The 53,317-nt window shown below is 41.6% G+C and carries 46 protein-coding genes, 1 tRNA gene and 1 rRNA gene; 10 read left to right on the top strand and 38 right to left on the bottom strand.

Translation table 11 applies throughout. The features are described from left to right. Nucleotides 1-176: 176 nt before the first annotated feature. The 19 genes from CU053_RS04805 to rplM form a co-directional block, all read right to left on the bottom strand. Nucleotides 177-917 (bottom strand): RecT family recombinase, encoded by a 741-nt coding sequence (locus CU053_RS04805; RefSeq protein ID WP_158107009.1) that lies wholly within the window; start codon nt 915-917, stop codon nt 177-179. Nucleotides 918-1,237: 320 nt separating this feature from the next. Next, nucleotides 1,238-1,444, bottom strand: a complete 207-nt coding sequence (locus CU053_RS04800; protein WP_100551061.1) for a hypothetical protein — start codon at nt 1,442-1,444, stop codon at nt 1,238-1,240. 3 nt (nt 1,445-1,447) lie between these two features. Further along, complete coding sequence (locus CU053_RS04795) at nt 1,448-1,801, bottom strand: helix-turn-helix transcriptional regulator (protein ID WP_100551060.1); 354 nt, start codon at nt 1,799-1,801, stop codon at nt 1,448-1,450. Continuing rightward, complete coding sequence (zapE, locus tag CU053_RS04790; protein ID WP_100551059.1) at nt 1,798-2,526, bottom strand: AFG1/ZapE family ATPase; 729 nt, start codon at nt 2,524-2,526, stop codon at nt 1,798-1,800. Before zapE ends, CU053_RS04795 begins: the two co-directional genes overlap by 4 nt. Before the next feature lie 11 nt (nt 2,527-2,537). Then, nucleotides 2,538-3,455 carry a phage replisome organizer N-terminal domain-containing protein gene (locus CU053_RS04785; protein ID WP_100551058.1) on the bottom strand — a complete coding sequence of 306 codons (918 nt, stop codon included), beginning with the start codon at nt 3,453-3,455 and terminating at the stop codon, nt 2,538-2,540. Continuing rightward, nucleotides 3,442-4,020 carry a hypothetical protein gene (locus CU053_RS04780; protein WP_100551057.1) on the bottom strand — a complete coding sequence of 193 codons (579 nt, stop codon included), beginning with the start codon at nt 4,018-4,020 and terminating at the stop codon, nt 3,442-3,444. Before CU053_RS04780 ends, CU053_RS04785 begins: the two co-directional genes overlap by 14 nt. Before the next feature lie 230 nt (nt 4,021-4,250). Next, the gene (locus tag CU053_RS04775; RefSeq protein WP_100551056.1) at nt 4,251-4,541 is read right to left on the bottom strand and encodes an antA/AntB antirepressor family protein; all 291 of its coding nucleotides are present in this window, start codon (nt 4,539-4,541) and stop codon (nt 4,251-4,253) included. A gap of 2 nt (nt 4,542-4,543) precedes the next feature. Continuing rightward, entirely contained in the window at nt 4,544-4,750 is a 207-nt protein-coding gene (locus tag CU053_RS04770) for a helix-turn-helix transcriptional regulator (RefSeq protein ID WP_100551055.1), read from the bottom strand. A gap of 205 nt (nt 4,751-4,955) precedes the next feature. Continuing rightward, on the bottom strand, nt 4,956-5,852 hold the full coding sequence (locus tag CU053_RS04765) for a hypothetical protein (protein WP_100551054.1): 897 nt from the start codon (nt 5,850-5,852) through the stop codon (nt 4,956-4,958). 306 nt (nt 5,853-6,158) lie between these two features. Further along, nucleotides 6,159-6,428 (bottom strand): hypothetical protein, encoded by a 270-nt coding sequence (locus tag CU053_RS04760; protein WP_100551053.1) that lies wholly within the window; start codon nt 6,426-6,428, stop codon nt 6,159-6,161. A gap of 598 nt (nt 6,429-7,026) precedes the next feature. Beyond that, complete coding sequence (lysS, locus tag CU053_RS04755) at nt 7,027-8,565, bottom strand: lysine--tRNA ligase (RefSeq protein WP_100551052.1); 1,539 nt, start codon at nt 8,563-8,565, stop codon at nt 7,027-7,029. A gap of 241 nt (nt 8,566-8,806) precedes the next feature. Beyond that, a protein-coding gene (gene prfB / locus CU053_RS04750) for a peptide chain release factor 2 (protein ID WP_100551051.1) occupies nt 8,807-9,902 on the bottom strand; the annotation gives its coding sequence in 2 pieces (ribosomal slippage) (nt 8,807-9,829 and nt 9,831-9,902; 1,095 coding nt in all). Between the two features lie 116 nt (nt 9,903-10,018). Then, nucleotides 10,019-12,247 (bottom strand): ATP-dependent Clp protease ATP-binding subunit ClpA, encoded by a 2,229-nt coding sequence (gene clpA / locus CU053_RS04745; protein WP_100551050.1) that lies wholly within the window; start codon nt 12,245-12,247, stop codon nt 10,019-10,021. A gap of 123 nt (nt 12,248-12,370) precedes the next feature. Then, nucleotides 12,371-12,694 (bottom strand): ATP-dependent Clp protease adaptor ClpS, encoded by a 324-nt coding sequence (locus CU053_RS04740; RefSeq protein ID WP_100551049.1) that lies wholly within the window; start codon nt 12,692-12,694, stop codon nt 12,371-12,373. Between the two features lie 265 nt (nt 12,695-12,959). After that, complete coding sequence (gene hemF / locus CU053_RS04735) at nt 12,960-13,880, bottom strand: oxygen-dependent coproporphyrinogen oxidase (protein WP_100551048.1); 921 nt, start codon at nt 13,878-13,880, stop codon at nt 12,960-12,962. A gap of 4 nt (nt 13,881-13,884) precedes the next feature. Then, on the bottom strand, nt 13,885-14,292 hold the full coding sequence (locus CU053_RS04730) for a ClpXP protease specificity-enhancing factor SspB (RefSeq protein ID WP_100551047.1): 408 nt from the start codon (nt 14,290-14,292) through the stop codon (nt 13,885-13,887). A 17-nt stretch (nt 14,293-14,309) separates the two neighbouring features. Continuing rightward, a complete protein-coding gene (locus tag CU053_RS04725) occupies nt 14,310-14,915 on the bottom strand; it encodes a glutathione S-transferase N-terminal domain-containing protein (RefSeq protein ID WP_100551046.1) in 606 nt (201 codons plus the stop codon). Between the two features lie 186 nt (nt 14,916-15,101). Continuing rightward, nucleotides 15,102-15,494 carry a 30S ribosomal protein S9 gene (gene rpsI, locus CU053_RS04720; RefSeq protein ID WP_100551045.1) on the bottom strand — a complete coding sequence of 131 codons (393 nt, stop codon included), beginning with the start codon at nt 15,492-15,494 and terminating at the stop codon, nt 15,102-15,104. A 15-nt stretch (nt 15,495-15,509) separates the two neighbouring features. After that, nucleotides 15,510-15,938, bottom strand: coding sequence for a 50S ribosomal protein L13 (gene rplM, locus CU053_RS04715; protein WP_100551044.1), 429 nt, complete (start codon nt 15,936-15,938; stop codon nt 15,510-15,512). A gap of 259 nt (nt 15,939-16,197) precedes the next feature. On the opposite strand from rplM, the gene CU053_RS04710 reads away from it, so the two are divergent. Both CU053_RS04710 and queG read left to right on the top strand, forming a co-directional pair. After that, nucleotides 16,198-16,285, top strand: a tRNA-Ser gene (locus CU053_RS04710). Nucleotides 16,286-16,362: 77 nt separating this feature from the next. After that, nucleotides 16,363-17,508, top strand: coding sequence for a tRNA epoxyqueuosine(34) reductase QueG (queG, locus tag CU053_RS04705; RefSeq protein ID WP_233263339.1), 1,146 nt, complete (start codon nt 16,363-16,365; stop codon nt 17,506-17,508). Nucleotides 17,509-17,773: 265 nt separating this feature from the next. Here the strand turns inward: queG and CU053_RS04700 are convergent, their stop codons facing one another. The 9 genes from CU053_RS04700 to CU053_RS04660 form a co-directional block, all read right to left on the bottom strand. After that, nucleotides 17,774-18,151 (bottom strand): RidA family protein, encoded by a 378-nt coding sequence (locus CU053_RS04700; RefSeq protein WP_100551042.1) that lies wholly within the window; start codon nt 18,149-18,151, stop codon nt 17,774-17,776. Nucleotides 18,152-18,267: 116 nt separating this feature from the next. Beyond that, nucleotides 18,268-19,086: an SDR family NAD(P)-dependent oxidoreductase gene (locus CU053_RS04695; protein WP_100551041.1), complete on the bottom strand. Its 819-nt coding sequence runs from the start codon at nt 19,084-19,086 to the stop codon at nt 18,268-18,270. 27 nt (nt 19,087-19,113) lie between these two features. Further along, nucleotides 19,114-20,400 carry an AmpG family muropeptide MFS transporter gene (locus CU053_RS04690; RefSeq protein WP_199244213.1) on the bottom strand — a complete coding sequence of 429 codons (1,287 nt, stop codon included), beginning with the start codon at nt 20,398-20,400 and terminating at the stop codon, nt 19,114-19,116. Nucleotides 20,401-20,410: 10 nt separating this feature from the next. After that, on the bottom strand, nt 20,411-21,520 hold the full coding sequence (locus CU053_RS04685) for an anhydro-N-acetylmuramic acid kinase (RefSeq protein WP_100551040.1): 1,110 nt from the start codon (nt 21,518-21,520) through the stop codon (nt 20,411-20,413). Nucleotides 21,521-21,582: 62 nt separating this feature from the next. Continuing rightward, nucleotides 21,583-22,233, bottom strand: a complete 651-nt coding sequence (locus tag CU053_RS04680; protein ID WP_100551039.1) for a hypothetical protein — start codon at nt 22,231-22,233, stop codon at nt 21,583-21,585. Between the two features lie 139 nt (nt 22,234-22,372). Beyond that, nucleotides 22,373-23,230 (bottom strand): UDP-3-O-acyl-N-acetylglucosamine deacetylase, encoded by an 858-nt coding sequence (gene lpxC / locus CU053_RS04675; RefSeq protein WP_100551038.1) that lies wholly within the window; start codon nt 23,228-23,230, stop codon nt 22,373-22,375. A gap of 100 nt (nt 23,231-23,330) precedes the next feature. After that, the gene (locus CU053_RS04670) at nt 23,331-24,101 is read right to left on the bottom strand and encodes a hypothetical protein (RefSeq protein WP_158107008.1); all 771 of its coding nucleotides are present in this window, start codon (nt 24,099-24,101) and stop codon (nt 23,331-23,333) included. Between the two features lie 113 nt (nt 24,102-24,214). Beyond that, on the bottom strand, nt 24,215-24,775 hold the full coding sequence (locus CU053_RS04665) for an L-threonylcarbamoyladenylate synthase (RefSeq protein ID WP_100551036.1): 561 nt from the start codon (nt 24,773-24,775) through the stop codon (nt 24,215-24,217). Between the two features lie 55 nt (nt 24,776-24,830). Continuing rightward, nucleotides 24,831-25,433: a 4'-phosphopantetheinyl transferase family protein gene (locus CU053_RS04660; RefSeq protein ID WP_100551035.1), complete on the bottom strand. Its 603-nt coding sequence runs from the start codon at nt 25,431-25,433 to the stop codon at nt 24,831-24,833. Between the two features lie 197 nt (nt 25,434-25,630). Between CU053_RS04660 and CU053_RS04655 the strand changes: the two genes are divergently transcribed. The 3 genes from CU053_RS04655 (at nt 25,631) to CU053_RS04645 (ending at nt 30,690) form a co-directional block, all read left to right on the top strand. After that, entirely contained in the window at nt 25,631-27,376 is a 1,746-nt protein-coding gene (locus tag CU053_RS04655) for a proline--tRNA ligase (RefSeq protein WP_100551034.1), read from the top strand. A gap of 21 nt (nt 27,377-27,397) precedes the next feature. Then, on the top strand, nt 27,398-28,795 hold the full coding sequence (locus tag CU053_RS04650) for a hypothetical protein (protein ID WP_100551033.1): 1,398 nt from the start codon (nt 27,398-27,400) through the stop codon (nt 28,793-28,795). 371 nt (nt 28,796-29,166) lie between these two features. Then, entirely contained in the window at nt 29,167-30,690 is a 1,524-nt protein-coding gene (locus tag CU053_RS04645) for a coiled-coil domain-containing protein (RefSeq protein WP_100551032.1), read from the top strand. 1,035 nt (nt 30,691-31,725) lie between these two features. On the opposite strand, the gene CU053_RS04640 is transcribed toward CU053_RS04645, so the two are convergent. Then, a complete protein-coding gene (locus CU053_RS04640) occupies nt 31,726-37,596 on the bottom strand; it encodes a DEAD/DEAH box helicase (RefSeq protein ID WP_100551031.1) in 5,871 nt (1,956 codons plus the stop codon). A 53-nt stretch (nt 37,597-37,649) separates the two neighbouring features. Here CU053_RS04640 and CU053_RS04635 point away from each other — a divergent pair, with 53 nt between their 5' ends. After that, nucleotides 37,650-39,092 carry a hypothetical protein gene (locus CU053_RS04635; RefSeq protein ID WP_158107007.1) on the top strand — a complete coding sequence of 481 codons (1,443 nt, stop codon included), beginning with the start codon at nt 37,650-37,652 and terminating at the stop codon, nt 39,090-39,092. Nucleotides 39,093-39,151: 59 nt separating this feature from the next. Here the strand turns inward: CU053_RS04635 and tadA are convergent, their stop codons facing one another. Continuing rightward, nucleotides 39,152-39,622, bottom strand: coding sequence for a tRNA adenosine(34) deaminase TadA (tadA, locus tag CU053_RS04630; RefSeq protein ID WP_100551029.1), 471 nt, complete (start codon nt 39,620-39,622; stop codon nt 39,152-39,154). Nucleotides 39,623-39,706: 84 nt separating this feature from the next. Here tadA and CU053_RS04625 point away from each other — a divergent pair, with 84 nt between their 5' ends. Both CU053_RS04625 and CU053_RS04620 read left to right on the top strand, forming a co-directional pair. Beyond that, nucleotides 39,707-41,491 (top strand): autotransporter assembly complex protein TamA, encoded by a 1,785-nt coding sequence (locus tag CU053_RS04625; RefSeq protein WP_100551028.1) that lies wholly within the window; start codon nt 39,707-39,709, stop codon nt 41,489-41,491. Continuing rightward, a complete protein-coding gene (locus CU053_RS04620) occupies nt 41,488-44,778 on the top strand; it encodes a translocation/assembly module TamB domain-containing protein (RefSeq protein WP_100551027.1) in 3,291 nt (1,096 codons plus the stop codon). Before CU053_RS04625 ends, CU053_RS04620 begins: the two co-directional genes overlap by 4 nt. A 92-nt stretch (nt 44,779-44,870) precedes the next feature. Here CU053_RS04620 and CU053_RS04615 read toward each other — a convergent pair whose 3' ends face one another. Genes CU053_RS04615 through CU053_RS04595 form a run of 5 tightly spaced genes read right to left on the bottom strand, consistent with a single transcriptional unit; the run spans nt 44,871 to nt 48,126 of the window. Next, nucleotides 44,871-46,241, bottom strand: a complete 1,371-nt coding sequence (locus CU053_RS04615) for an AMP-binding protein (protein WP_158107006.1) — start codon at nt 46,239-46,241, stop codon at nt 44,871-44,873. After that, a complete protein-coding gene (locus CU053_RS04610) occupies nt 46,234-46,818 on the bottom strand; it encodes a COG4648 family protein (RefSeq protein WP_158107005.1) in 585 nt (194 codons plus the stop codon). The genes CU053_RS04615 and CU053_RS04610 overlap by 8 nt, the downstream gene beginning before the upstream one ends. Then, complete coding sequence (locus CU053_RS04605; RefSeq protein ID WP_100551024.1) at nt 46,818-47,069, bottom strand: acyl carrier protein; 252 nt, start codon at nt 47,067-47,069, stop codon at nt 46,818-46,820. The genes CU053_RS04610 and CU053_RS04605 overlap by 1 nt, the downstream gene beginning before the upstream one ends. After that, nucleotides 47,066-47,344, bottom strand: coding sequence for a phosphopantetheine-binding protein (locus CU053_RS04600; RefSeq protein ID WP_100551023.1), 279 nt, complete (start codon nt 47,342-47,344; stop codon nt 47,066-47,068). Before CU053_RS04600 ends, CU053_RS04605 begins: the two co-directional genes overlap by 4 nt. Beyond that, on the bottom strand, nt 47,344-48,126 hold the full coding sequence (locus tag CU053_RS04595; protein WP_100551090.1) for a lysophospholipid acyltransferase family protein: 783 nt from the start codon (nt 48,124-48,126) through the stop codon (nt 47,344-47,346). The genes CU053_RS04600 and CU053_RS04595 overlap by 1 nt, the downstream gene beginning before the upstream one ends. A 157-nt stretch (nt 48,127-48,283) precedes the next feature. Between CU053_RS04595 and CU053_RS04590 the strand changes: the two genes are divergently transcribed. Beyond that, the gene (locus CU053_RS04590) at nt 48,284-49,135 is read left to right on the top strand and encodes a DNA/RNA non-specific endonuclease (RefSeq protein WP_233263338.1); all 852 of its coding nucleotides are present in this window, start codon (nt 48,284-48,286) and stop codon (nt 49,133-49,135) included. Here CU053_RS04590 and prmC read toward each other — a convergent pair. From prmC to hemA, 3 genes are read right to left on the bottom strand one after another with little or no spacing between them, the layout of a single operon-like run. Further along, a complete protein-coding gene (gene prmC, locus CU053_RS04585) occupies nt 49,126-49,971 on the bottom strand; it encodes a peptide chain release factor N(5)-glutamine methyltransferase (protein WP_100551021.1) in 846 nt (281 codons plus the stop codon). The genes CU053_RS04590 and prmC overlap by 10 nt on opposite strands. Continuing rightward, nucleotides 49,964-51,055: a peptide chain release factor 1 gene (gene prfA / locus CU053_RS04580; protein ID WP_100551020.1), complete on the bottom strand. Its 1,092-nt coding sequence runs from the start codon at nt 51,053-51,055 to the stop codon at nt 49,964-49,966. Before prfA ends, prmC begins: the two co-directional genes overlap by 8 nt. Before the next feature lie 5 nt (nt 51,056-51,060). Next, entirely contained in the window at nt 51,061-52,308 is a 1,248-nt protein-coding gene (gene hemA / locus CU053_RS04575) for a glutamyl-tRNA reductase (RefSeq protein WP_100551019.1), read from the bottom strand. A 553-nt stretch (nt 52,309-52,861) separates the two neighbouring features. Between hemA and CU053_RS04570 the strand changes: the two genes are divergently transcribed. After that, nucleotides 52,862-53,317 (top strand): 16S ribosomal RNA (locus CU053_RS04570); the annotation flags it as partial.

Raw genomic sequence — 53,317 nt, 5'->3', positions numbered from 1 at the left:
GTCGCTTGCTGATCAACAGCGCAAGGCTACCCGGGTCTACTCGCCCTCGCGTTCCGCTATCCATGGCTCGCAGCGTCGGTATCAAGCTCAGCGATCACTTCGCCTGTTTCAACGTCAACCGCTTCGCAGATAACCTGCATAATTTCCTGATTAATATCATAAAGCTTCATGGTCAATTACCCTTTCTTGCTTTTTCTTGCTTTTTCTTGCTTTGATTCTTTGTAAGCTTTAACTAAGTCCATCAAGTTATTTAACGCATGTTGACAGCTCTCTAAATCCTCCGATTTAAACTGCGCAAATTTGGCAAAATCCTTAGCATCCAGCCCTGCCTCCTGGATTTTAAATAACAGTTTGTTTACCACTGGGTGTGCTGGTCCTTTTTTTGAGCGCTCCTGCTTTGCGGTGACATCTATGGGTTCGCTCGATGGCAACTCGTCCTGCGTGTAGGGGATTCCGCCTAACTCCAGGCTAAACGCCATTCTAAACCCTTGGGCAATCGCGACTTTTTTAAGCATGGTGCGCGGCTTAGATTTCCACATTGGATTGTTTTGCACATACTCATCAAAATAAACCTCGTGATAAAACGCTTCTACCCAGTTCTTGCGCTTAATTTCGATACAGGCTTTTAAATCTGGCGCTTTTCCGTCTGTCCAGGCTTTCCAACCTGCGAGTTGACCACTGCGCTCAGCGCGTTGAATATAAACCTCATAACCCACAACGATGTTAAACTTATCACCGTAGGCAATGCCATGGATTTGCCTTAAAAATGGATTCAAATTAAACGCCTTGGCAAGCTCAATAAACTGTGTTCTATGCACGGGATTGAGGTTATTCCCCATTGACTCCAGATACTTACCGATTTGCTCATCGGTGACCATGGGCACCTGATTATTGGCTGTTTGTATTTCTTGATTCACTCCCCTCACTCCCTCACTCATACCCTCAAATGTTAAATGAATAAATTGCCCTCGTTATCAATCCACGCCTGAAATGCGTCTAAAGATGGAAATTCAAACTTGCCACCGAAGACACACTCAGCCCCCACCTCCCCCATTAGCGTCTAATGTAATGCTTAATAAAGTTTGGCTTTGTAGTAGCTGTTGCTGTGCTGATTTCAAGACGCTCATCGTTTGGTATTCCACACTTCTATACGTTCAATGTTACCAACTTAACTCATCAAAGTTTGTGCAACATGACTTCTTACTGAATGTGACTAACCTGGCTCTTTGCATTTTCGTTACCTTCTACACCAGAACACCTCTGCATTGCGTCGTAAATAGGGTAAAATTAAACGAATGTCATTGCGGTAATGTTTTGTGTTTATCTTTTTTAAAAAGTCACTAAAATCGCCTTTATTTGCGTTTTTATCGTTTGCAATTTCTTCTTTATCCATCTGAATCAATCGCTGCGTGCGATATTTCAACATTTCGTTAGTTGTTTTCATGATTCAGTCCTCCGTAGTTCGATTGCTGGCTTGATAAACTTCGCCACTTTTTGTCATCTCAACAAAACGCTCAATATCTTCACGCTTCCAAAAAACACGGCTCCCCATGGATAAATTTGCAGGAAATTCTTTGGCGTTCATTTGCTTATAAATCCAACACTGCTTGCGCCCGATAATCTTCTCAACATCACGCAGAGATAAAAGTTCTTTTTTGAGACCTGTGGTCCCTCTAGCGGTTTCCAGCCTTTGTAACTTGTCAGCCATCAACTCAATCAATTGATTCTGACGCGCGAGCTTTTGACTCAGCGGCATAATCTCAGCGGCAATTAATTCTCTAAAACTATTTTCAAAGCTCATGCTGCACCTCCTGCTAAAATTTTCCTGTAATCCCCGTTACCAAATTTCAAACTTTTACCTGTCTCAGTAAATCGTGAAATAGCCCTGTATCCAATCATTGAAACCAGTTGATTCCAGTTGGCATTCGTGATGAGAATTGTGGGCAATAACTCGGCATAGCGAGTATCTAAAATTCCGTTAAGTAAATTAAATTCGTACTCCGTCGACCCCTTTACCCCAATTTCATCAATAATCAGCAGCTCTGGTTTTGTAAACTGATTGATTACCCCCGTTAGGCTTGGATGTAAATTTTGAGCATCACGCATTGCGAAAGTCATCATCATGAAGGTTGTGTACCTGACGTGCGCGTAGTGTTTTGCCATGACCTGATTGGCAATTGAACTGGCTAAATGCGTTTTCCCTGTGCCAACACCGCCAATCATCAGCATGGATTGACCATGAGTGAATACCTGTTCCCAGTTGTCCGCAAAACTTTGACATGCTTCGCACTGCTCAAGTGCTTGACTTGATTTAAAATTTGCAAAGTTTGCCTGTAACTGCCTTTTGGCTAATCCACTGTCCTTGATTCGCTTTTCAAGCTTTGCCTCATGCAACTTATCAGCCTCATGCTCCTTAACACACGTTGGACACTTAAAGCGAAATTCAACCTTGTGTTTCTCGCATAATTCAGTCGCCTTGCTTTCTGAGTTGTTTCTGATGTTTTTAAGTATTTTTGAAACCTGCATTTTCTCTCTCCTCAAAACGGAATTTGATCCAAATCATTGTAGTAACCGCTCTTGCCATCTAGCCCTGTGCGAGGCATTGATTGACTTTGGTTTTTTGCGTTACTACCGTTACAATTACCAAACTCCTGGCTGCGTCTATGCCAGTTGTACACAGCGTGCTGCCAGCTCTTCATTTTTGTTCTGCCAATCATCCAGCCATTTGATTCGTAATGATCGAAAAAATGTCCCGTGTTGAAATTGATTAAATTTTGCTGATTAACGTAAGTTTGAATTTCGTCAATGGTTGGCTTCTTAAATCGAGTATTTTTGTCAGCGTTTTCAGTGTCTGTTTTTTGCGCGTTAGCATGCGAGTTTTCCTCGCGTGCGTTTTTCTCTTTTAACTCTAACTCTAACTCTGTCTTTAACTCTATCTCTATCTCTGGTGGAGAAACGTCAGGACATTTGTCCGACATTGGTCTTTTTTGAACGATTTCATCGGATTTGTTTGAGTCGCCTCGGACACTTGTCTGGACAGATGTCCCGTTTTCCAAGTGTTTAAAACTTTCTTTTTTCTCTACTTCAATTTTCGTTCTATAAGCTCTTTTTCGATCAGCTTCTGTTGAAGATTCGCCAATAAAATCTTGTATATCAGCCATGAAAATAGCCCCTGAATTCAGTATCTCAACTAACCCAAATTCTTTGAATAAATCGATCGCATATTTGATCTCATCTTGCCGACGTTTTAACACACTTGATAGCGTCCTAATGCTGTAGGGAATTCGCTCTGACATCATTAAAATACCATTGCGTTTGAGGCTTCTCAAATACATTTCCAAAATAATGCAAACGTATGTATCACCATTTTCTAAGCCTTGAATGACGCGAATTTCTTCTCGGTCAAAAAAGTTATCCTTAAGCTTGAGATAAAAGTATTTCTTACTGAGTGACATGATTTGACTCCCGTGTTTTTACCAGAATAAGCCAGGGGGTTGGTAACCTTAACAAAGAAGGGTCGACGGTATTCCCCTTACGGGTCTTGTATTTACGCCACCACCCGACAACTCGGAAAAACAAAAGAGGCCATAATGTAAATATATTGACACCATTTAACGCATGATTGCGCCCTTCTGCCTGGGTTTCCACACCCGACAGGGCGCGGTATAACCTTGTGGGGAGCGAAGTAAACAGGGAATCACCAACGTGGTTTCCTTTTATTTTTTGCTTAAAGCTATGATTAAACATCACTTCATCCCCTCGCATTTGGTTACTAGCACCATCTTTCTGGCTTTTATCCAGGCTGTAAAACCCCGTGTAACCCTTCACCCCATACCGGTCAATGTGTGGTTTTCTAACCATATGGATAACACCTCCCTTGTTACGTAATTGTCTTATAGTTTCAGGTGTGTATAATCCCACATAACGGTTTAACTCAAACCTTGATACCTCACCGTTTAAAACCAACTTTTCAAGTGTTCCTAATTGACGTTGACTTAATTGAATATCATTGCTTAACATAACTTACCCCCTTAGTTCCTAACTCCCCATACAAGCCTAAGTCAAGTGTGCACTGTGCCTCGTTAACCAGCCTTTTAAATTCTCGCCTAGCTTCCCTTTTGGTTCTTCTTAAGCTAGCACCTTTTCGCCCCTAGGCGCTTCCCATTTGTTTAATCTCATTGAGCTGCTTTGATATTTCATTAATCGCCTCTGTGAGCGTATAGCCGTTAGTAAGACCATATAGCTGTTTCTCACTCAATAAAATACTTGCGAACTTGTTTTCCTTTATCGCTACGCTGAAGCATTGCTATTTCTTTGGCGCAGTCGATAGATAGGAAATAATCCACCTTGTTGTGACCTCCGTGCCCGTTATCTTGCTTAACAAATTTGTTAAGCAAGATGTAGTCCTCATTTTCCTCAAATCCATACTCAAACATCCTATCGCACCCGTTTGTAAATTGTGCTTTAGGCTCCAAAAATGTGTAAGGCTCTCGTACTGATACTGCTTGCTTAAAGGATTTATATTCTTGAACGTTGATCATGACTACGCCCCCTTGTTTAATTTGCTATCACGCGCTTTTATGCGGTTATCTATCCATTGGTTTATGTCTGACTCCAACCAGCCGCTTGAGCGTGATGTCAGCTTAATTGGCTTTGGAAAGTCTGCCTGTTGGATTAGTCGATATACTGTTGAGCGTGAAAAGCCACAGTGTTTTGAAATTTCTGGTAACCTTAAAATGTTGTTTTGCATTTTTTCTCCCTCTTAAATTAATTTAAAATATTCACACACTAAAGAAGCTTTTCAGCCTCGTCTTGTGTGCTAACGAGAGAGATTATGAGGGCAATGATATGGGAATAGCCATACACCAATATTGGCAATACCATTTGCCAATATCGAATTTAGTTAGCTAAAAAGCATGTATTTAAAGGGATTCTAATATGGCAAGAAATAATTTTTACCGTTTGGTTTTAATACCATAATGCTCGCTAATGAGTTTAGCAATAACGTCCTGCTCTCTTCCTGAGCATCCTCTTTCTTTTAGCCAGTCCTTGATTAATTGCTGCTGGGTTTCGTCCTTATACTTTTGATAGCAGGTTGAATCTTTGAAGTCATGAATAAGCTGGTTAATGTATGCAAGGGCCTGGCTTGTTGGTGGTGATACCTGCGCACTATCCTTTGGCTCCTTTGGCTTTTTTTGGGGCGATGCCTCGGGTCTGTCTTTTTTACTTTCGCCTGCCATTTTCTCACGGAGAAGTTCAAATCCGTTTGCATCAATGAATAGGCTATCAGTATCGGCTTTTATGCCATATTCAAAGTAATTTCTATCTATCCCATTTCCCTGCTTGACACTATGGAACGTGGTCAGTTGACAGATAACACGCCCCAGCCCCTCTTTCCTGCCCAAAAGGTGGCTTGCTTTAAAACGTGGGTCAAAGACGGTTGAATTATAGTACAGGCTTTTAATATCAAGCTGGCACCCATCCTTGCTAACACCATAACTGGCAATGTCGGCTATATCCATTATGTCAGGCATGCAACGGCAAAAAATTTCTCCGCCGCCTACCTTGTCGTATTCATCTTTAAGCTTAATTATTAACTCTGATAAGCGTTTTCCACCTGCATCGGTGTAATATTCATCTATGTGACTCTCATAGCTAATCAAACCATGGTTGATAAAATGATAGGCTACATCAGCTGGCAAGCTGTGAAGAATCATACGGGTTTCGCCAAACACACTAGGGATAGCGTTAAAAGCGCTAATTTCATCATGTCTTAACACGTCAATCAAATACCTTACCCTGTCCTGCTGTTGGGTGTAAACCTCCGTTAGCCGAAGTTTTTCTATAGCCATTTGTAGGCTATACCTCATTGGAAATTTCATTCGCTTTCCCGAGCATCCACAAAAGTTAAACAGTGCCACACTGGTGGATAGTCAGCTATTCGGTAGCGAACCTAGACACGGTTTAAGACGTTGTGATAGTCTAAAATAAAATTGATGTCTAGGGTAGTGGTAAGTATTTAAGGATACACAACGCATATGCTTAAATTGCCATTCCCCACTGGGAGGGTGGATATTACACCTCTTGTTTTAACCTCCTCAATTTGAGGATGGGGGCGATTGAATAAGTCATTTCGATACTATAGTATCAACACCACCTCAACAGTTGACGTTATCATACTCCTTTAGTATTTCTGGCTGAACGATTTCTTCTAATATTTCCTCAACAGCATACTGAGATAAGCCAGTATTCATACTGCGGCGTTTAGGCAATTTACCAAGCCTATCTGACAGCCTCTGGCTGAGCCAATTCATAACTTGATTTTTACTGTCTGGTTTGCCTGTGATTTTAAGGCTCAATAATTGATAAAGCATATCATGTAGAGTAACGGTGGTGAGTCGTGTTGGTAGCTTGATGTGAAGTCTCATCAAAGCATCTTTGATATTATAATATCGGAAAGTATAGCTAACTGATACTTCATAATATCAACTATCCTGTTTTGAAATCAGATAGATTAACCACGTTTTTACCGTTCCTTAGATTGTCCAAGTAGTCCGCCAGGGCTGTCCCATCTAAATTAGTAAGTTGGTTACGATAAAAACATTGCGTGGCTTATTTGAGATCAAGTTCAAAATTAAAGGCTTTGTTCTCAGCAATTTCACTAACACTTAGCGTGAGACATAGCCATTTCTTTGCTAATTCCAATCAGAAAAAGTCTAAAATTTAAGATGGGGACAGCCTTGGAATTTTATCCCCCTTATGGTTTTTCATAATTCCTTGTGATAGTATTGGCTGTGTCTGATTAGACGGGCTGTATTATGGAAATTTTAATGTGTATGCCAAAACGTATACCTAATTTTATGTGCGACGCATTAAAACTATATATTACAGAGATTTAACTAACATAAGTCTAATCCCCTTGGGGACGCCATAATTCAAAGGTCGCGACAGCGACCTTTTTTGTTTCTGTAATAATCGGTTCCTGGTGTTTAGGTCGTAATATGGGTTTGTCTTCTTTAACTGGAGTTATTCAGGTCGCATGTGCGGGAACAGGATCACATCGCGAATGGATGCGCTATCGGTAAAAAACATGACCAGGCGATCAATACCAATTCCCTCACCCGCGGTTGGAGCCAGACCATATTCTAAGGCACGGATGTAATCGGCATCATAGAACATCGCCTCGTCATCTCCTGCATCTTTGGCGGCTACCTGCGCCTTAAAACGCTCCGCTTGATCCTCTGAGTCATTTAACTCAGAAAAACCATTGGCAATTTCACGACCGCCAATAAAGAATTCAAAACGATCAGTAATCAATGGATTATGGTCATTTTTGCGCGCTAAGGGTGACACCTCGGCTGGATACTCGGTAATAAAGGTTGGCTGGATCAAGCAATGCTCAACGGTTTCTTCAAAGATTTCCGTTTGTACTTTGCCTAGACCATAATGTGGTTCAATTTTAAGATGAAGCTTTTTAGCAATAGCAGCGGCTTCATCAAAATTAGCTAACTGTTCTCTGGTGATATCTGGATTGAAATGCAGAATGGAATTAAACATGCTCATGCGTACAAAAGGTTTGGCCAAATCGTAGTTTTGACCCTGATAACGAATATCTGTTGTGCCTAACACCTCGTGTGCCATCTTACGCAGAAGATCTTCGGTTAAATCCATCAGGTCTGTGTAATCAGCATAGGCCTGATAAAACTCAATCATGGTAAACTCAGGATTGTGACGCGTTGACAAGCCTTCATTTCTAAAATTGCGGTTAATCTCATACACGCGATCAAAGCCTCCCACGACTAAGCGCTTTAAATAAAGCTCAGGAGCGATACGCAAATAAAGCGGCATGTCGAGGGCGTTGTGGTGCGTGGCAAATGGTTTGGCGGAAGCTCCCCCTGGAATAACGTGCATCATTGGGGTTTCTACTTCCATGAAGCGATGTTCATCAAAATAACGACGCATAAATTGAATGATCTTGGCACGCGTTTGAAAAACCTTGCGACTGTCGCTATTGGTCATCAAATCAACATAGCGCTGACGATAACGCATCTCCTGGTCCGATAAGCCATGGAATTTATCAGGAAGCGGGCGAATGGCTTTGGTTAATAGTTTAATACTCGTTGCGTGAACAGAAAGCTCGCCTGTGTTGGTTTTAAACAATGTGCCTTCAATACCAACAATATCTCCCAGATCCCAATGATCGGTAAAGCGCTCGTATTCACCTGCTGTCAAATCATTTTTGCGAATATAGGCTTGAATACGTCCTGACATATCTTGCAGCGTGATAAAGGAAGCTTTACCCATGATACGTTTAAGCATAATGCGACCTGCGATTTTGGCGTAAGGTTTATGCGCTAGCGCCTCAAGTTCGGCTTTTTCCATCGCGCCATACTTTGCCCGTAAACACGCAGCAGCAGCGTCGGGCTTAAAGTCATTGGCAAAACCAATGCCATTATTAACCCTGGTATGTGCTTGAAGCTTCTCTTTTCGCACCTGAATCTGGTTATTTTCTTCGATTTGTGCTTCTTCTTTGCTCAATACTTTACTCTGCATTTGCTCTGTCATTGCTATTACCTAACTTAACTTTTGCTTTGATTTATTGACTCCGACCATCTTCCCGCCCACTGTCACCCTGTGCGAGGTTGCAGGAGTCATTTAAAAGCTGGATTCCCGCCTTCGCGGGAATGACCGTGACTTTTGTTTGGGCGGAAAATTTGCCTAAGCCGATTTATTTTATTTCTTTTACTGCCAACAATATTGCATATGTCCTTACATTAACGTAGGTAGAATTTTACTAACCTCCCAATCACAAACCCATTTTTAAACTGGCTTCAATAAAGCGATCTAAATCACCATCTAATACTGCCTGTGTATTAGTATTTTCAACTGAAGTTCTAAGATCCTTAATGCGTGATTGATCAAGCACATACGAGCGAATCTGACTCCCCCAGCCGATGTCTGATTTAGACGCTTCTAAAGCCTGCTTTTCGGCATTGCGCTTTTGCATTTCAAGCTCATACAGCTTCGATTTTAGCTGCTTCATCGCCTGATCTTTATTCTTGTGCTGGGAGCGATCATTTTGACATTGCACTACGATACCCGTTGGTTCGTGGGTAATTCTCACCGCGGAATCTGTTCGATTTACATGCTGTCCCCCAGCACCTGAAGCGCGATAAGTATCAATACGTAAATTAGCAGGATTGATGTCAATTTCTATTTCATCACTGATCTCAGGAGAGACAAAGACAGAGGCAAATGAGGTGTGGCGACGATTACCTGAATCAAATGGCGACTTACGCACTAAGCGATGCACCCCTGTTTCGGTTCTAAGCCAGCCATACGCATACTCACCTGCAAATCTAATCGTGCAACTTTTAATTCCTGCTACATCGCCGTCAGATACTTCAATCAACTCAGTTTTAAAGCCATGCGCCTCCCCCCAACGCAAATACATACGCATCAGCATTTGCGCCCAATCCTGTGCCTCAGTTCCTCCTGAACCTGATTGAATATCTAAAAAAGCATCATTGGGATCCATGGGGTTACTAAACATGCGCATAAACTCAAGCCTGGCAAGGGATGCTTCAAGCTCAGAAATTTCAGCCACCACTTCAGTTAAAATGCTTTCATCATCTGCTTCTTGCGCAAGTTCTATTAATTCAAGCCCATCGGCAATGCCTTGTTCAATTTCTAAGACATTCTCCACTACCATTCCAAGTGCGGTCTTTTCTTTGCCAAGTGCCTGAGCATTCTCTGGATCATTCCAAATCTCTGGATTTTCAAGCTCCATGAGTACTTCGTCTAAACGCTCTTTTTTGTGTGTGAAGTCAAAGATACCCCCTAAGCGTATCCAGGCGTTCGTTCATCTCTTTCAGCTGAACTTTATAGCTATTTACTTCCATTAGAATAAATTCATTTTTTGGGTGTTAAAGTGGGCGACATTTTAGCATAACAATCGACAAAGAGCATATGAAAGCGGCGCTCAGGCGGGCTTTTTTATTTTTTGAAAATGCTTGTGCTAACTGTATTTGAAGGCTAGTTTGTTATTTTTAACCGTTAATTCAGCACGTCCGCCGCTGGCAAGTTTGCCAAACAGGATTTCTTCTGCCAGCGGTTTTTTAATGGTTTCCTGAATTAAACGCGCCATCGGGCGGGCGCCCATTTTCTCATCGTAGCCATGCTCAGCAAGCCATTCCTTCGCTTTGTCGTCAACTTCAAGCGACACTCCGCGAGGATCAAGCTGTCCTTGGAGCTGTGCGAGAAACTTATCAACAACCGACTTAACATCCTCTTTGGACAGTGACGCAAACTGAATAACAGCATCCAGGCGGTTTCTAAACTCAGGGGTGAAGATGCGTTTTAACGCATCCATACTATCAGGAGCACTATCCTGTTTAGCAAAGCCAATGGAATTTTTTTGCAATTCAAAAGCACCTGCGTTTGTGGTCATAATTAAAATAATATTTCTAAAATCTGCTTTTCTGCCGTTGTTGTCCGTTAATGTGCCATGATCCATGACTTGCAACAGCAGATTATAAATATCAGGGTGAGCCTTTTCAATTTCATCAAGCAGAACGACTGCATAAGGGTGTTTGGTTACTGCCTCGGTGAGTAGCCCCCCCTCTTCATAACCCACGTAACCTGGGGGTGAACCAATTAAACGAGATACAGTATGCCTTTCCATATACTCGGACATGTCAAAACGCAAAAGCTCAACACCAAGAAGATTGGCAAGCTGTTGAGTTACTTCGGTTTTACCAACACCAGTAGGACCTGCAAAAAGGAAAGATCCCCAAGGTTTATTGGGATCACGAAGTCCAGCCCTGGCTAGTTTAATGGTATCCACCATGGCTTCAATGGCTTCGTCCTGCCCATAGACAAGCATTCTTAAATCCTTGCCGAGGTTCACCATTGAGCTTTTATCTGATGCCGATACTGTTTTGGCAGGAATACGCGCAAGACGCGCCACCATATTCTCAACGTCAGTGACATTAATTAATTTTTTCTTTTTTGCATTACCACTTGTGCGCTGGTATGCGCCAAGTTCATCGATAACATCAATCGCTTTATCAGGTAAAAAGCGCTCAGTGATGTATTTGGCAGAGAGCTCAGCCGCTGCTTGAAGTGCGGGCAAAGTGTACTTGATATTATGATGATCTTCAAAGTAAGGCTTTAATCCCTTTAAGATTTCATAAGTCTGCTCAATCGTCGGTTCCTCGACATCAATTTTTTGAAATCTTCGTGCCAGTGCGTGATCTTTTTCAAAAATCGTGCGGTATTCCTGATAGGTCGTAGAGCCGATACATTTTAAATCGCCTGAGGCAAGTGCTGGTTTGATTAAATTAGAGGCGTCCATCACACCACCAGAGGCAGCTCCTGCACCAACAATGGTGTGAATTTCATCAATAAATAAAATAGCACCCTCTTCCTCCTGGAGCTGTTTCAGTACTTCTTTAAAGCGTTTTTCAAAATCGCCACGATATTTAGTCCCAGCCAGCATCGTCCCCATGTCAAGCGAATAGATTGTCCCGTTGTCTAAGACATCAGGAACCTGCTTATCAACGATTCTTTTGGCAAGACCTTCGGCAATTGCGGTTTTGCCGACACCCGCCTCGCCAACCAACAGCGGATTGTTCTTGCGCCTGCGACACAGCACCTGTGTGACACGCTCAATTTCATAGTCGCGACCAATCAAGCGGTCAATTTTGCCTTCTCTAGCGCGTTGATTAAGATTAACCGCATATAATTCAAGTGGTGTTTTTTCTTTTTGCTCTTCTGCCGCAGCGCTTGAAACTGGTTGCTGGGCACTGCCCTGACCATTATTCGAGACTCCATGTGATAAATAATTAACAACATCAAGGCGGGTAATATTTTGCTGCTTTAAGAAATTTACCGCCTGACTGTCTTGTTCGCTGAAGATCGCAACTAAAACATTAGAGCCTTGTACCTCTCCACGACCTGAAGATTGCACATGAAACACCGCACGCTGTAATACCCGTTGAAACCCCAAAGTTGGCTGAGTATCTTTGCCATCTTCAGTAATTTTTGGGGTGGACTGTTCAATAAAAGTATTGAGTATATTTTTAAGCTCTGAGAGGTTTGCTCCACAAGCTTTTAAAACTTTTTTTGCATCTGCATTATCGACCAACGCGCTGAGCAAATGCTCTACCGTCAAATATTCATGTTTCAGGTCTCTGGCATGCTGAAATGCTTGATTTAACGTTTGTTCGAGTTCCTTACTTAGCATACAACGCCTGTAATTGTTTGTGTTTCCTTGCACAATGATAAACGAAATACAGGCACAAAAAAACTCGAATTACCAGTTTCGAGTTTTTTTTGCGAAAAAAATTAAAAGACCAGGGAAAGAGCGTCAAGCTCTACTGGTGATAAGCATCAGGGGGTGACCTGCTTTTTGGGCAATATCCATTGCTTTGCAAGCCATTGTTTCAGCAAGGTCTTTGGGATATTTCCCACATAACGCCTTGCCTTTATAATGCGCTTCCATAGTTACCCTTTCAGCATTTTGAGACCCAAGTTTAAAAACATTCTGCACTACCTCAAGCACAAACTCCATTGGCGTGAAGTCGTCATTAAGGACATAAACATTACGCACGAGTGCGCCATCCTGCTCAATCGCTGGTTGCTGAAAGGCGGTCTTAGTGTCTTTAGTCAGTTCGATATCAAGATCTAACATAGCTAACTCCTCTGGTTTAACTCAATCACTTGCTTCATATATCAACCACTGCATTCATGACCAAGGTTTGTAGTCATACGACCAAGTGGGCTGTGGGTCAAAACTAAAGTGATCACGTTTTGACCGCCGAGGAATTACAGCAAAAAGGAGTGCTAAATGCAAGTTAAACAGTGGTTAATACGCAATCAAATTTTAAGCCATGCTTTAGGATCACGTAACTAAGGGATTCTAGCGTGAAAATCGCACTATAGAATGCTGCAGTGAGTCATTTCCGTCTCAGCCAATCTTTGATCGGTAAAAAATCCGTATAGAGTTTTTCTTCGGCAGAACCTGCTCTAGGGTGGTAGTTATAAATCCATTTAACCAAAGGGGGCAGTGACATGAGAATGGATTCCGTGCGTCCTGCTGATTGCAGCCCAAAATGGGTTCCGCGATCAATCACAAGATTAAATTCGACATAGCGTCCGCGGCGATATAGCTGAAACTCACGCTCACGCTCGCCATAAGGAGTATCTTTGCGTTTTTCCAAGATAGGAGCATAAGCCTTAATATAATGATTGCCAATAGAGCGCGTAAAGGCGAAGCACTGTTCAAAATTCCATTGATTTAAATAATCAAAGAAGAGTCCACCAACACCGCGACATTCATTTCTATGAGGAAGATAAAAATATTCATCACATTGCTTTTTATATCTGGTATAAAGATCATCACCAAAGCCTTGACACGCATCATATGCCATGGTGTGCCAGTGAATGCAATCTTCTTCAAAACCATAAAAAGGCGTTAAATCGAAGCCACCACCAAACCACCAGACTGGATTTTCACCTTCTTTTTCAGCAATAAAAAAACGTACGTTCATGTGTGAGGTGGGTGCGTATGGGTTTAAAGGGTGAATAACAAGGGAGACTCCCATAGCCTGAAACGAAAATCCTGTTAGCTCAGGTTTCATGCTAAGGATAGCTTCAGGTAGGGTTTGTCCTTGAATGTGGGAAAAATTAATCCCGCCTTTTTCAATGACCTGACCATTCTCCAGTATGCGAGTACGTCCGCCACCTTCGCCATTCTGGTATGGCCAGTTATCTTCATGAAACCCGCTACCATCGATTTGTTGTAGTTGATGGCAAATGTCATCCTGTAGTTGAAGTAAATAGCGTCTAACTGGTTGAATATCGTATGGCGTTACCATGTTATCAGACAAGGCGCAGACCACTGCCGCCTTGTTTCGGCTTGTCTTTTGGTGGATTGACATCATTCTCGGTCTCCCCCTCATAAATATCAATACCATAGCCAAACTCTCTGGCATAAAGACCTTGAGAAGTTTCGCCAGCATAGAGCTCAAGTACGGCTTCAATCGGGATTTGAAGCGACATGATTTTACCATCAAAAGTTGCATCGAAACGGATGTAGTAATCATCACAGTCAAACCGTTCAATCGCTTCGGGAGATATATTCAACAGTATTTTCCCATCGTCATCGACATAGTTCTCAGGCAAAATAACGCCATCGTATTCGGTGTCTATCAGCAGGTAGGGAGTCAGGTCGTGATCTATTATCCAGTCATACACAGGTTCAATCAAATAAGCGCGTAGCATTGGCATGGGATTTTTCCTTTCTTTTAGTTTCTAATACTTTTTCTAAATGAAACACGTGCAAACAAGCGCTTAGCATATTTAATCAGTGGCATTGCCTTCTCAGGCAAACGAATATCTAATTTGGGGAGATTATATAAAATAACGGCTAAGGAGCAGTCTACGATGCTGAAGTCTTCTCCCAACAAGTAAGGCTGCCTGCTTAAAATCGGATTCAGTGAGAATAGTGCTTTTAGCAGTGCAATTTTATTTGCCTGCCTCATATCCTCATTTTCGGCATTAAGTGCGTTGATTAAAAAAGGCATCCATTCAGTATCAATCTTTTTCGATAACATGCGCGCTTGGGCGCGTTCAAGTGGAAATACAGATAACAAAGGCGGGTAGGGGAATCGCTCTTCTAAGTATTCAAAGATAATATTGGGCTCGTAGACGATAAGATCTTTAGTCATCAGTGTGGGCACCTTGCCATAAGGATTAAGCTCATAGAGCTCCTCCAATTTATTTTCAACAGTTACATCAATGATATCTGCGCTGATATCTTTTTCGGCAAGAATCATCTTAATTCTGTGACAAAAAGGATCGTTACTATTGGTATATAAAGTCATTGATGATCGTTTGTTTTGAGCAGACATTTATCCCAATTATCCTTGTTTACTGGAGTTATTTACATTAGCTTGCGCATTATATACCACTCACCAGTCATTTTGCACCATTTCAGTGCGCAGAAATGTGTGGTGATAACAAAAAAGCCCCGCTTGGCATGTGCCAGCTGGGCTTTTGAATAAATACAAAGTTATACGAAAAATAAAGATATTTTCTTAACGCTTGGAGAATTGACGTTTTCTACGTGCTTTTCTGAAGCCCACTTTCTTACGTTCAACTTTACGAGAGTCGCGAGTGATAAAGCCAGCCTGACGAAGCTCAGGCTTCAAAGTTTCATCAAAATCAACCAAAGCGCGCGCAATTCCTAAGCGAATTGCTCCTGATTGACCTGTTTCTCCGCCACCATGAACATTGATTTTGAAGTCAAAACTTTCTAGTGTGCTGGTTAATTCAAGTGGTTGTCTTACTATCATGCTTGCGGTCTTACGTCCGAAGTAGTCATCTAGTGGTAACCCGTTAACAATAATGCTGCCAGTGCCTTTTTTCATAAAAACACGAGCAACTGAGCTTTTGCGACGACCAGTACCGTAATTGTATGCTTGAGTCATTGTTCCTATCCTATCTTATATTTCTAAAACTTGTGGTTGTTGCGCTGTATGTGGGTGAGATTCACCAGCATAAACTTTTAGCTTTTTGTACATCGCGCGACCTAAAGGATTCTTAGGAAGCATGCCCTTAACAGCAGTTTCAATTGCACGCTCTGGATGTTGTGCTATCAGCTTTTCAAAAGAAATAGACTTAAGACCGCCAATATAGCCTGTGTGGTGGTAGTAGATTTTATCTTTTTGCTTGTTGCCTGTTACCGCAACTTTCTCAGCATTGATAACGATAATATAGTCACCCGTATCAACGTGTGGTGTGTATTCAGCCTTGTGTTTGCCGCGAAGGCGTCTTGCAACTTCAGTTGCAAGGCGACCTAAAGTTTTACCATTTGCATCGATCAAAAGCCATTCTCTTTTGACTTGATCGTCCTTAGCGCTAAACGTTTTCATCTTTGTTACCTTAAATTATTTATTATTAACTACTCAGTTTTGCTGATTCTGTTTAGGTTGGTTTAAACCTAAAAATTTAAGCGTGGCGATTCTATCATGTCAGCTGGTTAAATAGAAGGGCTAAATTTATGATTTAGGCGTTTTTGTAAAGCTGCTGTATAAATTACAATCATGGCAATTGTGGGTGTTATTTTTTTGGAAAAAAATGAAATGAGCATCTTTCTATTTGCAAAATTGCCGTTATAATTGGCGCACATTCGGAGAGATGGCTGAGCGGTCGAAAGCGGCGGTCTTGAAAACCGTTGACTGTAACAGGTCCGGGGGTTCGAATCCCTCTCTCTCCGCCATAACCAATGATTTCACACTCGCAAAACCTTTTAACACCAATCGATACAATAGCTTTTGGCGCAGAAGAAATCTTGCAATGCCGTCAGAAGTGCTTGAATTCACAGCAGACAACACAATGCGTAACGTAAGCACGACACAATGGAGTCGCATTAAAGACTTTGCACTTAAAACTCTTAATTTTTCTGATATTGGTGCAACCGATTGCAACCTGAGTGAGTATATTCCCAAATATCACCTGTGGATTGAACAGGGTTATCACGCTGAGCTTGAGTATATGACCAAACATGGCAGCAAACGTTACACGCCAGAGGAGCTTGTCGCAGGTACTAAAAGCGTTATCGTTGTGAGATTGAATTATTTACCGCAAAGCTATGATATTAAAAATATTCGTAAAAAATTAAGCACGCCCTCTGATAAGGCAGCTATTTCCATCTACGCCCACGGCAGAGACTACCATAAAGTTTTACGCAATAAACTTGTGAAATTATCTGAGTATATTCAAACGCTTTTCCCTGAATATGCGGCTCGTGTTTTCACTGATAGTGCACCAGTATTTGAAAAGCCCTTAGCCGAAAAGGCTGGACTTGGCTGGATAGGCAAAAACAGTAACTTGCTCCATCCCACGGAGGGCTCTTTTTTCTTCATCGGCTGCATTTATTCCAGTCTTGATTTTAGCGCATTTACCCAACCAAAGCCCCACGATCAGTGTGGCAAATGCCAGGCCTGTATTAAGGCTTGTCCAACTAACGCCATCGTTGAAAATCGAATGATCGATGCCAACAAGTGTATTTCATACTTAACTATTGAAAATAAAGGGGTTATTCCGATGGAATATCGCCAGGCCATTGGTAATCGTATCTACGGTTGTGATGATTGCCAGCTTGTGTGTCCCATCAATAAAAATGCACCAATAACATGCGAAAATGATTTTTTGGCGCGAGCATATTTAACCAACCAGACTCTCATTTCCCTCTCACAATGGTCAGAAGAAGATTTCTTGAAGCACACTGAAGGCTCAGCAATTCGCCGAATTGGTTACCAGTCCTGGCTTAGAAATGTATACGTTGCATTAGGTAATGCCCCAGCTTCGGCTGAAATTCTTGGCATTCTGTATCACGCTAGAAATAAGTACATCAACCATTCATTATTGCTAGAACACATCGAATGGGGGATTAGGGAACAAAGAGAAAAATGTCAGGTTTTCAGGATATCCCTATCCTAACCAATTCATCCATGTGGGTGGAGTGCTATCCATGTCTTCCTTTACTTTATCCTTTAGTTTTCAGGATATCCTTATCCTCATCAATTCATCCATGCGGGGGAGGGGCTATCCATTTCTACCTTCATCCGTTAAGGTTGCCATCCGTTGCTTGAGTGTCAGTATGGACAAAAGCAAAACCGAAATAAATAGGAGTTTAACTAAATCTTTGTGCGATATTTACCATTTCTATAAATTTTGATTATATTTTAATCACATTAAGATTTTTTCACAGCATAACAATCGCTTCAACCTCGATAAGCACATTTTTTGGTAGTCTGGTTACCTCAACACAAGAGCGTGCAGGCGGAGTGATTCCATCAAAAAATGAAGCATATACTTCGTTAAACAAGGCAAAGTCATCCATGTTTTTAATAAAGCATGTGGTTTTTATGACTCTTCCCATGGAGCTTCCTGCCGCTTCAATGACCGCTTTTAAGTTCAGCATGACTTGTCTGGTCTGCTCGTGAATACCACCATTTATCAGTTCGCCATTAGCCAACAATGGGATTTGACCAGATGTGTAAAGCACTCCATTTGCCTTAATTGCCTGCACGTAGGGACCTATGGCTTGTGGGGCATGATTAGTTTGCACAATTTCTTTCATTTTCGACCCTCATTTATTTTGGCGGTGATTATATTTATTTCTGACTATTGCGTTCTGTCGTGCTGAAAAGCACTGTCAACGGCTTTTCCAGCAGCTTTGCAAGCATTTCTATACTTTTAAAATTTATTTAAAATATAATCTAACGCTCTGGTTGGCAGCACTCTTTTGAGCAGCTTTGCAAGTAGCGTGAATTTAGTGATGCTATACCTAGGAGCAGGTTTTTTGGCTTCAAGTATTTTCTCAATCACTTTGGCGACAGCAATCACTTCTTTATTAAATGGCACAGGTTTATGTTTTCCTGTCATTATTTTCTCATATTCCCTGATATGCACCGAGTCTTTCAGATCGATATTTTTTACAGTTTCCATTGAGTTTTCCCTGATCTTGCTCGTAATAGGACCCGTATTTAATGTGCTCATATATATGTTTGAGCCTTTTAACTCCTGACGCATAGTGTCAGCAATACCCTCGATTGCGTATTTACTTGCATTATATGCCCCTCTATATTTGAGGGAAACCAAACCCAAAACAGAGCCATGTTGGATAATTTTTCCATATCCTTGTTTGCGCATGACCTTTAGTATCACTCGGGTGAGTTTGTGCAAAGCAAATACGTTTGTCTCAAATTGTTCTCGTAGATATTCGGTTGGAAGATCTTCAAGCGCGCCAGCCTGCGCGTATCCTGCATTATTAAACAGAGCATCGAGCTTATTATCTGTTTTTCTTAATATATCGGCTAATACCGCATTAATTTGCTCATCATTTCTAACATCCATCAAATAAGCATCAAATCCTTCGCTTATGAGGTGCTCAACGTCCGTTTGCTGTCTTGCACAGGCAAAAACGCAGTGCCCAAGCGTCTTTAAATATTTCGCTGTAGCATAGCCAATACCACCATGCGAACACCCTGTAATCAATATTGTTTGTTTTCTCATATCACTCAATCCAAATACACTTTTATTCTACCCATGCAGGTCTGCCATCAACATAATGTGCCTGCGCGCAAGCCAGATGCCACAGGTGACCATGATACCGATCAGAAAACTGCTGAAAAACAATACCTCCCATCCCCAGTTTGCTTGTATATTCCCCGCCAGTGGACCTACGAGCACCCGACCTAAAGAGTCGATGGAGCTTAACACCGCAAACTGTGTTGCGGAGAAGCTTTTATTCACTAGACTCATAATCATTGCGACAAGGACTGCCGTACCCATGGCTCCTACCATATATTCAACGGCAACCGAGATGACCATCAGATAATAATTTTGACCAACAAATGCCAACCACATATACATTAGATTGGCTGTTGCCATCATGAGACTAAACACTAAAAAGGTACGAAACAAGCCAAATCCCTTAGCAAGCATTCCACCCAACACAAGCCCAATGAGGGTAAAGACAAGTGCATTGGTTTTATACGAAAGTGCAATGGTGGTTTTATCAAACCCAAGCTCTGAAAAAAATACGGTATTAAGGGAAAAAGCTAACGCATCACCAAATTTGTAAAAAATAATAACCAGTAACACAGCGATTGCAACACCAAAGCCACGACGGGTAAAAAAATCGTAAAACGGCAAGATTACCGCATCGGCAAAGGTTTTTGGCTGATTTCTCACTTGAGCCTCTTGTGCCAGAAAAGTCCCCGTTATGGCAATTACAAAAAAAGGCAGAAGCATCAACATCCCCTTTTGCCAGTCATTATCAAAATACTGCACAAAAATCAATAATAAGGCACCCGTTACCATCATCGCCACTCTGTAACCCAGCACCGACACTGCACTTCCCAAGGCGCGCTCATCTTCATTCAATACTTCTGTTTGATAAGCATTAATCGCGATATCTTGTGTTGCTGAGAAAAAACAGATTGCCAAGGCAATCCATGCAATGATCAGTGGTGATTGCACAGGAGAAAACTGGCTTAATAAAAACACGCAAAAGATCAGCAGGATCTGCATCAGTAGGATCCAGCCCTTTCTGTGTCCCAGATATTTAAAACTTATGCGATCAATGATGGGGGACCAAAGATACTTTATTGTATATGGCAGTGCCACAAGGGTTAGTAACCCAATATCTTTGATGCTAATACCCGACTCTTTATACCAAAGCGTGAGTGAAGACGCCGTTAGCATCAAAGGTAAACCAGATGAGTAACCCAAAAGAAACATCACCAGCATTTTGCGACTTTTAAATAAACCAGCAACGCTATCAATAGTGGCTGCTTTTAGCTGCTGTGAAAAACTCAGGTTCATTGTTTTCCCCTTACTTAGTTAAAAAATGCCAGGTTCCTGCCACACTATCTTCCCTACTTCCAGTTGTCATAGAGAAAGGGATTTTAATGCGGTTAATATGGCAATAGGCAAACCATGCAAACGCCACCGCCTCAATCCATTCCTCATCAATGCCCAGGTGCTTAATTGGCTTTATGGTAATGTTTGGCAGCAATGTTTTTAAAAGTTCTAACAAAAAGTGATTGCGAGCACCTCCGCCACAAACATAAATTTCTTTTGTATCTGGCTGTGCTTTCACGAGCTGCTGTGCGATGGATTGCGTAGTCAAAGCGTGCAAGGTTGCTTGAATATCTTGTGGCTTTTCATCGCCTGATAAAAACTGATTGAGCCAGTTTAAGTTAAAGTATTCGAGTCCTGTACTCTTTGGTGCTTCTTTGGCAAAATAAGGATCAGCGAGCATTTTATCTAAAACTGTGATTTGAATAACTCCACCCCTTCCCCATGAGCCACTGTCATCAAAAGGCTTGTGCTTATGCTTTTTAATCCACTGATCAATCAAAGTATTTGCGGGTCCCGTGTCAAATCCAATAAGTGGTTTATGTGGATGCAGGCAGGAGATATTGGCAATACCTCCTAGATTTAAAATAACTCGTGGATTCGACTCATGTGCAAAGAAAGCTTGATGAAACAAAGGCACCAAGGGAGCACCTTGCCCCCCAAAAATCATATCTTTGTTGCGAAAATCATTGATCACTGGGAGTCCCGTCTGTGCCGAGAGCACATTGCCACTGCCCAGTTGAATACTGAATTTTATCTCACCTTCTGGGTGATGATAGACTGTCTGACCATGGCAGCCTATCGCTTTGATTTGTGCTTTATCAAGCTTATGCAAAGCCAGTAGCTTATTGACGCATTCCGCATAGACCGCGCCTAAGGTGTAATCCAAATCGCCAAGATCATTGAGCGATACACTGTAATTATTTTGATAAATCTGATTTATTCTGTCTCTTATCTTTCCAGGATAGGAGAAGCTGGAATGTGCGATTAATTGAAAGTTAGTCGTATCAAACCCAGTGACCACACAATCAATAGCATCCATGCTGGTCCCTGACATAATACCCAGGTAATATTGCGCGCTCATTTGGACTCATTCACTTTAAGATTATTGATACTGAAATTAAGGCAATAATAACCATCATCGTACTACCAGCTCTTGCCAACAGTTTTGATAAATTCATCTGCTTTTTGTTCATTTTTTGCCAATGATGCTTTGTCAGCTTGCAGTGGCAATAACGAACCGCCACTGATTCTTGGCTGATCTTGCGCATTTTTGTACACCACCACTGGTACAGAATTAATCAGCCCTTTTAAGATGGTCATGTTATGGTTAAACTGCGCAATCTCCCTGGCACCAGGATTGACGATAGGGGGAATGCCCCCTTCCTCTTGAGCATCGTTAAACCGAGCTTCATTTTGTTTAAGTGCGTCAATGGGTGATGCAGCACTCAAAATAGCCATCACTTTTAACGGACTTGAGCGTTTCATAACACCGATGGGTACCCAGCGAATAGCCAACTTCCCCGTATCAACTTGTTTTTGTGATGCTTCAAAAAGCGCATGGCAGAAAATGCAATTAGGATCAAAAATCACATACATGCGATGCGGGGCATTTTGCTGTCCCTGCTCAATAAAATGAGCAGTTTGCAGGATCTGGTACAGTCCAGTTGCTGCTGGATCGGGCTGATTTAATTTTGCCTGATTTATATTACTTTTTTCATGCGCGCCAAAAAAATAATATGCGCCACCAGCAATCAAACATAAGGTAATCAATAAAATCAATAACCGCTTTGCCATTTAAATAATCACTTTGAACTTGCTAAACCTTGCTAAAGCATAACGAATTTCTCAGACTTTAGCTACTTTTATTGCTACCAAAATTAGGCTTTGACAAGATCTCCGCTTGCATAGGCGTGTTCAATAAGTCCCTAACGTTTTAAACATATTCCCAGGCACTCTTGTCAGCAAACAATGCTCTTAAAAGTTTATTATTGAGTGTATGCCCTGACTTGTAACAATTAAAACGACCCAAGATTGCACCGCCCACATAAAAATCGCCAATGGCATCTAAGAGCTTGTGCTTCACAAATTCATCGGGATATCTTAAGCCCTCTGGGTTAGCAATGCCCTCGTTGGTAATGCCAACGGCATTATCAAGGGAGGCTCCTTTGGCCAGATTATTTGCGTGCAAATAATCAAGCTGATCGACAAAGCCAAAAGTACGCGCCTTGGCAACGTGATCAATATACATTTGTTTATCACCTGAGAATTCAACTATGGCAGGAGTATTTGCAATCACAGGATGATCCCATTTGATTTCAAAGCGATAACTGGTTTTGTTCGCAGGATGCACCTCAGCAAATTTGTCTTCTTCTTCAACGCGCACAGATTTTAGCACTTTGAGCAGATGACGCTTTTTATCTTGGGTCTTAACCCCTGTTTCTTCAAAAGCCCTGACAAACGCAATACTGCTACCATCGATCACAGGCAGCTCGGGCGCATCAATTTCTACAATGACATTATCAATACTAAACATACATAATGCCGACATTAAGTGTTCAATCGTGGCAACAGAAACGGTCTTATCCTCAGGTGATACCAAAAGCGTGCACATGATCGCCTCAGTGATATTAAAGGGCGTGATCTTGATTTCTCTTATAGGGGGCAAGTCTATACGTCTAAACACGATTCCAGCATCTACGGCTGCAGGAAGTAATCGCATCTTAACCTCAGTCCCTGAGTGTAAACCAAGACCCGATACTTCAATGAGGTGATTAATGGTTTGCTGTTGCATTTTTTAGGTGTATCCAGAAGAAGCTTATGGGCACGATTATCCATGAACTCACCACGCAGCACAAGTCTGATTGTAGTATCTGATACGCCGTATTACTCCACTAATAGTTAGAAATTGCAGCCGTTTCATTGACCTTAAATCCAGCAGGATTAGCAATGATTTTGTAATCTCCCGCAACCACTTCATTGGTCGTCATTGAAGTGATTTCACCAAGATTTGGTAATACTTTCCCAATATTTGCAATTGTAAAAGTTCCATCTTCGGCTTGAAGCACCAAACCATAACTATTGACTGAATAAATTCGGTAGTTTGTTGCCAGTTTGTCTGCAGTTGAACTGGCAAAAGGGATGGTGTGAACGCTGTCTGTTTTTTCAATACCTGCTTTGGCTGCGGGAGCGTGTTGTAATTTTGCCGAAAGTTTTTGCACTAACTCATCACTGAGTTTATCAAAACTCTTGGTTTGCTTTTGTACTTCATCCAACTTCATTTGCAATTGTTGCAGCTGAGTTATTACTTCCGTGCTGTTATTTAGGATCATTTGCTGTAACTCAGTCACTTTTGCATCTGCTGATCTACGTATCTGCTCGGTTTCGGCATGAATAATATCAGCAAGTGTATTTCTGGTTACTCCTGCCTGATCTTCAATATGCAGTTGCACGGCTTGGTGCTGTGCTTGAGCCTCTTTTTGATCGCTCATGGTAAACAGCTGAAACACCAAAATACACAGAAGTATAACACCACCAAGCACCATTAATTTTTGCTGCCTGGTCATTGGTGATTTCTTCTCTTGTGGAACCTTATTCCCCATCAATTCAGAATCTGCATTCATACCTTTCCCTTTTTTTTCCAGTGAACCAAATAACTTTTTCATACCTAATTTAAGTCCGTATTGATGTCCAATAGCGCCCAGTATAGAAACTAATTTGAGCATCGCCTAGCGCTGGATGATGATTTATGATTTTTATTGCTTAGGCTTGATCTCTACTAATCCCTTAATACTTCTTCTGTCAATAAATTAATTAATCGCGACGGTTTAGCTGCAACAAAATTAGTTTGCACATAAACATAATCAACCTGATCGGCAAAATATTTTTTCACCTCCGCTGCTGAAGTTGCCGCAGGCATGTCGGAAATATTTGCGCTCGTTGAAATAATTGGTCGATCAAGCTTCAGCGTTAATTCGCTTAAAAGCGGATGTGAAGTCAGGCGCACGGCAATGCTGTCAAACTGTCCAGTCAGCCAGCGAAATTCTGGCTTTACTGGTACAATCCAGGTTGTTGCGCGGTTGTGTTTTTTTTTGAGTCTCGCAATCTGCATATCATTTAGCAGACTCGTATCAATAACGCTCAGTAAATGCTCTATTTCCCCTGATAGCACAATAAATCCCTTATTGTGGCTACGCTTTTTAAGTATCATAATCTTTTGCACTGCTTTGGGTTCAAGCACCGAACTTAGGCCATAAACCGACTCCGTTGGCAATGCCAGCACCTTATTTTCTTTTAGCAGAGAAACCATTATGTCTATGTCGTCTTTATTAATCTTCATCGGCAAAATACATTGATTCAAAAACAAAAGGCACTATACCGTAATGGTTGTATATTCACAAATAGCATAAGTTTATCGGGCTATTTTTATTTTCAAAGGCAAGACACATCAGTGTGTTTTGATCCAAAGCATAACTAAAATAGGTAAAAGTTCGCTGTGCAAGGATCACTGACTTAAGCTTTCCATTGCTATCTACATCGAAAGCATAACGATCCAAACCATGGACTATCCCTTCACCTGTAAGTTTTAAGCTGGCTTCTTTATATGCCCATAACCAATAAAACTGATTACTCCTTTGCGTTAAGTCAGTCACGGCGAGTAATGCTTTGTATTCACTTTCTGCAAAGTATTGCTTAGCAATGGCTAAGGCATCAATTTTTTCCTTTTTAATTTGTACATCAATGCCCACTTTCTGCCCTTTAGCTACTGCCATAACCACATAGTCCGTGGTGTGGCTGATATTAAAATCAATGTCACTGTCAAGAAGATAAGGTCGTCCTGAGTGTGTTGTTGCAAACCGCAATTTATCTGACTTACCGTCCAGGTATTGACTCAACACCCTATGGCGCAGCCACTGCGAAGCCAGATATTCTATTCGTTTTTTTACCAGCTTGAATTCTGTGGCTTTAAGCGTGATTTGCGCAGGCAGGTCAGCCATTGCCTGCTGCTCAGCAAAACAAGCAAGTTTCAGTATATATATCTCAATCACTATGCGTACAGGTCTATTGAAAAACTAAATAACTCGTTAATATCCTTGCTATCAACCTAAGCGTCAACTGTTTTTCTGTAAATCTGCTTGAACCCGCCGAAAAAACGAACTAATATGAGCGCCTATCGTCCTTTGAATCATAAATTATGAGAGTCTCACAAACCTTACTTGCCACGGAAAAAGAAACACCTAAAGATGCTGAACTGATCAGTCACCAGTACATGCTAAGAGCAGGGCTTATCCGTAAACTTGCCTCAGGCATTTATCAATGGCTGCCTACGGGCATGAAAGTGCTGCAAAAAGTTAAGACCATTGTCCGCGAGGAAATGGATAAGGCGGGCGCTTGCGAGATATTAATGCCGAGCATCCTGCCTGCTGAGCTATTACAAGAAACCCATCGCTGGCAAAAATTTGGACCAGAGCTTCTAAAAATGCAGGATCGCCATCATCGTGATTTCTGTTATGGTCCGACCCATGAGGAGCCCATCGTTGATATTGCGCGTAAGGAAATAAAAAGCTACAAGCAACTCCCTCTGAATCTATATCAGATTCAAACGAAGTTCCGTGATGAGATCCGTCCACGCTTTGGCGTTATGCGTGCGCGTGAATTCATCATGAAAGATGCTTATTCTTTTCACAGCAGCTACGAGTGTCTAGAAGAGACTTATCAAAAAATGCACACGGCATATTGTAATATTCTGCGACGCATAGGACTTGAGTTTCGCGTTGTCAACGCCGATGCGGGCGCCATCGGCGGCAGTAAAACGCATGAATTTCAGGTGCTGGCTGCCGCTGGCGAGGATATTGTTTGCTATAGTGACCAAAGTGATTACGCGGCTAATATTGAAATGGCCGAATATTTAAAGCCCGATTTGAGTCAGCGTGCCAAGCCAGCCCAAGCATTAGAAAAAAGAGCTACGCCGAAACTCAAAACGATCAATGATATTTGTCAGCAATTTAACCTTGCGAGTATCAAAACGGTTAAAATGCTTGTGATTAAAGACAGCCATAATAAGCTCTTTGCACTAGTCGTGCGAGGTGACCATGAGCTGAATGAAATCAAGGTAGGAAAACTGCTGCAGATTACGGCACCATTTACTTTCGCCAGTGATCAGGAGATTCAAGTGGTATTTAAAGCCAGCGCAGGATCACTTGGACCTGTCAATGCTCCGATCCCTGTCATTGTTGATTATAGTGCTGCGATGCTCAGTGATTTTGTCTGCGGCGCCAATGAAGATGATTTTCATCTTTTTGGCGTCAACTGGGGGCGTGATATTGCAAGCTATGAGCTTGCTGATATCCGCAATGTTGTCATTGGAGATTTATCCCCTGATGGGAAGGGGGTTCTCCAGCAAACCAGCGGCATTGAAGTGGGGCATATTTTCCAACTGGGTGATCACTACTCCAAAGCAATGGGTGCCAGTATCCTTGACGAAAATGGCAAAAAGCAGGATTTAATCATGGGCTGTTATGGCTTTGGTGTCTCGCGAGTTATTGCTGCAGCTATTGAGCAATCGCATGATAAAGATGGCATTATCTGGTCAGGCGAAATTGCGCCTTTTGATATTGCAATTATTCCAATGAATATGCACAGATCAAGTAAAGTGTTTGAAGTTGCCACCAAACTTCATAATGATTTGCGTGCCGCAGGGTTTGACGTTCTATTTGATGACAGAAAGGAGCGTGCAGGCATTATGTTTGCCGATGCAGATTTAATCGGGATCCCTCATCAGCTCATTATTGGGGAGCAAACCCTGGAAGAGGATATGATCGAGTATAAATGTCGCCGCACCCAGAAAAAAGAACATATCCCTTATACCATTGACGCTATTTTACATAAGGTATGTGTCAGGCAAACCAGCATTACCCAAACGGTAGATCCAACTGATTAACGTAACAAATGACGAATTAATGTGAAAGCAGAAAAAAATCAATTAAAAATCGCTTCATCTCTAGCGCAGTGCGCTAAAGGTGTTGATAAAAAAAAGTGCATAAGCCTGGTCAGTAATGCCGAAACTTACGACTATGTCACACGCTTCCGCAAACATGCTGCGAGGTATTTGCTAGCTACTTTAGCTGTAGCAGGAGGTCTCAGTGGATGCGGTGGCGGAGGTGGCGGTGACACTGCTGGCGGGGTTACCCCAACAACAGTTCATGTTGCAAGCGATGTGAATAACCAAAAAGCATTACTGGCGTCGGCTATTAATCAAAATACCTACACCCTTGATGTTCGCCAAAGCGGAGTGATGACGGTAGGCAGTGGTGATCCGTATAGCCTTAGTTTCACTGTTCCAGTTGGTATAGACGTTGTTACAAATACCTGTGCTGGAAGAACACTGCACTATGGTGCTGACTGCCAATTAACTGTTAATGTGCTAACTCGCAGAGGACACGTACTAGATAGTGCAAACGGCTATCGCGCCGAGCAGCTGATGATAACCATTGATGCGACCAATACCGTAACAGGAGAGGTTGTCCGTCAAACCATCCCCGTGTCGGTTGTCAATAATCCACTCACTGCTGCTGTTGCAGCAGCAGCTGGTGCTAACATAGGCGTGCTTTTGGAAGCTGCTTATCATACGGCAAATATTAGTGAGGAAGATGCCGCTGCTTGGCTAGACGCTACGACGGGTGCACAATTTGTATATCCGTTTAACGTACCTTTGATTCACACTTACGATAGTCAAGTGACCAATACACCACTTGCCATGGAAACGCGTTGTGGTAATACGCTTGTCTACTTTGTTGCACAGCAGAAGTTAGGTCGACTTTTAGTGCCGATAGGTACAGGCAACCAGGATAATGTCATAGTCAAATACCATCCATTAATCGCGGATGGTGTTACAAGTGGGGTGGCAGGGAATTCAAGAGTACTAGACGGTCACTTAACCATACTGGAAACAGGGCAGCCAGCAATTACGCACAATACGTCAGCTAATGCGCACGACTCGCCCAACTTGGCAGGACCGGGCTCGCACGGAACCTGGTCGGGTCCTGAAAATATTGACCGCTTAAGGGAGTTAATTACCACAGCTACAACGCCTAACAACAGTACAGTTATTTCGATTTTAAACGGCCTAAGTGGGGCGCGATTGATTGATGTCGAGAATGCAGGTGCCACCAAAGTGATCACCGTGCATAGCTTATTAACTGGTGTTTCCGCTGATGCTTTGCGCCTTAGGTTAGCTGGTGGAACAGATATTGTTGCCCTAACAAATACCCTATTAGCATCGGGTGTAGCAGCTGATCAAGAACTTGGGCAAGCACTTGTGGAGTACCAAAATCAGGTTGCAAAAGCCTGCTATATCTGAAGCTAAAAGGATTACATTAAAGGGCTTAGACGAAATTTCCACGTGCGACACGAAGTTGCACATCAGTGGGCAAATAACTCGCCCAAGCGTGTCGGTGTGAGTAATCGGTGTCCGTCACACTGACAACCCACACTTAGTAATGGGCGGAAAGATAGCCAGAGCCCAAGTACTACACGAAACGAAACTTTACCATATCACGCCTTCTGTTTCTCGTTATGACTTTAATTTACTTACTTCGCTCTTATTCCGCGTGCTACCATCGGGTGTCGTGGCTGAGAGTCCTAAGTCCTACATTGGTACTCTAAGTCGCATGGTGTCTTTGGATGGTTTTACGTGTCGATGTGCAGGCAATGTGAAGCTCTGTCGTCGAGGTGTTATTGTGCGAGGACGCCGAAGTAGTCAAGAAGAGTAATCGCGCAGGGTATTTGCGGGATGGGTTTGATCAACAGGGAGTATCTATCGAAAAGAGTCAAGTTAAGAGCATGTATGTCAGGCTTAGCGTCTGTTTAGGCTTGTGTGCTTTAAGTATACCAACAACAGCGAATTATGCTTTCGCCCACCCAGGGTCTGAGATTGGTGATGAATATGAGATCGTGGGAGAAAATAAGGAAAATGATCTCGAAGTCAGTGGTGATGTAACAGTCAGCTCCGTTTATTACGACGACACAAAGGAAACAATAGACAGCTTGCGTAGTCAGCTGGAACAGCATAAGGAGGATTTAGCCCTTTCCAAAATAAAGCTAGAAGAGGAACAAGCCAAGCATACGTTAGCATTTAATGAGTTTCTGGGTGACTATCGTTATCAAACTAACGAGGTTAATCAAAAGGTAGCTACTTTGTATAATCAGCTAGAAGGGCATAAGGAGGATTTAGCGCTTTCGAAAAGAAAACTTGAAGAAGAACAGGTCAAACATGTGTTAGCGTTTGACGAATTTCTGAATAAGTATCTCTATCAAACTGACGGGGTTAGTGAAAAGGTGGCTACTTTGTATAATCAGCTGGAACAGCATAAGGAGGATTTAGCACTTTCGAAAATAAAGCTGGAAGAAGAGCAAGCCAAAAATAAACGGGCGTTTGAGGAGTCGCTTAATGAACATCTTTATCAAATGCCATTTTTTCGCCTAAGCCCAAATCAGCTGGGTGCTGTGTCGAATGACCTTTTAGATGGCTTTACGATTAACACTAATGGTATTTCGATAGCGTTTAGCACATATAAAACTATTCATAGTAATGTAGCGTGGGAGGATAGAGATAGTGAAGAGCGGGAAATTTTGACGGCTATGGGCAGATTAGGACAGCGCCACTTTGCCCCCGCTCCTCTTTATGTCGTAAGAATGACCTGGAACAATGCTGATATAGGTGGTTCTGGTTATTGGGCGTTCTATCACTATATTAATTATCATAACTGGGTTACTCATGCTTCTTATGCAAAATTAATCAGTGGCAAGATTGAAGAAAGTTATTTTAAGGGAATTACTGATCAGTGGGGGCTATGCGGAGCGGCACAGAGTCTTGAGGCTAATAGCTATACCCATCCGCATCCTTATATAAAATCAACCTCAGGCGAGGTGCTTTTCACGATGCTCGCCAGCGTAGCGGGCAAGTTCCCGCTTGATAGAGAAAAGCCTAAGTGGGGATTTATACCCCTATCTGAAGGGTCTCGAGTATTCATAAGGCTAATGGCACTAAAATCAGGTGTGAGAGGAATTTTCAGAAAACTGTCTTGGCAGTTTAGGGTACGTGATCTGCCTGTTATGCGTTGTCTAGACTCACATTCTTCTCTTTTCCGTTATTATCACAAAACAGCCACTCCATGTTTTTCGAGTCTTTGTTTAACTCGTTGTTCGGAGCCTTTTCAAATAGCACTTTACCATCATGCTCGAGTTGTTCTTTAAATGGTTTTTTTAAGACTACCTCATAACATTTATCCAGACTCTTTCTCGTGTCGTTAATTTTTGCGATGGGCGTTTGGAGAACACTATCACTAGCTTCTTCTAAGGCTTCTTTAAGATTGTTGACCACTGTTTGCAGATTATATGATCCCGTATTCTTACTAGCAGAAGCAGGATCATACGCATCCAGAACACATCTTGGCAAACATACCTTGATCTGTTTATCACCAACCTGAACAGTCCCTTCCTGGTAATAGGTGTAAAGATAACTATTCAGTGGGGCTTTTGTCTTGTCTGTATTGTTTGTTATAAGCTCAAGTAAATTCTCCAGTTTTTCGTTCAACTCAACTTTGGCTATTCTCATTTTATTCAAGTCACCAATAAAGCTCTCAAGCTTGATATTGTGATCTTTTAAATAAGTATAAAGTGGCAGCAGGCTTTGGTTGATGGCGTTAAACGCTGCATTGTCAGGGTTGTTGGGCAAAAGCGCGTTAAATTTATGATTTTCATAATGTTTTATAGCCCGTACGATTGAATTAATATGGCGTGAATTAACCAATGCCTGTGCAATTTTACTGATATCAACCTCTGCAGATTTGCTCAACTGATCATATAGAAGCTCTATAGCATAGTTGATTTCTTGGAACATGGGATGGTGCTGTTCTACCTCCGCTGCGAGCCATGGATAGCGGAACGCGAGGGCGAGTAGACCCGGGTAGCCTTGCGCTGTTGATCAGCAAGCGACGTGCCGAAGGCGCCAGAGCGAAGTCTGTGAAAAAGCTTTTACCCAAGGCGTAGAGTAGAATCGGAAACGTGTTGTCTGTTCGGAATGAGCGTAGCGAATTTGTGAGGACAAGCACCGTTGAGGCGGGCGGCCCGGGCAAAATTTATACCGCGTGCCGAAGGCGCCAGAGCGAAGTCTGTGAAAAAGCTTTTACCCAAGGCGTAGAGTAGAATCGGAAACGTGTTGTCTGTTCGGAATGAGCGTAGCGAATTTGTGAGGACAAGCACCGTTGAGGCGGGCGGCCCGGGCAAAATTTATACCGCCGAGGATAGCCGATTCGATTTTGTGTATGGATATACAAAATCTATCATGAGGCCCGAGGCACCCTGTTTATCCCTATTTAATCCTTCCTGACTCTTATTACCTAAAACAATATACTCGTTCCTATAATGCTTGTCATATTGATCAGAAAGATTTTGATAGCCAAGGTAACCGTAGACACCATTATAGATCTGTGTCAGGACGGTACTATCAACTAATACAGGGGAGACAAAACCCTTATCTGCATATTCCAATAAATGTGCAGTTTTAAAATCAGCAGGAATTGATTTTAGTTTTAAATAAGGGGCATACTGCTCATTTTTTAGAATTGTTTCTAATTGTAGTAAAGTCGTTGGTTTAGCAGTCCACGCATTTGTAGCCAGCTTTGCTGCGATTTTAATTAAGGATTGCAAATCTGTGGCACAGGCAAGATCAGCAAGTTTCCAGTGCTGAGGATTCCTTGTGTAAACCTCATCAATAAGCGCTTTTTTAATGGCGACAAACGTTGCATCCAAATCGGCAGTTATGGCTTTATCACTACTAAGCTCGTGAAGTTTGCTATAAAAGAGCTCACGTGCTGGGAATGTCGTTGTAATTTTGCCCAAAAAGCCCGTTGTTGTAACTTTATAGTCTTCGGCTACAGAGATTAGCGTTTTGAGATCTTGTGCATTGGTAAAGGCTTCAATCTCAGAAAACTTAGATACCACCTCATTTTTCAGCTTGGCGAATAGCTTATTTTCAAAAGGATTGCCAACAATTTCCTCTTCAACGAGATCATCTGCATCCAGGCTAATCTTAGAAATTTGATACTCTTTAGAATACTCATTAATTGCATCAACAACTTGAGCTTTATTGTCTAGAGATAAGCCCTCTAAGGTTTTTTGCAAGACTTGGGTAAACTGACTGCGCTGATCAGATGAAAGAGCTTCGTTTTGATTGAGTGCTGCATTAGCTTTTGCCAGAATATCCGATTTTAAAGCGTGAAGTTCGCGCTTGTGAATCCGCTCTTTATCAACATACTGAGCCAAATGCTGTAGCGTGTGTAATAAAAAATCTGGATTGTTGATCTTTGCAATTTCCTGTAAATAGGCTAAATCCATCACAGTGTTTGTAAATACAGGGCGGTATAGCAAGCCACGAAGCTCATCAAAGCGGATGACTGAAACGGTTCTGCCTTCGCTGCCAGATCTTGCGACTCGACCCAGCTCTTGTTTTAGCCGCTCTAGTGCGCCCTCCATGTCTTCAGCATTAGGGCAAAAATAGGTTTTGAGCTCATTAACGGCGCCTGCTTTAAAATCTGAGCCGCGATTGAGAACCGAGGTAATAAGAATCCGTTGCTGTTTTCTGTCGCCATTTTTTTCAGGATTAACAAAATCGATGGCTGCTTGATTTTCACGCGCCCTGTCATCTTCACTGTCTTGACGACTGCCATAGTATCCTTGAAGTTCATATCCCTTATTTGCCAAAAGATTTTGAATTGCTTTACCCTCTTCTTCACTTCTGACATGGATAATAAGATTTTTATTTTTAGCAAGCTCGTTTGCATGTTTAATGATCAGGTCATTGTGCTGAGTTTTTTGTTGTTCAAGATCCCCTTGGTGATATCCAGTAAAATAAATTTCATCCTGGCGTAAAGAGGGCTTAAATGCTGGAAATTGAATGTTCATATGTTTTTCATTGACAATCGGAGAGCCAGTAAGCCCGCATATCTGTTTGCTATTAGCGTATGACGCAAAAGTGTTGATGCTTGTGGGTTCACTGGGACGGGTGACGCGTATTTGCAACGGATTTCCGTCTTTATCCCGTGCTTTGTTAAGGCTCAACTCCTGATTTAATCTTAAACGCAACGCCAAATCCGTATATTTAGTAAAGCTCATACCGACTTGTGGCACACCATTTTGCATCGGGATCAACTTGGCATAGGTTTTACCGTCGATATCTTCAAGCGTTTCCTTATCTACCATATAAGTCGCTTTGTGCGCTTCACTTGGCAGTAAAGATCGCGTCTTAATAATTGCCTGACACAGTTCGTTAAATTCGTCTGTCTTATCCTTTTGCAGATAGCGCATCAATTCATCAGGTACTGCTTTCTTAGAAGTATTCTGACGCATATAGTCGAGGATACTCTCTGGATTAAGTTGAAGTGCATTATCTCTAATAAGGCTCTGACCGTTTTTATCTAAATACTGAATCAGCAGTTCCACCATCTTAAGCTCGGCATCGCTGTAGGACATGGGCTTATCATCCGTTCCTAAATAATAACTGCTGTCATTAATAAAAATGTCGTACTCATCCACGATTACGTGAGTTTTAACACCTTGTTTTGCGACTTGATAATTAGCATCTGCTGCAATCACATTCAATGGCGTACCGAAGTTGATTCCCACTTGCTTAACACTACTCATGTGTGCGTGAGTTGGATCTTTGGTAATCAGGTTAAATTGTACGCCTGTATTCTCGTAAAAATCTTTAAACTCGTCATAATGGGCACGTGCCAGGGGCTCGGTAGTTTGAATAACATCAACCGCACGATCAGGATGTTTGGAGGTCAAAAATGCAGCCATCACTGCACTGATAAGTGATTTGCCTTCCCCCGTATTAATTGCGTTTTGGATAGTGCCCGTATGATCGTGTTGCAGGATAAGATTATAAGTAAGTGCCGCAAGTTGCGTGTCTCTTAAAAAGTGCCCAGGGGTTTCAGTGGTTGAGCTATGGCGAAACACAAGAATATTGAGGAGTGCCAAGCGCAGAGTGTCTTCAAGACCATGTTGCGTCAAGAGCCCTTGAATATCCTTAAGAGACATCGCAAAAAAGTCTTGAGTCAACTCTTTAATTTCTCCAATTTTCTTATTTAATTCATCTTGTTGCTTGATCTGGATGAAATCTTTACGGGATAAATCAACGACCCCTTCTGTCACTTTAGCAATATCCGTTTTGAAGTAATTCAACGTTGCTTCATGGATAATGTTTCCATGAGTGTCCAGCACTTGCCCTGAAGGGTCAATCGTTAAGCGATTTGTCAGGTTTTTAACAAAGTTATCTGGCTTCTCTAAATAGCCTTTTGCAATTTGATTAAATAAGGTCAAAGAAACTTTATTTTGCTCAATTGTTTGCGCCAATTCAGTTAGCATGTCTATATTGCCCAATGTGATTAAAAGCGTAAAACTCCCCAAATCATGAGAGTTTCCATGATCATATTGTATTAAGCTTTGCAGCATTGAAATAATCTCTTCAGGGATCTTAGAGGCGTTGTTATTGTAAACAGTTTCGCTAGCACTTATCCCCTCTAAAAGAAGCTGTAGTTTATCTTCTTTACCAATAAAGACTGATAAATCCAACAGGTGAAAATACTTTGTCAATGTCTTTGTCAGTGCCTGTAGCGCCTTCTCATTAAGTTTTGTAAACTGCTCCTCGTTAAGTTGTCTAAATTTTTCAAGTTTGAGCTGGGTTAATAATGCCAGTGTTTTAATATCCGTAAATGCTGGTTGTGCGTTAATTTCCTCTTTTGTAACCCCACTTTTTCGTAATTGTGCAATCAATTTAAAAGCGGCAGTTTTCGCATTGACATCGTCTTTGATTTTACCTAAAAGCTCCATGTGATCCTGAGAATATAGAAGTGCATCTTTTGGATTGTCGACCAAAGCATCTGCAGCTACTTGCATTAATGCAATCAGCTCATTACAGGAGTCTTTTTCCTCTAATTTATGTTGAATTTCATCGGGTAGGTTTTTATTTTTATGGAAGCTTACTGCAAGCAATAACATCAATTTTTCATAGCTTTCAAGTGCCAAGCCATCAGGTTTTTTCAAACCTTCAATTCCCATTATTTTTTGTAAGGTTTTAACGCTTGTTTCCTGGTAAAAGGAGGCGTAGGCTGCCATTAAATTTTCTTTGCAGTTAAGTGTAATATTTAGCTTTGTCGCTGTGGCGCTTAGCTTATCAACCATGGCATTGATAAAAGCAGTTTTTCCAGATTTTTGTATCCCCAGCACCGAAAAAGCACCTGCCTGCTTTTCCTCTTCGGTCAAAAATTTGTCAACAAGTTCTGTCTTTATCTCTTTTTGAATATCTTCTGCCTTAGCAATCTTATTCCAATCCAATTTATCCCAAGGGAGCATCTGGCGCGAGCGATCACAATTATCTGCAGCAATAAGCTCAAATTTTTCAGCAAATTGCTCAATATTATTGTGTTCAACCTGATTGAGTAGCGATTCAATATCCTGCAGTGGGGTGCTCAAAGCAATCTCTTTTCTTCTGGCTAAGGTCAATAGAATATAAACGTGGATTTTCTTAAGCTTATCGAGATTCGTGCACTCATCAAGCTTAATATGTGAAGGGAAATCATCTTGTGATAGCGCTATTTCTCCTTTGTCTTTAATACTGCAAAGAAGACGTTGCGTGTCATTGTTCCATTTAACTTGTATTTGATTGTCCTGTGGTTCAGCATCTGTTAATTCATACGGATACAATGCTTTTTTTGCCATGTTTTTCATGGTAGAGCTATAGAGGACGTTGAGACTCAGCTCGTCAATAAATTGATCTTGAAAGCGATCTACATACATCAATGCCGTATTGGCAAGTGCTGAATCCTTATCGTCAAAGGCATTTTTCAAACTCAGTTTCTCATCAATCTTACGCTCCAGTAATTCCAGGGTGTTAACCAGTACTCCTTGCTCTAAAGGATTAAATTGATCACTGGTAATACCTACCAAATCCTGCGCATAAATGGCTAATTTTACCTCTATTCGTTGCGCTAAAGCATATACGTGCATTGCATTGGGAGCGATTGATCCATTCAATAGAGCTAGTTGTAAGCCATCGAAGGAGGATGGTATCAAAGTTGTATCCACTGACGCCAAGAGTTTGCTCAGTACGCGTGGCGTTGGTAGCAAAGATTCAAGCGTCCTCGCGTGTTCATCCGCTTTTTCATCTTCATCCCCTAACTCCATCAGCAAAGACTTAAGCTCTCCCGCTTTTTCATCTCCACCTTGATTATGATTTGCATGTTTAAAGGCACGGTTATACTGATCATCTGACCAGACCTCATAACTTATATTAGCTCGCAATGCCAGTAAATCAGGCATGCTGGCACCCTGTTTGTTGTGACTGTGGCGATATGCAGTGAGTATTTGCAGCGGCGAGTATAGCTGCTGACGTTCCTGATCCACATCCCCATCCTTTCTTTGCAGAAGTTTGATGTCATTGATCATTGACACTGAAATTTCGCCATTTTTATAAAGTGCAGCAAATTGATCAAACCATTTTTGATTGGGAACTGCCTGTGAATTTGAGCCTCTGGCAAGTGTTAGAAAGGCATTAACACAGGTTATTTTTTCATCATTGCCTTCGTTGGGTAGAGTAATTGCAAAAGAATCTTCGTTTTCACCAGGAAAATCAAAAAAAGCTAAGTTATTGTCAAGTTTATTGCCATCTAAATCTAACACCAAATGTGTTTTACCCAATCCATCAGTGGCGCGCTTAAAAATCATTCCCTCTGGTAAATGATCAAAATCGAGGTTATTTAATATCAACGCAATTTGGGCTTTCGTGTATTCAGGAGTCTGAGCGAGTTTCCCATATAAGCGAGAAGATATGGCCTGGCAGTCACCATTACCAATGGGTGAAGCTAAGGCAAAAATTGTACCGTCTTTAGTGTTATCAAACTTAGGATACTTAAATAAGAAACGTTGATGTTGATGTTGATGCTGATGTTGATGTTGATGTTGATGTTGATGCTGCAAAGAATGTTTGATATCTGTATTTAGCGGGACGACAACTGTTGAAGAATTAAGTAGTTTCAGCGCCTCTGGTTTAAGGGATTTGATAGGTTCAAGGTTTTGTTTAGTGTAGTTCTCGTAATTCATAATTATATCCTGATTGTTATTCACTCGAGCATTATCAGGTTTCCCGCATGGGAATGGCAGCTGTAGTGGCGCACATTGGACAGTTTGATGATTTCTTAGACCTATTTAGTAAAAAAATTCAAAAATTCTCAGCGAACTCATCAAACTGTCCATATTTTGAGTGGGGCGTTGTTTGGCGTAAAAATCACGGTTACATTACAAAAAATATCTACACCCAACAACAACTAAAGAGGAAAACGATGAAACGCTTAAAGATTTTACTAAGCTGCGCAATGATCACTGGAATCAGTACTGTGGCTGTTGGCTTTGATAGCCATGAACACAAACATATTGGTGACCAAATTAATATATTCTGCCCATTAAGTATTGATCCAAATACAGCGCTTGATATTAATAGCCGCATTCCCGCAGGCTTTTGCCCTTTACCCTTCCCAAATCAACTGAATTTAACTATGGGACAGATTATTGCACTGGCAGGAGATTTTTATGGCTTACCTTATAAGGGGGCATTCTGGAAGACGTATACGCCAATTCAGTCAATTGCAGATAGAGATCTGAAATTGAACAATTTGTACCAACCTGTGACTGACGCAGAAAAAGGTCGATTTATCACGGCATTTAACTCATTGTATGAATCAGCTGAAGCTCTGCTTGAAGTCAACAAAATCGTTGCGATCTTTAGTAAGGTTGAACAAGCAAGCATAACAGGGGAAAAATATGATCCGACATGTGACTATGAGTTTGCCACAGGAGCCACGGTATGCGTATTTGGGATTCCGTCTCCTTCGGATGATTTTAACGGAAGGTATTTGAAGCTCGCAGAAAATAATATTGATCATTTTGGGATTCATGCTATTCGAAGCTATATTATTGGGCATTCTATAGCGTTGGAGTGTGCCCAACAAATCCCTATTGATGAATTATCTCACGAAAGCGGACAGCATCGGTTTGCCAGATGTCTGGCACTGGATGGCTATGCACAGCACTTTCTCACTGATATTCATTCTGGGGGACATATCAGAACTCCTCGCGTGGAGCTGATGAACTCAATAAGCCCTTATTCTGCAACCGTTGCTGGATTACTGGCAAAATGCATGCATGACGAAGACTCTGAATTAGGGGTTGAAACGAGCAATGCGCAACAGGATAGCTGGCTTGCTTATGGTGATGATCAATTGTTGTCGGATAAAGCCAAAAAACAACTTTCAATCATAGTAGAGACTTCACAACGCTCTATTGATGAGGTGATTGATGCGCTTTTATATAAGCACGCATATCCAATCATGCAATATCAAGCCCTTAAAGTTATCCCAACAACTGAAGACATGCTTCTGGATAATTCACATACGATTGGTAATACTACCTGTAGTCCTTTGTTTATTACTGATAATCCGCGTTCCAAAGTGTTACGCAGAAGCAATATCCATGATCACGAAGACTTTAACTGGACGGAAAATTGGTCAATTTATTCTGTTATCAAAGGCATGAAATCTTAGGTTTAGACAGAATTTCCGCATGCGACACGAAGTCGCACATTAGTGGGCAAATATTTTATCTAAGCTTTCTTCTCTGCCCTTTTATTTTTGAAAAAAGCACTTAATAGATCACGGGCTTCCTCTTTTAAGATTCCAGCCTCCACTTCCATGTGATGATTGAGAAATGGCATTTCATGCAAACAGCCTTGCGAACAAATCACGCCTGCTTTGGGCTCAGTCGTTGCAAAATATAGCTTTCTGATGCGCGCGTGAACCATGGCACCTAAACACATCATGCAGGGTTCAAGAGTGACATAAATATCGCATTTGGGAAGGCGATAGTTATGCTCACGCCTGGCAGCATCCTTTAGCGCAACCATTTCGGCATGTGCACTTGGATCAGATTGCGTGATGAGCTGATTAAAACCTCTGCCAATAATGTGATTATCCTTCACAATCACCGCCCCAACGGGTACTTCATCCAGTTTCAGCGCCTCTTCGGCTTGAAGTAACGCCTCCATCATCCACTTTTGATGCTCATTGACCGACATTTTTACTGTGTTTATCTCTAGCCTAAGTTCGCTTATACTATACCACAATTTACTAACCAGCCAACGAGATATAGTAGTTTTAAGATGTTAAGGAAGACGCTCCTTTGTTTATTTTTTGCAATTGCCCTTATCGTCTTAAGCACTGCTGATGAGGTTCCTTCCAACAATACACCAACTTTAGAGATTATCATTAATGGGGTTAGTAACAACAAAATTAAAACAAGTTTGTTAGAAAACATCAGTCTATATCGTTTCAAGGATTTCGCAGTTTCTCACCCTAATCAGATGCAGCTGCTACTCAAAAAAAGTGACGATGAAATCAAGACCTTGCTTGAGCCGTACGGGTATTATAAACCAACCATTACTACAGCATTTAGCGCTAAAGATAACCGTTGGATTGCTAGCTTTAATATCACATTGAACGAGCCGCTACGTATCGACGCACTTACTGTTAATATCGATGGAGAGGGCAAGGACAGTAAGACCGCGCAGATTATTCTGCAAAACTTCCCGCTTAAACAGGGAGATATTCTTGTACAATCTGCCTATGAACACGCCAAAAATTCACTGACCAACAGCTTTTTTGACCAAGGGTATCTTGACAGTAAACTGATCACGCATGAGATTCGCATCAACATGCTTAAATACACTGCTGAGGTGGTTTTAAGTATTGATACAGGGGAGCGCTATACCATTGGGGCAATCAACATCAAGCAGCAACGCTACGATTATGCAACACACTTTATCCAGGAGATTATTAAAGTGCGTACGGGGGATTCTATGTCGCAGCAAAAAATCAGCAAAGCCAACAAGCGTTTACAAGATAGTGGCTACTTTAGTGCAGCTCAATTTGTTCCTCAAATTTCTAAACGAGATGAAACCAATAAAACAGTTCCTGTGAATCTAAACCTGACTGCAGATTATGCCAGAACTTATACGTTTGGTGTGGGCTATGGGACTTTCACAGGACCCAGGGTAAGCTTTGGAACGCTCTTTCGTCATGTTACTGATACAGGACAACAGTTTTCATTTAATGTATCAGCCTCGCCTGCCAATAGTACTTTCAGTACCAGCTATGTGTTTCCAGGAAACGATCCACTGCACGATAACTGGAGTCTCTTAGCGGAGCAAAGTTATATTGAAACAGATACCTATAATGAAAGGCAAACCAACTTTGGGATCGCGCGCACTCATAAATATGGCAGCTGGCAAACAACCCTAAGTCTGCAGCAATATCTTACCAATTATGATACAGCTGCCAATTCCAAGAGTATCAATGGAAACTATCTGGTTCCAGCCCTCACTCTTGTCTATGATGGCAGTAAACAAAATGGCTTTTGGCGTCAAGGATTACTATGGAATGAACTGCTTCAGGCTTCACTACGTTCTCCATTATCCGATCAGGACTTTATTCGCAATAATATGAGCCTTTACTATTCCTTGCCGATTAACCCTGAGTGGAATCGCTTGTTATTTTCGGCAAACTGGGGGTTTATTACCGTGGATGATATTCAAAATGTTGCCCCCAATTTTCGCTTTTATGCAGGAGGAGTGAGTAATCTTTTAGGTTATCCTTTTTTAAGTCAGGGACCTCAAGTCGATGGTAACGTTACAGGGGGGCGATATCTTGCAACGGGACTTCTTGGTATTGAACAGCGTATCTACGGCAATTTTAGCAGCATGTTGTATTACAATATGGGAAATGCCGCGAACAAGCCCAATTTCAGTGACGTTGAGATTTTGCGTGCTGGAGGTATTAGTTTTAGTTACAAAACGCCTTTAGGTCCTTTTATGGTATTTTTCACACGCACACTCAATCAAAACGATCAGCATTGGCGCTTTGATCTTAACATAGGAATCAGCCTGTGAAAAAACTATATCGCCTTTTAAAGCGGCTCTTTATTGCGCTGCTTTTGTTATTGCTTTTGGTGGCTGTAGCACTCGCTGCGTTGTTGTTTACGACCCCAGGACTCAAGGTAGCTAAGGTCATTGCCAATCATTTTTTACAACCCGTAGGCATCTCATTAAAAGGGGACATTTCAGGGCAAATCAACGATTTGTATCTAAGTGAATTAACCATCAAAGAGGATACGGTGGATATCCGTCTTAATGATATTCAGCTGTCGTGGTCGTTATGGTCACTCATCAGTAAACAGATATTGGACGTGCAAAAGCTGTCGCTGTCAAAGGTTTATGTTGACGTCAATACAGAAGAGGATGATGACCTCCACACCCCAACATCCGATGATGCTGAGCCTCCTTTTAGCATGCCCGTGGATTTGTATGCGAATAACCTTTATGTCACAAGCGTACACTATTTTATGAATCAGAAAGCCATTATCACTACGCAAGATTTCAGTGCTAAGGGCGTAAGTCTGGTCAACGATAAACTCACGCTTAGCACAATCAACACGCGAGTTCCTGATTATTTAGCAAAGCTTCAATTAAGTAGCGGCTATATCATTCTTAACGCGCCTTTTACAACGCAGTTAAAACTTACACTTAAGATGCAACAAAACGGGATTCATCTGGACAGCGTACAAACACAAATTAGTGGGGATTTTGCCAAGGTATTTAGCATAGGAAGTAGTGGAATGGTTCGTTATGATCACGAGTCTTATCCTTATCATTTAGTTTCTACCTTTGATCAGGGGGCGATTTTGAGTAAGCTGGAATTAGAGAAAGTCGCAGCCATCGACAACAGACTGGTGTTTAGCAATCAACTGGACTGGTCTGTCACTTTTAAGTCCCTTAATCCCCTGATCCCCATTCACTTTAACGCGGGAGGTTTTGTCAAAAATACCGATCAGAACATGGTAGTGAAAACAAATTTCTGCGATGTCTTTAGTGACAAGATTGCACTACGTTGCGAGTTTAGTCTCCAGACTCAGGATCAAGCGCTGGTATTAAAGCGGTTTCGATTGTTCAATCCCAATAATGATGATCACATTTTGCTAAGCATGAGCAAAAAAAATGACGTAATAAGGGCCAAATGGGAGGCTTTTGTGCTGAACTTAAGTCATTATCCGTTGAACGCAAGGGGCAAGCTCTACTCCAATGGAAAAGTTGAAATAAATGATCAAACTGCAAAACAACTACAACTAACCCTGGATGTGAGTAACTTTTTGTATCGTAAATTGGACATTTCACAATTATCACTTAATGCAAATACCCAACACTTAATGCTTAATGCAGACTCAACAAAAGCTTCTATCGCGCTTAAAGCCGCACTACAAAAAATTTCGTTATCTACCTTTAGTGCCAAGCTTCAGCAACTTATGATCACCAACAAAGCTTTCAATCAGCACTGGCAACTGACACACGATGTTGATGTTTTATTATCCCCAGACCAAAACAAACTGAATCAGCTGTGTTTAAGGGCCTCAGATAGTAATCATTTCTGTATTAATGCTGATATCAGCCCCTCCCTCATCAATCTGGAAACTTCAGGGCAAATTACGCCTGCCACATTTGTTGCCCATCTTCCCTATGGTGGCGATAGCTTTGTTCTTAGTTTCGACGCTTTTTATCATCAAGCGTTCAATGCTAATCCTAAAGCTGAAATCAATATCTTAGGGCATGGTTTTTTCTTTGCCAGCAACACTTCGTGGTTTAAGCAGCTGCAGCAAATCGCACCACTCCATGAGCTTGCCTACACAACAGAGCTTAAGACGAGATTACAATTAAATAATCAAAAGCTTCTAGCGACAGGTGAGGTTGCCTTTCCACAAAATAAGCTTGAACTTACCCTTAAAAGCGACCAGTTTGCTTTCAATGATTTATCACAAGCTCCTCTGAATGGCACCATTGACGTCACTTCTACGCGATTGGATTGGGTGAGTAATTTCTTTCCACAATTTCCTACTCTAGTCAAACAAGGCGTTTTAAATGGTCACTTAGCCATTAGTGGGAAATGGTTTGATCCATGTGCAAACGGAGATATTAGTTTACATAATGCTGAAGTAGAATTGCTGCCCTTTAATATCAGCCTGGAAAATATCAACGGTGATATTCATATTACCAACCCATTAAATGCCAAAATTAACTTAAATGCTGAAATTCAAAAATCTGCGCTTAATCTCACAGGTTTTTCTGATCTTCATGGTGATACGCCACTTACGCAAATTGATATTACAGGCAAACAGCTGCTTGTACTCAATACGCCTGATATGGAGGTCACAGTGAGTCCAACGCTAACTTTTAGCCAAGAGCAGGGCAATAGCAGTTTAAGCGGCAATATTTTTATGGATAAACTCATTGTGAATCTTGCGGGGATGAAAAACAGCAGCTTACAAAATACGATTCAAAATGATGTCATCTATGTCAACAACAGCAATCAAACCGTTGATGCGCAGAAAACTACACCTTTTAGCATGAACCTTCACATTGACATGGGGCAAAATGCGCATATCTCAGGTCTTGGGATCGATACTAAAATTCAAGGCAATATTAATATTATCAGCCAACCCAATCAACCTATGCTTGGTGTTGGTACCCTCCAGCCCATTGATGGGGTGTTTAGCGCTTATGGAAAACATTTTACCGTTGATCCAAAGTCCAAAATTCTATTTAATAACTCAGCTGTTGGCAACCCACAATTATCAATTACCACTTACTACAGCATTCCCACTTCGGTTAAACTCACCCAGTCTAACGCTCCAGATAGTATAGGAATCGAAATCACGGGCACTGCCAATAATCCAAAGCTTCAGCTTTTCTCAAGCCCTAACATGTCACAAACCGATATTTTATCTTATATTTTATTTGGACAAGTGTTTACCAATGCTAATAGCAGCCAGGCTTCATCGGATGCCTTATCTCAGGCAGCTTTGCTCATCGCTATCAATGAGGGCGGGAGTAGTATGATCAATGAACTAAAAGACAGACTATCCCTGGCAGAGTTTTCATTAGGCAGCTTAAATAACAATCCAACGAATACGACTAACAGCACTACGGCAGAGCAAAATAACACGGCTGTATTTATTGGCAAACAAGTCACACCCAGGCTCTATTTAAGCTACGGCGTGGGGGTGTTTACGGGGGAGCAGCAAGGCATTGCCACGTTTTCATTGACACCAAAGTGGAAGTTAAAAGGTGAGGTCACCAGTTTTGATCGCGGTGGCGACATTTTATATCAAACGCATTCTGGAGACTAAGGGATCTCAAGTTTAACGCGTCCCTATTTGTTCTGACGGTAGTAGGGTGAATAAGCCGAGGGCGCATCCACCAATGCTCAATCAACCTGATCTCAAGGGCTGGAAAAAAGTAAACTGATCGTTAGTTTATCGATTTTACTCTGCGCGTTTAATGGGATTTTTTCGCCATAACGGAAAGCCTTAGGTAAAACTGTTTTTTCAAACCAATGACTTAAAAATTGTTTTAGTTTTTGATTAAAATGAAAGGGGCTAAGCTGTAATTGAGTCTGTATTCCTATGTCTGAGAGCACGAGAAAAACACCGATATAATCACGGAAATGATGCAATTTCAGCACATAACAATCATGTATCCATGGGTGCGCTTTAAGTTTCTTTTCCATTTCAGTTAAGGAAAGTCGTTTGCCTTCAATTTTGACAATACGATCAGATCTTCCTAATAAAACAAACTGATCGTGACCAACCAGCTGGATTAAATCACCAGTTTTAATTGATTTTTCGGGGAAAAGCTGAGAGCTCAAATGTAAGAGCCCCTTTTTATTTTGGATAATATGGACTTGCTCAAAACATTGCCAGTAAGTGTGTGTCAGCTGATTACGCCAGGCAATAATTCCCGTTTCACTACTCCCAAAAATTTCGGTAACGTGCAATTTAAGGTTGTGCATAAGCCATTTTGCGATAGCCTCTTCAAGTGCACTGCCAGCGCTGAAACACTTCAACTGCGATAAATCATGTTTAAAGCCCAAGCGCGAAAGTAAGGTGGGGCTGGAAATAAAAATAAAAGAGGGTGTTTTCTTTGACAGTGATTCAATCTCTTCGCTGAAACTAATGCGTGAAGTGTATATTTTTCTAAGGGTTAAAGAAGGCCATAAAAAAGCAAAAACAAACCCATAAAGGTGTTGATGCTGAACGCTGTTTACCACCATCTCATCTCTTAAGCCAGGTGAGAAAAACTTCTCAAGGGTGTCAACCTCTTTAATAAGATGGTGAAACTGTTTGATAATTTTTTTAGGCTTTCCTGTTGACCCTGAGCTAAAAAAGACAATATTGAGCTCTAGTAGATTCTGTGCTAAAAAATCAACCCTTTCGAAATAATAAACAGATGGCTGGTCATCCAGTAAAATAGGGCAATCGTTAAAGTAGAGGCTTTCTGTTTTCGGGTCAAAATAAATAAAAGCATCATAGTCCTGGCGTAAATCGTCTCTTAGTCCTTCGGTACGATTGGGTAACAGAATAATGTTTTTGCGGCTCAGGATACAAGCGTAAAAAATGAGGTAGAAATAAAAAATATCATCGCAGTAAATGGCAATATTTTGTGCTTCTTGCTGTTGCAAATTTGTGCCAAGTAGAAAAATCCTGGCTTTGATTTCCTTTAATGAGGTTGGTAAATATCTGTTTTGGGCATGGTGAAAAACTGTTAGTTCGTCATGCCTGCCATCTGTCAGCCAGTGGAATAAATCAGTCATTCTCATGCTTTCTCTTAACGTAAGTACGTACGCTAAATTCGATCCCAAAAAGAATACCCATGGCGATGTACGAAATAAGACCATTATAGAGTGTCCAGATATGTATCGGACTAAATAGAGCTGTGTAACATGAAATAAAAGCATTTAAGGTGAAAAACAGGCACCATACAATGGTTGTTTTCTGGGTGTATATTCTCACAAAATCAGGCAGTGGTTGACGTGAAACTTTTTGAGCAAATTTGTAAAGAATATTCTCTCTGGCGCAGAGGGAAGATGCAAAAATTATAAAAAGAGCAAGGTTCATAGCAACGGGGTAAAGTTTAATGAACAATATATTTTGCAGTACCATTCCCAAAATGCTTATGCCAAGACCAATACTTGAAAGAAAAGCAAGTCCGATCGCAGGAATGATGGAATTCTTATTGTTTTTAGTTAAAACAGCTCTTAATCCAAATAAACATAAAATGATTAAACTTAGCCATTTAACCGACAGAAGCTGCATGCCAAAAAAAATAACAAAGGGGTATAGCAAGATGAAAACGCCGATAATAAGCGTGGTTAAGGCTCGTAAAGACATTATTTATTATTAAGTTCTTTATCAATAATATTGACGATATCGCCAACAGTTTTGACTGATTTAAACTCTTCTGGTTTGAATTGCTTATCGGTTTTGCTCTGTAGATAAACGATTAAGTCAACGGCATCGATACTATCCAAATCCAGGTCTTCATAAAGGCGTGCTTCTAGTGAAATACTCTGTGGGTCCAGCTCGAAAAGCTCGCTAAAAATATTTTTTAATTCATCGTGAATTTGTTGCTTTGAGGTCATTGTTTATTGTCCTTTACATTCTGCTGTGAAATAAACTGAGCCAAGGTTGCAATGGATTCAAAATGCTTTTTGACATCGTTGGTATCGTCGCTTAATACCAGGTTATATTTCTTCTTAAGGGCAACCCCAAGCTCCAAGGCGTCGATAGAATCTAATCCCAGCTGATCACCAAAGAGCTGCATGTTGCTGTCAATATCGGTGATTTTTATATCTTCTAAATTAAGTACATCAATGATAAGCTCTTTTAGTTCAAGCTCAAGTTGCGTGTTAGTCATTAATCGGTATAGCCCTGTAAGTGTTGTTCCAATAGTCTTGTCAATCTTCTTGCCGCAACCGAGGGAAGCTGATTGCATGCAGCTAAAAGCGCTTGCGTATCAATAAGTTCCCTCACGGTTAGCGTAAAGACAGGTTTTGTCGGGGGTATTCTATACCATTTATCATTTTTTGCCAGTGTCGCAGGTTCGCAGTTTAGATGAATAATACGAATGGGTGCGTTAGCGCGAATGGCAATCTGTGCAGCTCCTCTTTTCAGTTGAATGGGTTTGTGTGGGGTTGAACGTGTGCCTTCGGGAAACATTAGCAGGTTATCACCCGCGTGTAGGGTTAAGTTAATATCATGAAAAGTCTGTTCGGGATGAATATTTGGAATATAACCCGCGGTTGAAATAACGCGGCGGATAAATTTATTTTGCCACAGAGAAGCCTTAACAAGGTTGTCACAAAAGGGGAGTTTAGCAACGATAGAGACGTAATCAATCAAGGTGGGATGGTTGGCAATAATTAAAGTTCCTTTGTCATTTTTTAATTGATCAAAGCCGATAAAGCGATATTTGACTAATCCCAATGCTGACATGGTGCCTGTGAAAAAACGAAAAGTTAAATAGATACAAAATTGAGCGATATGCTTTTTAGGTTTTTTAATTTTCATTATTTTTGCAACGGTTAATGAGATGGGGATTACAAAATAACCAAGGATTAATCCTCCAAAGGCAAATAACAAAAAGCAGAATCCTGTTGCTAAAAGGCGCCAGAGGTAATTGATTTTGTTGTACAGCATGTCATCTGGAGAAGGCGTGTAAATTGGCGCCATTATTGATTAATTTAGTCAGTGAGTCAAAGTGGGGACCCTGAGAATCGTATTATTATACCCAATTAATATTGACCCGTTGGTTTTTTTAGTTATTCTGACGCTTCCCAGCACAGATTAATGATTAATGATGATTAAAACCGCACTTCGATACTATACACTGATACTTCTGGGTATTGTTTTTTCCAGTCTTTCGTTTGCAGCCGTCAGTCAGATAAAGAAAGGTTCCAGTAAGACAAAGGAAGCTTCAAGCACAGTCGTGGCACCTGCGGCAAACTACTGCAATGACTTCTTGAAATATGGCAACCCCGGTGGAAAAGTTGATCTTTATCTTTGTCGTGAGGGTTATGTTTCAGCGTATAACTATGAGACAAAGCAACCGACTTGGGTTGCCTATCGCCTCATTGCTAAATCGGTTTCCAATACTACGAAGCGCCACGACGAGTTTCAACCAGATATGGAAGTGCCAAAGCAGTATCGTGCGGAGCTATCTGACTATAAGAAAAGTGGCTATGATCGTGGGCATTTGGCACCTTATGCCGCGATGGATTTTAATAAAACAAGTGCCAGGCAATCGTTCTATTTATCCAATATGTCACCACAAAAAGAAGGGCTTAACCGTCAAGGCTGGGCGCAATTAGAGTCTGATGTGCGCTTTTGGGCGAGGATGTATCAAGAGCTTTATGTTTATACGGGTCCTGTTTTCAAAAACAGTAAAACGCACAAAACGATTGGCAAAAACAAAATCTTCGTGCCTGAATATTTCTTTCAGGTAGTTGACGCACCAGGACAAAACAAAGCGATTGCATTTATTATGCCTAATGCGAGGGTCGACAAAAAAGATGTCTCAAAGTATCGTGTTTCGGTCAAAGAGGTGGAGCAGCGCACGGGGTTGAGCTTTTTCACTGACTTGCCTAAGGCGCAAGTTGCCTCATTGGTTGACCACACCTCTGCAATGTGGCGAACCAGCTACGCATAAAGGGTAGCGCTTGTTGCGCGTGTCTGTCCTGCTAAATCGGTATAATGCTCAATAGCTTGATAACCATGTGATTTAAAAATTTCAGCAACGCTTTGTGCTTGCTGAAAACCATGCTCAAGTATCATAAAACCACTGGGTTTTAGATGTGCTTTGCCTTGATAAATAATATGTGTAATATCTGCCAGTCCATTGTCCTTAGAAATAAGTGCCATTGTTGGTTCGTATTGGCGCACGTTTGGGCACAGTTTGGGATCAGATGGATCAATATAGGGTGGGTTGGAAACAATAATATCAAATTGTCTATTTGCAATGGGTTGATACCAGCTGCCACAAATAAGCTCAACATTACTCAAGTTGTAAGCGTTTTTGTTTTGAGCGGCAACTGCCAGTGCTTTATCACAATAATCAATGGCAGTAATTGCCCAGTCGGGCTTCTCGTGGGCCAGGCTCAATGCAATCGCCCCGCTTCCTGTGCCTAAATCAATTACATCAAGCTTAGTGCATTGTTTAAATCGCTTTAATATGGTTTCAATCAGAACTTCGGTATCAGGGCGTGGAATTAATGTGTGTTCATTAACGCACAGCTCAAGCTTCCAAAAACCTTGTTTACCGATAAGATAAGCGATGGGTTCGCCATTCATGCGTTGAGTAAATAGGGTTTCAAAAAGGGTGTGTTCTTCTGTGGTCAATATTTTTTCTGACCAGGTATATAGATGGCTTGGTGTGACATCTAAAACATGACACAGTAAGCGCTCGACATCAAGGCGTGCGCTATCCGAAAAGACGTGGAGTTTTTGTGTGTGACTCAAGAGAATATGGCGGATGGTATCAGGCATTTTCTTCGGACATTTGCACCAATAAATCGGCTTGATATTCTTGGATAAGTGGTTGAATTACTGCGCCTAAATTACCCTCCATCACCTCATCTAACTTATAAAGTGTCAGATTGATGCGATGATCGGTTACTCGACCTTGAGGATAGTTGTAGGTACGAATGCGTTCGGAGCGATCGCCACTGCCAACCAGGCTCTTGCGTTGACTGGATTGCTCCTGTTGCTGTTTATCAATTTCTGCCTGTAGTAGTTTTGATTTAAGCATCGACATGGCTTGCGCACGATTTTTGTGTTGCGAGCGTTGATCCTGGCACTCAACTACGACACCAGAAGGGATATGGGTGATACGAATGGCTGAGTCAGTTTTGTTGATGTGCTGACCACCCGCCCCTGACGCACGGAAGGTGTCCACTTTTAAATCAGCAGGGTTAATCTCAATGCCTTCAACTTCGTCTGCCTCAGGCATTACAGCAACCGTGCAAGCGGAGGTATGGACTCGCCCTTGTGACTCGGTGTCGGGAACTCGTTGCACGCGATGCGCCCCTGATTCAAACTTCAATTGTGAGTAAACATTTTCACCAGAAACTTTAGTGATAATTTCTTTGAAGCCACCGTGTTCGCCGTCGCTTTGGCTCACAATTTCAATGCGCCAACCCTGTTTTTCAGCATATCGGCTATACATTCTAAACAAATCACCTGAGAAAATTGCAGCCTCATGCCCACCCGTGCCTGCACGAATTTCCAAAAATACGTTGGCGCCATCATTAGGATCTTTAGGTAATAATAAAATTTCTAATTCTTTAGCTAAAGCTTCAATACGCAATTCAGCATCAGTAAGTTCCTCTTTAGCCATTTCTTTCATTTCAGGATCGCTTTCTTTAAGCATTTCACTGGCGCTTTGAATATCTGTGTATGCCTGTTCATAGGCTCTGAAAGTTGTGACTAATGGTTCTAATTGAGCATATTCTTTGGATAGATCGCGAAACCTGTTTTGATCGCCAATGATGTCCGCATCGCCAAGCAACACGGAAATTTCCTCGTGACGCTCCATTAAGCCTTGCAGTTTTCCTCTTATTGATTCTTTCATAAATTCTATAATCCGGTGTTTAAGCCAAAAATTTCTTCAGCAAAGTTGAGCACATCATTACGTCCCCTGACTGCAGCATTTCTCAAAGATACGCTCGGCGTGTGCAGCCATTTATTTTTTACATTGTGCGCAAAACGCGCTAATACCATCTTGGGATCCTCACCATTTTCAAGGCGCTTAAGGCAGCGATTCAACTCATCGTCAATCATGTGTTTCGTTTGATTACGCATTGCTTTGATCGTGTTATCAGATAAAATGGCTTTTTCCTGATTAATGTAATCATTCAACCCTTTTTCAATCCACTTTTCAGCCCGTAGTGCTGCCTTTTCACGCAGGACTTTATTGGTCTGAATCAGACCTTGAATATCATCGACACAATAAGTCGTTATGTTATCAACTTTTTCAAATTGAGGATCTAAAGCGCGGGGAACAGACAAATCAATTAAGATTTTATGACGGTGATTATGAGGGAGCATGTCACGTTTTAGTATGAGTTCGCGTGCACTTACGGCGCTCACAATAATATCTGCCTGTTGACCCAGTGCTGAAAGGTGGTCTAATGGGAAAGCTTCTGCATTGTTCTGAAGTGCGAGTTTTTGTGCTTTTTCATAGGTGCGATTAAGTATAATCAGGCGCTTTGGCAAACAACTTGCCAAATGTTTGGCGACCAGCTGAGCAGTGCTGCCTGCCCCAATGATTAAAATGGTTTTGTCTTCAAAGTGATCCAGGTTTTGCTTAGCTAACGTTACGGCTGAAAAAGCCACTGAAACAGGGCATTGACCAATATTAGTGTGAAAGCGTACACGTTTCGCAACAGAAAATACTTTCTGCAGCAGGCGATTAAGTATGCCCCCCAGAGTGTTGCTGGTCAGGGCTTCCGCATAAGCACGTTTAATTTGCCCTAAAATCTGGGGCTCACCTAAAACCATTGATTCAAGTCCGCAGCTTAAGCGCATTAAGTGGTGCGCAGCATATGTATCCTGGCGCACCATCAGGTAGCTTTTAAGGTCCAGATCATCACGTTTAGCTGACTGTTGCCACCAACAGATAATAGAGTCTAAATCCTTGAGCTCAGAAATTACGGCATAAATTTCGGTACGATTGCAGGTTGATAAAATCAGGCACTGCTCAACACCTTCTTGCTGTCTAAGAGATTGTAAGTGACATGTTAAACGCTCACTGTCCAATGAGAACGCGCTGCGGATATTCAGTGGAGCTTTTTTGTAGTCTATAGCTAAAGAAACTAATGTCATTTATGTACCTAATATTTTACTTGATTTTACGCTTTATCCTTGTTAGAGCAATAAAGCTGCGTAAAACCATGTGTTGGCAAATGCAAGTTAATCTATGCGTATGCGCTATGTTAATGGAAGTTGCCACGTGAAATTGGTCGCCATTGTAGCATAAAAAATCAAAAGGTCTACGTTCACAAGACAAGTGAAAGCAGTCAGCGCGTAGGTGTCCTTGCCTGGTTGTGCAAGATGATTTAGTTTAAAAAATGAGCTAAACCAAAGAAAATCAAAAAAAGCTAAAGAAAGGAGTTGCGGGGTTTAGAATGGTGTGTATAATGGCACCTCGTTGTCGCTGAGAATGTTCGGTGCAGGTGCCCAGGTAGTGGGTTTTTGAAGATGTTTAAAGAGATATAAGATGTAGATACTTGAATACTTTGAGCGAAGAATATTGCGGATTGTAGTCACTGTGTTAGTTTTGAATTTTAAATGTTTAATTGTGTGTTGAGTTATTTTAAATTTAACATTCATAATTAAACATTCAAAATTGATATAAGTGGTTATGATCTAAGGATTTAAACTGAAGAGTTTGATCCTGGCTCAGATTGAACGCTGGTGGTATGCTTAACACATGCAAGTCGAGCGGTCTAGGAACTAGATACTAGAAACTAGAAACTAGGGGTTGAATCGCTGCGCGATGATTTATTCTAAAGAATCACCTTGCTTGGTAAGGTTCGACTTCCACTTTCTAGTTTCTAGTCTCTAGTTTCTAGATAGCGGCGGACGGGTGAGTAACGCGTAGGAATCTGCCGTACAGAGGGGAACAACAGATGGAAACGTCTGCTAATACCGCATGAAGCCTGAGGGTGAAAGGTCGCGCAAGCGGTCGCTGTATGATGAGCCTGCGTTGGATTAGCTGGTTGGTGAGGTAAAGGCTCACCAAGGCGATGATCCATAGCTGTTCTGAGAGGAAGATCAGCCACACTGGGACTGAGACACGGCCCAGACTCCTACGGGAGGCAGCAGTGGGGAA

Origin of the sequence: Caedibacter taeniospiralis (assembly GCF_002803295.2) — a bacterium.
In the GTDB taxonomy this organism is placed as follows: Bacteria; Pseudomonadota; Gammaproteobacteria; order Francisellales; family Francisellaceae; genus Caedibacter; species Caedibacter taeniospiralis.
Note: the sequence above shows the minus strand (reverse complement) of the source record. Positions and strands in the feature narration are given on the sequence as shown.

Excerpts from the sequence above, each read along its gene's own strand:
- rplM (WP_100551044.1), bottom strand. The coding sequence starts at position 15,938 with ATGAAAACGTTTAGCGCTAAGGACGATCAAGTCAAAAGAGAATGGCTT.
- CU053_RS04730 (WP_100551047.1), bottom strand. The coding sequence starts at position 14,292 with ATGCCAATGCTACGCGCTTATTTGATTGAACCTGTGTATGACTGGATA.
- CU053_RS04610 (WP_158107005.1), bottom strand. The coding sequence starts at position 46,818 with ATGTCTTTACGAGCCTTAACCACGCTTATTATCGGCGTTTTCATCTTG.
- CU053_RS04700 (WP_100551042.1), bottom strand. The coding sequence starts at position 18,151 with ATGAAAGAAATTGTGCAAACTAATCATGCCCCACAAGCCATAGGTCCC.
- CU053_RS04765 (WP_100551054.1), bottom strand. The coding sequence starts at position 5,852 with ATGGCTATAGAAAAACTTCGGCTAACGGAGGTTTACACCCAACAGCAG.
- hemA (WP_100551019.1), bottom strand. The coding sequence starts at position 52,308 with ATGACATTAGTTTCTTTAGCTATAGACTACAAAAAAGCTCCACTGAAT.
- CU053_RS04725 (WP_100551046.1), bottom strand. The coding sequence starts at position 14,915 with ATGTCTGCTCAAAACAAACGATCATCAATGACTTTATATACCAATAGT.
- CU053_RS04660 (WP_100551035.1), bottom strand. The coding sequence starts at position 25,433 with ATGGCTGACCTGCCTGCGCAAATCACGCTTAAAGCCACAGAATTCAAG.
- CU053_RS04680 (WP_100551039.1), bottom strand. The coding sequence starts at position 22,233 with ATGGCAAAGCGGTTATTGATTTTATTGATTACCTTATGTTTGATTGCT.
- CU053_RS04625 (WP_100551028.1), top strand. The coding sequence starts at position 39,707 with ATGTTAAGGAAGACGCTCCTTTGTTTATTTTTTGCAATTGCCCTTATC.
- CU053_RS04780 (WP_100551057.1), bottom strand. The coding sequence starts at position 4,020 with ATGTTAAGCAATGATATTCAATTAAGTCAACGTCAATTAGGAACACTT.
- CU053_RS04600 (WP_100551023.1), bottom strand. The coding sequence starts at position 47,344 with ATGACTAACACGCAACTTGAGCTTGAACTAAAAGAGCTTATCATTGAT.
- tadA (WP_100551029.1), bottom strand. The coding sequence starts at position 39,622 with ATGTCGGTCAATGAGCATCAAAAGTGGATGATGGAGGCGTTACTTCAA.
- CU053_RS04795 (WP_100551060.1), bottom strand. The coding sequence starts at position 1,801 with ATGAGCTTTGAAAATAGTTTTAGAGAATTAATTGCCGCTGAGATTATG.
- CU053_RS04690 (WP_199244213.1), bottom strand. The coding sequence starts at position 20,400 with ATGAACCTGAGTTTTTCACAGCAGCTAAAAGCAGCCACTATTGATAGC.
- clpA (WP_100551050.1), bottom strand. The coding sequence starts at position 12,247 with ATGCTAAGTAAGGAACTCGAACAAACGTTAAATCAAGCATTTCAGCAT.
- zapE (WP_100551059.1), bottom strand. The coding sequence starts at position 2,526 with ATGCAGGTTTCAAAAATACTTAAAAACATCAGAAACAACTCAGAAAGC.
- prmC (WP_100551021.1), bottom strand. The coding sequence starts at position 49,971 with ATGCCTGATACCATCCGCCATATTCTCTTGAGTCACACACAAAAACTC.
- hemF (WP_100551048.1), bottom strand. The coding sequence starts at position 13,880 with ATGGTAACGCCATACGATATTCAACCAGTTAGACGCTATTTACTTCAA.
- CU053_RS04665 (WP_100551036.1), bottom strand. The coding sequence starts at position 24,775 with ATGAAGATTAATAAAGACGACATAGACATAATGGTTTCTCTGCTAAAA.
- rpsI (WP_100551045.1), bottom strand. The coding sequence starts at position 15,494 with ATGACTCAAGCATACAATTACGGTACTGGTCGTCGCAAAAGCTCAGTT.
- CU053_RS04670 (WP_158107008.1), bottom strand. The coding sequence starts at position 24,101 with ATGAAAAAGTTATTTGGTTCACTGGAAAAAAAAGGGAAAGGTATGAAT.
- CU053_RS04595 (WP_100551090.1), bottom strand. The coding sequence starts at position 48,126 with ATGCTGTACAACAAAATCAATTACCTCTGGCGCCTTTTAGCAACAGGA.
- CU053_RS04615 (WP_158107006.1), bottom strand. The coding sequence starts at position 46,241 with ATGACTGATTTATTCCACTGGCTGACAGATGGCAGGCATGACGAACTA.
- queG (WP_233263339.1), top strand. The coding sequence starts at position 16,363 with ATGCCGTCAGAAGTGCTTGAATTCACAGCAGACAACACAATGCGTAAC.
- CU053_RS04685 (WP_100551040.1), bottom strand. The coding sequence starts at position 21,520 with ATGAGCGCGCAATATTACCTGGGTATTATGTCAGGGACCAGCATGGAT.
- CU053_RS04760 (WP_100551053.1), bottom strand. The coding sequence starts at position 6,428 with ATGAGACTTCACATCAAGCTACCAACACGACTCACCACCGTTACTCTA.
- CU053_RS04640 (WP_100551031.1), bottom strand. The coding sequence starts at position 37,596 with ATGAATTACGAGAACTACACTAAACAAAACCTTGAACCTATCAAATCC.
- CU053_RS04655 (WP_100551034.1), top strand. The coding sequence starts at position 25,631 with ATGAGAGTCTCACAAACCTTACTTGCCACGGAAAAAGAAACACCTAAA.
- CU053_RS04740 (WP_100551049.1), bottom strand. The coding sequence starts at position 12,694 with ATGTTAGATCTTGATATCGAACTGACTAAAGACACTAAGACCGCCTTT.
- CU053_RS04800 (WP_100551061.1), bottom strand. The coding sequence starts at position 1,444 with ATGAAAACAACTAACGAAATGTTGAAATATCGCACGCAGCGATTGATT.
- CU053_RS04695 (WP_100551041.1), bottom strand. The coding sequence starts at position 19,086 with ATGAGAAAACAAACAATATTGATTACAGGGTGTTCGCATGGTGGTATT.
- CU053_RS04775 (WP_100551056.1), bottom strand. The coding sequence starts at position 4,541 with ATGATCAACGTTCAAGAATATAAATCCTTTAAGCAAGCAGTATCAGTA.
- prfA (WP_100551020.1), bottom strand. The coding sequence starts at position 51,055 with ATGAAAGAATCAATAAGAGGAAAACTGCAAGGCTTAATGGAGCGTCAC.
- CU053_RS04605 (WP_100551024.1), bottom strand. The coding sequence starts at position 47,069 with ATGACCTCAAAGCAACAAATTCACGATGAATTAAAAAATATTTTTAGC.
- lysS (WP_100551052.1), bottom strand. The coding sequence starts at position 8,565 with ATGACAGAGCAAATGCAGAGTAAAGTATTGAGCAAAGAAGAAGCACAA.
- lpxC (WP_100551038.1), bottom strand. The coding sequence starts at position 23,230 with ATGCAACAGCAAACCATTAATCACCTCATTGAAGTATCGGGTCTTGGT.
- CU053_RS04635 (WP_158107007.1), top strand. The coding sequence starts at position 37,650 with ATGGCAGCTGTAGTGGCGCACATTGGACAGTTTGATGATTTCTTAGAC.
- CU053_RS04770 (WP_100551055.1), bottom strand. The coding sequence starts at position 4,750 with ATGCAAAACAACATTTTAAGGTTACCAGAAATTTCAAAACACTGTGGC.
- CU053_RS04785 (WP_100551058.1), bottom strand. The coding sequence starts at position 3,455 with ATGTCACTCAGTAAGAAATACTTTTATCTCAAGCTTAAGGATAACTTT.
- CU053_RS04590 (WP_233263338.1), top strand. The coding sequence starts at position 48,284 with ATGATGATTAAAACCGCACTTCGATACTATACACTGATACTTCTGGGT.